A 57671-nucleotide genomic window follows, 5' to 3' on the forward strand; every position below is an offset into this window, starting at 1 on the left:
CGTCGAGGGCAGGTTCTCGTAGCCCTCAAGCCTGATGACCTCTTCGGCCAGGTCGTTCGGATCCGTCAGGTCGGGCCGCCACGACGGCACGGTGACGATCAGCTCGTCCTGGCCGTAGACGTCGCAGCCGACCTGCTGGAGACGGCGTACGACGGTCTCGCGGCCGTAGTCGACGCCCGCGACCCTGTCCGGGTGGTTCGCCGGGATGGTGATGGTGTGCGGCGCGGACGGGGAGACGACCTGGGTGACACCCGCGTCGGCGGTACCGCCGGCGAGGAGGACCAGCAGGTCGACCGTGCGCTGCGCGGCGGCGGCAGCGGCCTCGGGGTCGACACCCCGCTCGAAGCGCTTGGACGCCTCGGAGGCCAGCTTGTGCCGGCGGGCCGTGCGGGCGATGGAGATCGGGTCGAAGTGCGCCGCCTCGACGACGACCTCGGTGGTGGTGCCCTCGGTGTCGTCGATCTCGGTGTTGGCACCGCCCATGACACCCGCGAGGCCGATGGGCCCGCGGTCGTCGGTGATCACCAGGTCCCCGGCGTCCAGCGTGCGCTTGGCGCCGTCGAGGGTGGTGAGCTTCTCGCCCTGCTCGGCCCGGCGCACACCGATCGCACCCTGGATCCGGGAGCGGTCGTACGCGTGCAGGGGCTGGCCCAGCTCCAGCATCACGTAGTTGGTGATGTCGACGGCCAGCGAGATCGGGCGCATGCCCGCCTTCTGGAGGCGGCGGGTCAGCCAGATCGGGGAGCGGGCCTCGGGCGACAGACCGGTGACGGTCCGCGCGGTGAAGCGGTCGCAGCCCACCGGGTCGGCGACCTGCACCGGGTGCCCGAAGGCGTTGGGGCCCGGCACGTCGAGCAGCGCCGGGTCGCGCAGGTCGACGCCGTAGGCGGTGGCGGCCTCACGGGCCACACCGCGCATCGACAGGGCGTAGCCGCGGTCGGGCGTGACGGCGATGTCGAGGACCTCGTCGACGAGTTCGAGCAGCTCGATCGCGTCGGTGCCGACCTCGTGCTCGGGCGGCAGGACGATGATGCCCCCGGTGCCGTCGTCGCCCATGCCCAGCTCGTCGCCGGAGCAGATCATGCCGTGCGAGGTGTGGCCGTACGTCTTGCGCGCGGCGATCGCGAAGTCGCCGGGCAGGACGGCGCCGGGCAGGACCACGACGACCTTGTCGCCGACGGCGAAGTTGCGGGCGCCGCAGACGATCTCCTGCGGCTCGCCGGTGCCGTTGGCCTGACCGACGTCGACGGTGCAGAAGCGGATGGGCTTCTTGAAGCCCTCCAGCTCCTCGATGGTCAGCACCCTGCCGACGACGAGCGGCCCCTTGAGGCCGGCGCCGAGCTGCTCGACCCGCTCGACCTCAAGGCCGGCGGACACGAGCCTGGCCTGCACATCGCGGCCGGTCTCGGTGGCGGGGAGGTCGACGTACTCCCGCAGCCAGGAAAGCGGGACCCGCATCAGATCTCCATCCCGAACGGCCGGGTGAACCGGACGTCACCCTCGACCATGTCTCGCATGTCTTCGACGTTGTGGCGGAACATCAGCATCCGTTCGATGCCGAACCCGAAGGCGAATCCGCTGTACTTCTGGGGGTCCACACCGCAGGCGGTGAGCACCCGCGGGTTGACCATGCCGCAGCCGCCCAGCTCGATCCAGCCCTCGCTGGAGCAGGTGCGACAGGGGCGGTCGGGGTTGCCGACGGACTCGCCCCTGCAGACATAGCAGAGCATGTCCATCTCGGCGGACGGCTCGGTGAAGGGGAAGTAGTTCGGCCGCAGCCGGGTCTTCATGTCGGCGCCGAAGAGCGACTGGACCATGTGGTCCAGGGTGCCCTTGAGGTCGGCCATGGTCAGGCCCTCGTCGATGGCGAGCAGCTCGATCTGGTGGAAGACCGGGGTGTGCGTGGCGTCCAGCTCGTCCGTGCGGTACACGCGGCCGGGGCACACGATGTAGACGGGCGGCTCACGGTCCAGCATGGCGCGGGCCTGCACCGGCGAGGTGTGGGTGCGCAGCACGACACCGGACTCGTCGCCGGAGCCCTCGGAACCCTGCGCGCCCTTCGCACCCCGGACGAAGAAGGTGTCCTGCATCTGCCGGGCCGGGTGGTCCGGGGTGAAGTTGAGGGCGTCGAAGTTGAACCACTCCGCCTCGACCTCGGGGCCCTCGGCGATCTCGTATCCCATGGACACGAAGACGTCCGCGACCCGCTCCATCATGGTGGTCAGCGGGTGCCGGGCGCCGGCCGGTACACGGTCGTGGGGCAGTGTGACGTCCACGGCCTCCTCGACCAGCACACGGGCGTCCCGCTCGGCCTCCAGTTCGACCTGGCGGGCGGCGAGTGCCTTGTTCACCGCGCCGCGGGCCTGGCCGACGAGCTTGCCGGCGGCGGCCTTGGCGTGCGGGGGCAGGGCGCCGATCTCACGGTTGGCCAGGGCCAGCGGCGAGGCGCCGCCGGTGTGGGCGACCTTGGCCTCCTGGAGCGTGTCGAGGTCACCGGCGGCGGCGAAGGCGGCGAGCGCCTCGTCCCGCATGCGCTCGATCTCTTCCGGTTTCAGTGCCTCGACCTCAACAGGGTCGTACGACTTGTTCGGTGCCGACATCTCTTCCCGTGCTTCCGATTGGTTGGCCGACGGTCCCCGTCGCGACTCGCGGGACGCCCTGTCCCTGAAAAGGGGACGCAAAGGTGCCAAAGGCCGAGTCTAACGGGGGTGAGCACCCGGCTCCGACGCCTGGTCCGAGCTGAGCCGGGTGTGCGAACGCGCCCGTGGGGGCCGCTTCGGCGTTACTGCAGATACGCCGGGGTGCCCACGGGCAGCGTAAATCGGAACTGTGCGCCGCCCTCGGGGGCGCGGCCGACGGTGATGGTGCCGCCGTGGGCCTCGACGATGCCCTTGACGATGTACAGCCCGAGGCCGGTGCCGCCGCGCTTGCTGCCCCGCCAGAAGCGGGTGAAGACGCGGTTCATGGACTCCTCCGGGATTCCGGGGCCCTCGTCGCTCACCGTGACCGACGTGCAGACGTCCTCCCCTTCGCGGGGTGACGGCGCGGGCTCCACGTCGATGGTGACGGTTCCCTCGCCGTGCCGCACCGCATTTTCCAGCAGGTTGCTGAGCACCTGGTCGACCTTGTCGGGGTCGGCCCACAGGTCGGGCAGCGGCTGGCCGATGCGCAGCAGGAAGCGGTCGGCGGACTGTCCGGAGGCCACGTACGCCTGGATGTGGCGGCCGACGGCGGCGCCTATGTCCACCGGCTGACGCCGTACCTCCAGGCGCCCGGAGTCGATGCGGGAGATGTCGAGGAGTTCGGCGATGAGGCGGGTGACCCGGTTGGCGTCCGCGTCGACCGTCTCCAGCATCAGCTTCTTCTGGTCGTCGGTGAACCGCTCCCACTTGGCGAGCAGCGTGGCCGTGAAGCCCTTGACGGAGGTGAGCGGCGAGCGCAGTTCGTGGGCGACCGTGGCGATCAGCTCGGCATGGCTGCGCTCGGTGCGGCGGCGGCCCTCGGTGTCGCGGAGCGAGACGACGACCCGGCGGACCGGGCCGGTGGGCCGCACCCGCACGTACCGCGCCGTGACCAGGACCTCCCGGCCGCCCGGGAGCAGGAGATTGCGCTCGGGCTGTCCGACCCGGATCGCGAGACCGCCGTACGGGTCGGTCAGCTGCCACCAGCGGCGGCCTTCGAGGTCCTCCAGCGGCAGGGCCCGCTCCAGATGGTGGCCGAGGGCCTCGGCGGCGGGGGTGGCGGTGATCCGGGCGGCGGCGGCGTTGAAGCAGATCACCCGGCCGCGTTCGTCGGCGATGACGAGGCCGTCGGGGAGGTCGTCCGGGTCGATGCCGAGTTCCGCGGGATCGGCGTGCCGCGGCGCGGGAGCGCTCCGCACCCCGTGTGCCCGCAGCGCGCTCTGCGCACCGCTCGTGCCGACACTCATCCCCGTACCCCACCTCTCGTCCGGCATCCGGGGCAACCTCCCTGCTCAAGCGCAGCCGAGAGCTTGGGGGGCGGGTCCCCGGGCCCGTCACCCTACTAGCTGGGAGTGACCGGACGGACCCCCTCAGGAACGAGCACGGCGGGCACGCTGCGCGCGAGCCGACGCGTAGAGACATACGGCGGCGGCCGTCGCGAGGTTCAGGCTTTCGGCCCTGCCGTGGATCGGCACGCGCACGACGGCGTCCGCCAGCGCACGTGTCTGAGCCGGAAGCCCCCACGCCTCGTTGCCGAAGACCCAGGCGGTCGGCCCGCCCATGGTGCCCTTGTCGAGTTCGTCGTCGAGGTCGTCCTCGCCCGCGCCATCGGCGGCCAGGATGCGTACACCGGCGTCCCTGAGCCCTTGCACGGCCTGCTCCACGGGTACGCCGACCGCGACGGGCAGATGGAACAGGGAGCCGACCGACGCCCGTACGGACTTGGGGTTGTAGAGGTCGACGGAGGCGTCGGTGAGGACGACGGCGTCGGCGCCGGCCGCGTCGGCGCAGCGCAGGACGGTGCCCGCGTTCCCGGGGTCCCGCACATGTGCCAGGACGGCGACCAGCTTGGGCCGCGCCGCGACGATCTCCTCGAAGGGGGTGTCCAGGAACCGGCAGATCCCGACGAGCCCCTGCGGGGTGACGGTCGTCGAGATGTCCGCGATCACGTCGTCGTCGGCGAGGTGCAGCCGGGCTCCGGCGTCCCGGGCCTCCCCCACGATGTCGGCGTACCGCTCGGCGGCGTCGACCGTGGCGAACAGTTCGACGAGCGCGGGCTCGGTTCCGACGCGGTGGGCGGCGGCCTCCCGCACGGCCTGGGGCCCCTCGGCGAGGAACAGCCGCTCCTTGCCCCGGAAGCTCCGCCTGGCGAGCCGCCGGGCGGCGGAGACGCGCTGCGAGCGGGGGGAGATCAGCTCGGGGCCGCTGGACATGGACTCACCTTCGGTTCACGGGCGGGGCGTACCGCTTGCCGCGCCGAGAGGGGTGCCCCTCTTGAAGATCTTGAAGAGAACACTCGGACACAACAAATGTGGGCCCGCAGCCCGAAGGCAAGCGAGCCCACACAGAGGTTCCGGCCGGGGCCAGCGCCAGTGTCACGCAGCCTTGGGCGCGTTGACGTCCGACGGCAGGGCCTTCTGCGCGACCTCGACGAGCGCGGCGAACGCGTTGGCGTCGTTGACGGCCAGCTCCGCGAGGATCTTGCGGTCCACCTCGATGTTGGCGGCGTTCAGACCCTGGATGAGGCGGTTGTACGTCATGCCGTTCTGGCGGGCCGCAGCGTTGATGCGCTGGATCCACAGCCGACGGAAGTCGCCCTTGCGCTTCTTGCGGTCGTTGTAGTTGTAGACCAGGGAGTGGGTGACCTGCTCCTTGGCCTTGCGGTACAGACGCGAGCGCTGACCGCGGTAGCCGCTGGCGGCTTCGAGGATTGCCCGGCGCTTCTTGTGGGCGTTGACTGCCCGCTTGACGCGTGCCACTTGTTAACTCCTTGCAGCGGGACCGTGGTGGTCGTCACACGGTCCGAAATCGATGGGGTCCCGGTCCTGACAGACGGCGCCGGAGCGCCGGCACGTCACTTGCCGAGAAGCTTCTTGATCTTCTTGGCGTCGCCCGGGGCCATCTCGGCGGTACCGGTGAGGCGGCGCGTCACGCGCGACGACTTGTGCTCAAGCAGGTGGCGCTTGCCGGCACGCTCGCGGAGCACCTTGCCGGAGCCGGTGATCTTGAAGCGCTTGCTGGCACCGCTGTGCGACTTGTTCTTCGGCATGGCGCCGTTCTCTCCTCGTCGGTGGCGTTCCTGTGCCCGGTCGTCAGACCGGGCACAACGGAACGTCATATGTATGGGCTGACGTCCCCGGACTCGCGTCCGGAAACCCCTGGGACTCGCACCCCGGATCAGGCTTCGGCGGGAGCCTCGGCCGGAGCCTCGACGGCCTCGGTCTCGGCGACCTCCTCGTCGGAGATCTCGTCACCCGCGTGGTTCTGCGACTTGCCCGGGTTGGCCTTCGCCTCCGCCTTGCGGGCCGCCTGGGCCTCGCGGGCTTCGGCCATCGCCTCTGTCTTCTTCTTGTGCGGGCCGAGAACCATGATCATGTTTCGGCCGTCCTGCTTCGGGTTCGACTCGATGAACCCGAGATCCTCGACGTCCGTGGCGAGACGCTGCAGCAGTCGGTAGCCGAGTTCCGGCCTGGACTGCTCGCGACCACGGAACATGATCGTGATCTTGACCTTGTCGCCCTGCTTGAGGAAGCGGACGACGTGGCCCTTCTTGGTGTCGTAGTCGTGCGGGTCGATCTTCGGCCGGAGCTTCATCTCCTTGATGACCGTGTGCGCCTGGTTCTTGCGCGCCTCACGGGCCTTCATGGCCGACTCGTACTTGAACTTCCCGTAGTCCATGAGCTTGCAGACCGGCGGACGCGCGGTCGCGGCCACCTCGACCAGGTCGAGGTCGTACTCCTGCGCAAGCTCCAGGGCCTTGGCAAGCGGAACAATCCCGACCTGCTCACCGCTGGGACCTACAAGTCGTACCTCGGGAACGCGAATCCGGTCGTTGATGCGGGGCTCGGCGCTGATGGATCCTCCTCGGATAGCACCACACGGCTGTCTGGCAGACAGCTCGCGTACGTCTTCTCACTGAACCAACCGCCATGGGACATGAAAAATGCCCCGGACGGGACACAGGCGGTGGCTCCAAGGATGACCGGAGCACCGCCGCGGTCAACCGCGGGGCGCATATCCAGCGGCTCCATCGTCCGTACGGAACGATGGGGGCCGCCTGACCGGGTGACCCGCCTTCCCGGAGGATGGTCGGGTGGGAGTTCGGAGCCTCCACTTGTGGGCCGGGCACAGGAGTGTCCGGCCGGTCGTTACACAAGGTTAGCAGTTCCCCCCGGGTGGTGCGAATCGGTGTGCGGGCACCGGTTCCGGGCACGCGCCGGTTCCGGGCCGCGCATCGGTTCCTGGCGCGCGCCGAGAGCCGTACGCGTCTCCCGCGGGCGGGGCCCGGCGGGCCGGGGCCTATCGTGTGGGGCATGAGTGACACCCCTCCCCAGACCCCCGGTTTCGACGACATGACCCGCGACATCGCCGAGGTCCCCGCGGTCGAGGTCCTGGTCACGGTCGCCGTGAACCTGATGAGCGCCGCCGCCGTGAAGCTCGGCCTGTCCGAGGAGGGTGACACGTACAAGGACCTCGACGAGGCGCGCAAGCTGGTCCACGCCCTGGCCGGACTGCTCGACGCGAGCGCGACCGAGATCAGCTCCTTCCACGCGTCGCCGCTGCGCGACGGCCTGAAGTCGCTCCAGCTGGCGTTCCGCGAGGCGTCGCTCGTCCCGGACGAGCCGGGCCAGGGCCCGGGCGAGAAGTACACGGGCCCGGTCTACGGCTGAGACCGGCCGCCCTCCTCGCACGGCACTAGCGGCGTACGTACAGGGGCTCGCCCGGTGGCGTCGCCTCGGCCGGCAGAAGTGCCAGGTCGAGGCCGCGCACCAGGCGGGCCCTCAGCGTTTCGTCGGCCGCGAGGCGCCGGGCGACGGCCTGGGCGGTCTCGGCCGGCGCGGCGGCCGGGTCCAGGACGAGGGCCAGGGTGCCGTCGGCCCGCCCGGGGCCGAGGTGGGCGCGGAGCACCAGGGGCTCGGCGGCGACCGCGGCGCGTACCGCGGCGACCACGGCGGGGTCGGCCAGCGGATCCGTCGTCGTACGCCCCTCGGCGAGCGCCAGCAGCGCCGGGCCGGTCAGCTCGTACGCCACGGGTCCCGCCAGGTCGAGGACGACCGTGTCGGCCTTCTCGTGCGCGGCGGCCTGGAGGGCCTGGTGCAGGGGTACGGCGACGGGGCGGGCCGCCGGGTCCCAGCGGGCCAGTGACTCGGTGGAGGTGAAGGCGGGCAGCGCGGTGCGGTCGCCCGCCTTCAGGGTGGGGACGGCCATGTCGCTGGTCTTCTCGTGGCGCAGGCCGTTCTCGTCCTCCTCGACCTCGCCGAGCACGGCGACCACGGGCACGAGGAGCCGCGCGCCCTTGAGGGCCGCCAGGACGGGGCCGTGCGCGGACCGGTCCTCGGCCCAGGTCGCGAGCGCCGCGCTCAGCCGGGGATCGGCGGAGCCGTCGTCGTCGGAGAAACCGGGGTCGGGGATGTTCTTGTTCGCCACGGGAACCGAGCCTATCGGGGGCGGTCGTCCGGTCCCGCCGGTGGGCCGACGCGGGCCTGCCGGGGCCTTCGCGGACGACCGCACGCTTTGCCCGCGCCTGCCCGTATCTATTCGTTTCTGCCCGTACCTGCCCCTGCCTGCCCGTCCCGGAAACAGGCTGTTCCCGGGACTCAGGGATTTCTCAGCGATCCCTGACGCGCTTCTCACCCGCGTCCAACCGGGCGCACAGTGGCACGGCCCAGGCTCGCGGCATGTTCCCTCACAGAGCACGCCGGCCCGGTGACCGACCGTCCCGCGCCAGGCCGCTCGGGCACGCGGCGGTCGCCTCCCTCGTCCTGCTCGGCGCCACGGCCTCGGGGACGGTGTACGTGACGGCGCGGGCACACGACGCCGGTGAACTCGTATCCTCCTCGGCGTCATCCCGGACGACGGCCACGACGGAGGCGACGGTGGAACCTGTGACGGCACCCACGTCCGCGGATCCCACCCCCGCGTCCGGGGACGCGGACGCGCTGCTCGTCGAGGCGGTGGGCTCCGTCGCCGTCGAGGCCGGGGCGCGGCTGTCGGTGGCGGTGCTGGACACGGAGTCCGGGCGGAGCGCGGTGTACGGGGACGGGGCGTTCGACACCGCGAGCATCGTGAAGGCCGACATCCTGGCCTCGCTGCTGCTGCAGGCGCAGGACGCGGGGCGGGATCTCACCGCGCAGGAGAAGACGTACGCCTCCGCGATGATCCGCGACAGCGACAACGCGTCCGCCACCGCGCTGTGGAAGGCGATCGGCCGGGCGCAGGGACTGGCGGAGGCCAACGCACGCTTCGGGCTCGGCGACACCGAGGGCGGGGACGGGGTGCTGTGGGGGCTGACGCAGACCACGGCCGCCGATCAACTCACCCTGCTGCGGCAGGTGTTCGGGGACGCGGAAGATTCGGAGCTGGACGAGGACTCCCGGTCCTATCTGCGGGGGCTGATGGAAGACATCGCCGTGGGACAGGACTGGGGGGTGTCGGCCGCGGGGCAGACCGGGTTCGCCCTGAAGAACGGGTGGCTGCCGCGGACCGCGACCGGGCTGTGGGACATCAACAGCGTCGGGCGGGTGGAGGCGGACGGCCGCGAGTACCTCGTCGCGGTGCTGTCGGACGGCAACTCCACGAAGACCGAGGGGATTTCGATGGTGGAGGCGGCGGCGAAGGCCGCCGTGACCGCCTTGACCGGCACCTGAACCACCGCGCTGAAGCACCGCGCCGAACCCCCGCGAAACCCCTGCGAGATCCCTGCGGGGTCCGGTGAGGTCTACGGGATGTCGGAGTGGCGGGGCCGTCTGCTGCCTCGCCACAGAATGACCGCCACGACGAGGAGGACGCCGCCGACGCTGCCCGCCAGGGGGCCGGCCCAGGCGGTCGAGGGCCCGTCGTCCTCGGCGGTGTCCGGGCCCTTGCCGAAGTACTGGTCGGAGTTGGCCGCCGCCCTCAGGTTCTCCGGCTTCAGACCGGCCGCCGCCTTGATGGCTGCCGCCGGGTCCACGAAGCCGTATCCCAGGGAGTCGTCGCGACCGCCGGAGGGTGCGTCGCGGGCCGTGTCCTCAAGGAGGTCCTTGATCTGCGCCGGGGACAGACCGGGATGGGCGGCCTTGACGAGGGCGACGGCCCCGGAGACGAAGGCCGAGGCGGCGCTGGTGCCCCAGCCCTCGTAGTACTTCCGGTCGGGATCGGCTATCACCACGTCGACGCCGGGGGCGCTGACCGTGGCGTACCAGCGGCGGGTGGAGAACGAGGCGCGGGTCCCGTAGCGGTCGACGGCGGTCGCGGCGATCACGCCCGGGTAGGCCGCCGGGTACGAGATGTGGTCGCCCTTCTCGCCGCCGTTCCCGGCCGAGGCGATGACGGCGGCGCCCTTCTTCAGGGCGTACTGCACGGCGGCGTCCTCGGAGGCCTCCGGGTGGGCGGACTTGGAGTCGTCGCCGAGGGAGAGGTTGATGACGTCGGCGCCGTGGTCGGCGGCCCAGCGGATGCCTTCGGCGAGGGCGTTGCCGCGGGTGTTGCGGGCCTTCCCGCGGGCCGAGTCGCCGTCTTCGAGGATCACCCGGACGGGGAGGATCTTCGCTTCGGGGGCGATGCCCATGACTCCGTCGTCGTTGCCCGGGCCGTGTCCGTGACCCGCGATGATGCCGGCCATCGCCGTGCCGTGCCGGGCCCAGGGGCGGTCGCCCCGGCCCGCGCCGAAACCGACCATGTCCTTGCCGGTGAGGACGTTGCCCGCGAGGTCCGGGTGTTCGTCGTCGACGCCCGTGTCGAGGACGGCGACGGTGATGCCCGCGCCCTTCGTCGTCTGCCACGCCTCGGTCGTGTGCATGGCCTCCAGCGCCCACTGCTTCGCGCGGATGCCGTCGGCGTGGGCGGCGGTGGAGGGCAGGAGGGCGAGACCGGCGGCCAGCGTGACGACCAGCAGGCCCCTCGCGCGAAGCGCCCTGCGGGGTCCGCGCGGGGCCCGGGGGCTCATGACGGCTTCTCCGTGGCCGAGTCGACGGTCTTACGGAGGCTTCGCTCGACGCGGTCGGCGAGGCCCTGTGCGTCGTGCCCGAGGCCGGCCTGGGCGGGCGGTGTGGTCGCGTCGGCCTTCACCGCGTCCTCGGCGGGCTGCGCCTCACCGACGGGACGGCCGTCGGCGAAGCCGGAGACCGCGTAGGTGACGACCGGGGCGTCGGTCAGGACCGACAGCGTCCAGGACGCGCGCTGGTCGTCGCCGAAGCCCGCGGCGACGGTGCCCTTGGCCGCGTACGTACGGGGCATGAGGTCACGCCGGCTGTCGAGCTTCTGCTCCTCGAACCGGCGGTGCAGTACGCCCATGGCGGCGGCGTCGGCCTTCGTGAACAGCAGGCCGACCGTGGTGACGTGGCTGCGGGTCGCGTCCGTGTAGGTGGCCCGCAGGAGGCGCAGGCAGCCGGCGGGCGCGAGGGCCTTCTGCAGGAGCGGGTCGAAGGCGTCGCCGCAGCCGCTGTCGGGGGCCACGGCGATACGCGTCCAGGTGCGGTCGGAGCCGCCGGGGCCCGCGCCGTCGCCCTTGACCGTGGGCGGGAAGAGTTCGTCGACGGGCACGCTGTGCCACAGCTCTCCGGCCGCGGTGAACGCGTCCGGCGCCGCCGGACCTCCGGAGCTGTCCCCGGTGAGCCAACTCCCCGTCAGCGCACCGCCGATGAGGCCGAGGCCGAGCACCACGCAGGCCGCGGCGGCGGCCACGCCGCTGCGCCGGCGGGGGCCCGTCGGACGCATCCGCGCGGTGTCGGCGTCGTACGTGTCCGGGTCCGCGAGGGACACGAACGGCCGGAGCGGCGGCTCTTCCGGAGGCACATGCACGTGCCCGTGTCCGTGCCGGGCGGGGCCCGAGAAGGACTCACCGGTGAACGACTCACCTCTGAACGACCCGCCCCCGCCGGGCGGGGACGTGCTCGGAGGTGCCGGGAACGGTGATGCGGGGGGCGGCTCGGCGGGCACGGGCCGCAGCCGGGTCGTGGTCTCCGACGGAGCCTGGGCGGCCGGCCCGGTCCGCCGCGCGAAGGACTGATGGGCACCCGGTGCCGGCGGGGCGAAAGGCCGCAACGGCAGACCGCCCCCGTCCGGCCGACCGGAACCGCCACCGCCCGCTCCCGGCTCGGCCGCCCCGGTTCGCTGCCCTGAGAAGCCACCGGCCGCTCGGGGCTCAGCCCGGCCGGGGCCAGGCCGCTGCGCGGTACCGCCACCCACCGCACCAGGCTCGGCAACTCCGGACCCGGGCCGGCCGGAGGCGGGCCGCTGCGCGGTGTCGGCGCCGGTCGGGCGGGACTCGGCCCGACCGGAGACCGGCCACTGCTCGAAGTCACCACCCGCCACTCGGGGCTCAGCTCCGCCACCACCAGGCCGCCGGGCCGTGTCGGCGCCGGTCGGGCGGGACTCGGGGCGGTCGGGGGCGGGATGCTGGGCGGAGTTGTCGACGGTTGCTCGCGGGGCGGTCGCGGGGCGGGGCGGGGCCGGCCGTTCCGGGCCGTTCGGCGGCGTGGGGCGGGGGTCGCTCGCGGGACGCGGGGGGACCTCGGCGGAGTGAGCGGGTTCACTCGCGGGGCGGAGCGGGAAATCCTGCTGGTCGGCACGCGGAGGCCGCCCGGGAGGCGCGCCCGGACCCGACGGCGTACCCGCTTCGTCCACCGGACGCGAGGTGGAACGTGAGGGGGATTGTTCCGAAGGCCGCGAAGGAACATGAGACGGGGCAGAGGCGCTCGCCCACTCACCGCCTCCCTGCGGAGCACGCGGTTCCGTTGTCGGACGCGGCGGGGCAGCGGCTCGGGCGGCACGGCCCGCGTCCGCCCCGGGACCGGCGCCCTGGCGGGGCGTGACGCCCGCCCACGCGGCGCCCCCCAGGGGAGCGCGCGGTTCGGTCGTCGGACGCGGCGGGACCTCGGTCCTCTCCGCGTCGCGGGGCAGGGTGCCCGTCCCGCCGGGCGGCGTGTCCGGGAAGCGGGCCGAAGCCCGCGGGGGCGGAGCCGTCTCGGGGGTGTGCCGTTCCCGGCCGTCACTGGGGCGCAGGTTCGGGAAACGCGGTGTCTCGGGCGAGGAGGCGTCCCGGGGCCCGGCTTCCTCGGAGGTACGCGGTCGCGGCGGTGCGCCGACGGGACGGCGCGGCCCGAACCAGTCACCCCGGGCGGGCTCCCCACCCTCGCGGTCCGAGGCCGAAGGCGCAGACGAAGACGAAGGTGTGGACGAAGGCGAATCCGGTCGGCGGTCCGTGGCCCCGGGCCACTCCGACGGCTCTCGTCCACCGTCCGCCGCCGGCGCCACAGGCGCCCCCGGCGGCGTCACCGGACGCGGAGGAATGGAGGCGCGGCGCGCTTCCGTGCTCATGCACCCCCCGTTTCCTCGACCCCGGACGACCGAGACTGGCCGAAGGAACCCCTCCGGATCCGTTCCCCGCTTGCGTGCGCGTCACTCTACGGGCTGACGCGGTGCCCGTGGGAACCAGTCCGCGGGCCCGGGGCATCTGCCCGGAACGTCCCCCTACCCTGCGGTAATCCGGTCTGGCAGGCTTCGCACATGACAGCCCGCGCCGCAGACCGAGCCCGCTACGACCGGGCCACCGCCCACCTTGACGCACCCGTCGCGATCGTGGACCTGGAGGCCTTCGACGCCAACGCGGACGATCTCGTACGGCGGGCGGCGGGCAAACCCGTACGCGTCGCGAGCAAGTCGGTGCGCTGCCGGGCACTGCTCGAACGCGTCCTCGCCCGGGACGGCTTCGCCGGACTCATGTCCTACACACTCGACGAGTCGCTGTGGCTGGCCCGCTCCGGCTTCGACGACGTACTCCTCGCCTACCCGTCCGCCGACCGGGCCGCGTACGCGGCACTCACCGGTGATCCCAAACTCGCCGCCGCCGTGACCGTCATGATCGACGACCCCGCGCAGTTGCAACTGATCGACGACGCCCGGGACGGCGGACACGAAGAGGTGCGCGTCTGCCTGGAGTTGGACACCGCGCTGAAGATGTTCGGCGGCCGGGTCCGGGTCGGCGCCCGCCGCTCGCCCCTGTACTCCGCCGCCCAGGTCGCCGACATGGCGCGTACGGTCGCCCGCCGGCCCGGTTTCCGGCTCGTCGGGATCATGGCGTACGAGGGGCACATCGCCGGGGTGGGCGACGCTCTGCGGGGGCGCCCTCTGCGGTCGCGTGCGATTCGGCTGATGCAGGCCACGGCCCGTAAGGAGCTGGCGCGGCGCCGGGCGGACGTCGTGCGGGCGGTCCGGGCCGTCGCGCCGGACCTGGAATTCGTCAACGGCGGTGGCACGGGCAGCGTCCAGCACACCGCGGCCGAGGAGTCGGTGACCGAGATCGCGGCCGGGTCGGGGCTGTACGTCCCGCGTCTCTTCGACAACTACACGTCGTTCAGCGGGCGTCCGGCCGCGCTCTTCGCGCAGCCCGTCGTGCGCCGGCCCGGGGTCGGTGTCGTGACCGTCCTCGGCGGCGGCTACCCGGCGTCGGGCGCCCCCGGCCCCGACCGGCTGCCCGTGCCGTACCTCCCCGAGGGGCTGAAGTACGACTCCCAGGAGGGCGCCGGCGAGGTGCAGACGCCGCTGCTCGGCTCGCCCGCCGACGATCTGCTGATCGGCGACAAGGTGTGGTTCCGGCACGCGAAGGCCGGGGAGCTGTGCGAACGCTTCGACGTGCTGCACCTCGTGGAGGGCGACACGGTGACGGCGTCGGTGCCGACGTACCGGGGCGAGGGCCACACGTTCCTGTGAGCCCAAGGGCTGTCCCGGCGCTACCGCGAGGGGCCGATGTCGCTGCCCACGCCCCCGCTCGCGTCCTCGTCGCCCACCGGCCGGATCCCGTTGGTGATCCGGTCCATGTCGGCGAGCGGCGGCCCCTCCGCGCCCGCGTCGAAGACGTACCGCACCATGACCATCGACTCCGAGCCGACGCTGGACGGGAACGCCATCGACTGGACGTAACCGCCGGGCCCCGCCACGGTCCTGACGCGCCAGCGCACGAAGTACCCGGTGCGCCCCGCGACCGCGACCGGGCCCTGCTCGACCAGCCGGTGGGACACGATGCCGTGGAAGGGCCGCTCGTCGACCCTGTTGCGGTCGTACGCCAGATCGGCCGCGTCGGAGATGTCGTCCCGGGCGAGCGCCGCCGTGGACTTCTCGTCGTTCGCGGTCACCGTGCGCGAGAGGACCGTGCCGTGGCGGCAGAGGCCGTCGTCGCCCGGGCAGTCGTACGTCCCGGGGGTGGTCATCACTACATCGGTGTCGGACACGTTCTCGGGCCTGGCCCAGCCGTCGAGGAGCGGCAGGGTGATGCCGTTCAGCTCGTCCACGACGAGGCCGGGATCGGCGGACGGCTCCGGGGCGGACTCCGAGGACGAAGGCGGCGGGCTTGCCGGGCCGGAGGCCGTGGGCGCGGTCGCCGCCCCGGGGTCGCCGTCGCCGTCGTCCTTGCTCAGGACGACGGCGCCCGTGACGATGGCGGCGACGAGGACGGCCGCGGCGGCGGTGAGGGCCACCGCCTTCGCACGTCCGGAGCCGCCGGCCGACGGCATCGGCACCGTTCCGGCCTGACCGTACGGCTGCGAGTAAGACTGCGAGTACGGCTGCCCGTACGGCTGTTCCTGCTGCTGTGTCCCGGGTGTGCGGCGGTGCTCGGTCCAGGCGGTCCCGTCCCACCAGCGCTCCGTGTGCGGGGCGGAGGGGTCCCGGTACCAGCCGGGCGGGGTCGTCATGCTCATCCCGGCACTCTAGGCGCCGCCCGGCACAGGCACCGGGCCCTCCGCCCGACGGGCTTTACAGCGGTGTGACGTAGGCGCCCGAGATCCCCCCGTCCACCAGGAAGTCCGTGGCGTTCACGAACGAGGAGTCGTCGCTGGCGAGGAAGGCGACCGCGGCGGCGATCTCGTCCGCCTCCGCGAACCGCCCGAGCGGGATGTGCACGAGCCGCCGCGCGGCCCGCTCCGGGTCCTTGGCGAACAGTTCCTGGAGGAGGGGGGTGTTGACCGGCCCGGGGCACAGGGCGTTGACGCGGATGCCCTCGCGGGCGAACTGCACGCCCAGCTCACGGGTCATCGCCAGCACCCCGCCCTTGGACGCGGTGTACGAGATCTGCGAGGTCGCGGCGCCCATCCGGGCCACGAAGGACGCGGTGTTGATGATCGACCCCTTGCCCTGGCGCCGCATGTAAGGGATCGCGGCCTTGCAGCACAGGTACACCGAGGTGAGGTTGACCTCCTGGACGCGCTTCCAGGCCTCCAGCCCTGTCTCCAGGATCGAGTCGTCGTCGGGCGGTGAGATGCCCGCGTTGTTGAAGGCGATGTCGACGGATCCGTACGTGTCGTTCGCGGTCTCGAAGAGCGCCTCGACCTGGTCCGGGTCGGTGACGTCGACCTTGACGAAGATCCCGCCGATGTCGTCCGCGGCGGCCCGGCCGCGGGTCTCGTCGACATCGCCGCAGACGACATGGGCGCCCTCGGAGGCGAGCCGGCGCGCGGTGGCGAGGCCGATACCGCTGCCGGCGCCCGTGATGACAGCGGTACGCCCGACGAGGCGGCGGCAGACGACGGCGTCGGTCGATGACGTCGTCGAGGTGGCCGGAATCGAGGTGGCCGGGGTCGATGAGGTCACTGTGCGGGGCCCTCCGTGCTGATGAAGACGTTCTTGGTCTCGGTGAAGGCGGTCAGGGCGTCCGGGCCGAGTTCGCGGCCGATGCCGGACTGTTTGAAGCCGCCGAAGGGGGTCCAGTAGCGGACGGCGGCGTGGGAGTTGACGGAGAGGTTCCCGGCGCGGACGGCGCTCGACACGCGCAGGGCGCGGCCCACGTCCCGGGTCCAGATGGAGCCGGCGAGGCCGTAGTCGGTGGCGTTGGCGAGCCGGATCGCGTCGGCCTCGTCCTCGAAGGGGAGGACCACGGCGACCGGCCCGAAGACCTCCTCGACGGCCACGCGCGCGTGGGGCTCGACTCCGGTCAGGACGGTGGGCGGGAACCAGAAGCCGGGCCCGTCGGGAGCGCTGCCCCGGATGCCCGCCAGGTCATCGGTGACGTAGGACCGTACGCGCTCCAGCTGGGCCCCGGAGATCAGCGGGCCCATGGCGGTCTTCTCGTCGGCCGGGTCGCCGACGACGACGGACTCGATCGCGGGAGCGAGGAGTTCGAGGAAGCGGTCGTACGCCGAACGCTGGACGAGGATGCGGGTACGGGCACAGCAGTCCTGGCCGGAGTTGTCCAGGAAGGACATCGGGGTGGCTGCCGCGGCGGCCTCGATGTCGGCGTCGGCGAAGACGATGTTGGGGCTCTTGCCGCCGAGTTCGAGGGTGACGCGCTTGAGGCGGGCCGCCCCCTTGGTCCACACCTGCTTGCCCACGGCGGTCGACCCCGTGAAGACGATCTTCGCGACGCCCGGGTGCTCGACCAGCGCGTTGCCCGTGACGGGGCCCGCGCCCGGCAGTACCTGGAAGAGGTGTTCGGGAAGGCCTGCCTCCAGGGCGAGTTCGGCCAGCCGCAGTGCCGTCAGCGGGGTCGTCTCGGCCGGCTTCAGGAGGACGGCGTTCCCGGCGGCGAGCGCGGGGGCCGTGCCCCAGGCCGCGATCGGCATGGGGAAGTTCCAGGGCGCGATGACGCCGATCACGCCCAGTGGTTCGAGGATCGTGACGTCGAGGCCGCCCGCCACCGGGATCTGGCGCCCGGTCAGCCGCTCCACTCCCCCGGCCGCGTAGTCGAGCAGGTCGCGGACGTTGGCCGCCTCCCAGCGGGCGTTGCCGATGGTGTGCCCGGCTTCCCGGACCTCCAGCCGGGCGAGTTCTTCGAGGTGTTCGTCGACGACGACGGCGAACCGGCGCAGCAGCCGGGCCCGCTCGCCCGGCGCGAGGGCCGCCCAGCGGACCTGCGCCGCACCGGCCCGTACGACGGCCGCGTCGACGTCCGCCGGGCCGGTACCCGGGACGGTGGCGACGACGTCTTCGGTGGCCGGGTTGAGTACGAGGAGCTCGTGCCCGTCGTGCTGTTCGGACCGGGTGGGGGTGTGCGACAACGAAGGACCTCTCACATGCGTTCGAAGGAGCGGCGGAGCTCCCAGTCGGTCACCACGGCGTCGAAGGCGTCCAGCTCGACACGCGCCATGTTGCGGTAGTGGGCGACCACCTCGTCACCGAAGGCGGACCGGGCGATGGGGCTGTTCTCCCAGACCTCGGCGGCCTCGCGCAGGGTGGTGGGCACGTGCTCGTAGTCCGCGGTGTACGCGTTCCCCGTGCACCCCTCGGGCAGTTCCAGCTTCTGTTCGATGCCGTACAGCCCGGCCGCGACCAGTCCCGCGACGGCGAGATACGGATTGACGTCGCCGCCGGGGAGCCTGTTCTCGAAGCGCATCGAACGGCCGTGGCCGACCACGCGCAGCGCGCAGGTGCGGTTGTCGTAGCCCCAGGCGACGGCGGTCGGCGCGAAAGAACCCGGCTGGAACCTCTTGTACGAGTTGATGTTGGGCGCGTACAGGAGGGAGAAGTCCCGCAGCGCGGCCAGCTGCCCGGCGAGGAAGTACCGCATCACCTGCGACATACCGCCGTCGCCGTCGCCGGCCATCCGGTTGGTGCCGTCGGCGTCGGCCAGCGAGAGGTGGATGTGGCAGGAGTTGCCCTCCCGCTCGTTGTACTTGGCCATGAAGGTGAGCGAGACGCCCTCCTGGGAGGCGATCTCCTTGGCCCCGGTCTTGTAGATGGCGTGCTGGTCGCAGGTGACCAGGGCCTCGTCGTACTTGAACACGATCTCGTGCTGCCCGGGGTTGCACTCGCCCTTGGCGGACTCGACGGTCAGCCCGGCCGCCGCCATCTCGTTGCGGATCCTGCGCAACAGGGGCTCGATGCGCCCGGTCCCGAGCACCGAGTAGTCGATGTTGTACTGGTTCGCGGGCGTCAGGCCGCGGTAGTTGGCGTCCCAGGCGTGCTCGTAGGTGTCCTTGAAGACGATGAACTCCAGCTCGGTGCCCACCTGGGCGGTGAAGCCGTGCTCGGCGAGCCGCTCCAGCTGGCGGCGGAGGATCTGGCGGGGCGCGGCCACGACGGGCGAGCCGTCGTTCCAGGCGAGGTCGGCGACGAGCATGGCCGTGCCCTCGTTCCAGGGAACCCTGCGGAGGGTGGCCAGGTCGGGATGCATGGCGAAGTCACCGTAACCACGCTCCCAGGACGACATCGCGTAGCCGTCGACCGTGTTCATGTCGGCGTCGACCGCGAGGAGGTAGTTGCAGCCCTCCGTGCCGTGCCGCAGGACGTCGTCGAGGAAGAAGCGGGCGGCGAACCGCTTGCCCTGGAGCCGTCCCTGCATGTCCGGGAAGGCCAGGACGACCGTGTCGATCTCGCCGCTCGCGACGAGGGCGTGCAGCTCCTCGACGGTGAGCGGTGGTGTGCGGTCTGCCACAGGAAAGGCCTCCTTCGGTTCGGCCAGGAACCGTCCCCGGCCGTCCCCCGCCGTCTCTGGCCGTCAATGATCGGCGATGGCCATAAGGTATTGCCGAGGACCATTGCTTGGGAAGGGGGCGCGGCCGGATGCCGGACTCTGATCCACACGGCCACGGCGATCGGCTGGCGCCGGTGCTGCGGACGGTGCGCGCGGGCAACGGCTTCGAGGAGGCGCTGGAGCAGATCCTCCAGGTCGTCCGGCTCGGCCTGGTCCCCGCGGGTGAACGGCTGCCCGCCGAGCGCGAGTTGGCGCAGCGGCTCGGGATCAGCCGGGTGACGCTCCGCGAGGTCCTGAAGGTGCTGCAGGACCAGGGGCTCGTCGAGTCCCGGCGCGGCCGGTACGGGGGCACCTTCGTGCGGGGCCGCTCCGGGGCGTCCGGGGCGACGGGCGGGGCCGAGCTGCGCCGGCGCGTGGAAGGGGTCGACATCGAGGACGTACTGCGCTTCCGTGAGGTGCTGGAGGTCGGCGCGGCGGAACTCTGCGCGGTCCACGGCCTTTCCGGGGCGCGGGCCCGGCTCCTGCGCGAGGCACTGGCCCGCACCCAGGACGCTCCGCTGGCGGAGTACCGCCGTCTGGACACCCTCCTCCATCTGACCCTCGCCGAACTGTGCGGGTCGCCGACCCTCACCGCCCAGTACGCGGCCGTCCGTTCGACCGTGAACGACCTCCTCGACTGCATTCCCCTCCTGGTACGCAACCTGGAGCACTCGCAGCGCCAGCACGCGGCGCTGGTGGAGGCGGTGCTGTCCGGGGACGCGGACGGGGCGCGCGGGGCGATGCGTGCGCACTGCGCGGGTACGGCGGCGCTGCTGCGCGGCTTCTTGACGTAGCCGGCGTACGGCAGCCTCAACGGTATGAGTTCGCGGTAAAGGTATGGGGTCGCAGTCTTTGGACAACTCGGCGGGAATGGGGAGCGTGGGGATGGCTGACCGGCCACTGATCGGGGTCAGTACGTATCTGGAGACTGCTCGGTGGGGGGTGTGGGAGCTGGAGGCCGCGCTGCTGCCGGCCGGCTATCCGCGGCTGGTCCAGGCGGCGGGCGGGGTGGCCGCGATGCTGCCGCCGGACGATCCGGCGTACGCCGCCGGGGCCGTGGCCCGGCTCGACGGGCTGGTGATCGCGGGCGGTCCCGATGTGGATCCGGCGCGGTACGGGGCCGGGCGCGACCCGCGCTGCGGGCCGGAGGCGCAGGCCCGTGACAGCTGGGAACTCGCGCTGATCGAGGCGGCGCTGGCGTCGGGGACGCCGTTGCTCGGCATCTGCCGGGGGATGCAGCTGCTGAATGTCGCGCTCGGCGGGACGCTCGTGCAGCACATCGACGGGCATGTCGAAGGGGTGGGGGTCTTCGGACGGCATGTGGTGAAGCCGGTGCCGGGGTCGCTCTGCGCGGGGCTGGTCGGCGCGGAGGCGTCCGTGCCCACGTACCACCACCAGGCGGTGGAGAGGCTGGGGGCGGGGCTCGTGGCGAGCGCGTACGCGGGGGACGGGACGGTGGAGGCGCTCGAACTCCCCGGACCCGGATGGGCCCTGGGAGTCCAGTGGCATCCCGAGATGGGCACGGACCTGTGCGTCATGACAGGGCTCGTGGCGGCGTCATCCTGATCACCGCACCGCACCGCACCGCTTGCTTCGCACAGCCGGCGGGCGGGGACGGGCTACGCGGGCGCCGTGGTCGTACGCGTCTTCTTCGCGCCCTGAGGGGGCACCTCCGCCCCTTCCCGAAGGTCGGCCGCGAAGACCTCGGCCGTCGCCTCGGCGGCGATGTCACTGAGGTCTTCGTTGATCTCGTGAGCCACTCGCTTGGCATCCAGCACCAGCTTGACCGAGGATTTGACGGTCCCTCGGATGACCTTCTTCATGAGGGGCGCCGCAGCCGCTCCGATCAAGAAGACAGGGATCACAGGAAGCATGGTAAAAACACTCCTTCTCGTTTCTGCGTGAAATACCGACAGTTCCTCTGTATTCAACTCTAGCTCCTTACTTTTTGGCCTTACCAGGGCAATCACACCAGTTCACTCTTTCGAGTACAGGCCCAGGTCAGATGATCTTTGCTTCTGCCGGATGGCCTACTGTGCACCTGTCCCCAGCCGTCGGCTTCACCGTCGGACGATATGAACCCGGATATCGACACAGGAGTCCACATGGAAAACACCACGACTGGTGAAACGCATCCTGCGGATGAAAGCGGGGCGGGGGAGGTTTTGTATTCCGCCGAGATGCGCCAGACAAAAGGACAGTGCGTCCTCACCGTCAACGACCACCTCAAGGGCAGCGTGGAGATGTACGTGGTGCCGGAAAAGGCCGCGCAGAAGCTTCCGTTCTACCTTTCGATGCTCAAGGGCAAACTCGGCTGAACCGCACCGAGCACGGCCACGCGCCGGCAGCCGTGCCCGAGCGGGCACGCGCCGTGCCGCCGCTCATCCCCGCCGCTGCGCCACCAGGGACGGGCTCGGCCGGGAGCCACCGGTGAGCATCGAGTGGGCCATGACGCTGTAGAGAGCGTCGTTGGGGCCGTCGGCGATACGGAGCCCCCGGATGTCCCGGAGGCGCTTCTCCATAGGGGTGTGCCGGGTGAATCCATCGCTGCCGTGCAGTTGGAGCGCGATGTCGACGGCACGGTAGGACGCGTCCGTAGCCAGTGCCTTGGCGGCGGAACAAGCCGCCGCGTCGACCTCCTCGCCGTCCTGTGCCATCCGTTCCAGAAGCGAGAAGCACCAGGCGGTGGCCGCCTGGACCTCGGCTGCCGCCATGCCCAGCCGGGACGCCACGGAGGGGATGCTGACCAGCGACACCTGGCCGACACTGCGCCGGCGGGCACGGGCCGCCGCCTCCTCGATCGCCGCGCTCGCCGCGCCCAGGCAGACGAGCGCCATCATCAGGCGCCAGCCGGAGAAGTGCGTGTCGAAGATTCGGCGGCCGTCGCCGGGGGCCCCGAGCATCCGGTCCTTGTCGACCCGCACGCCGTCGAGATGCAGGTGCCCCAGACTCCACCCGCGCAGGCCCATGGGGGCGGCGGTCTCGGTCAGGACGCCGACCGAATCCATCGACAGCCACAGCGCCGACAGGGGCACTTCACGCAGCGCGGCGCCGTCGGCGACCGTCATGCCGGTCTGCTCCGGTCCGACCACCTTGCAGAACACGACGAATCCGATGGCCTCCTCGACCCGGCTGACCAGGCCCTTCGTGCCGGAGAGCACCAGGTGGTCGCCGTGATCGACCGCCACGGTCCGCAGACCGCGCAGGTCCGATCCGGAGTGCGGTTCGCTGGACGCCACGCCCGCGAGCTCGCCGCGGTGCACGATCTGGTCGCGGACTTCCCTGACGACGGCGGGCGTGCCGTATCGCAGGGGCATGGCGGCGTGTCCCGAACTGAAGATCTCCCGGGCGTCGCAGTCCCGACGCCCGGCGAGGTACATCGCCAGTCCCTGGCCGACTCGCACGAGGTCCGCGGGGACGGCCACAGCCTCGTCCGGTCCCGGTTTCAGGGCCGGACCGTCACACGGCTCGGCCGGAGCCGGTGGGATGTCGAAGCCCGTCAACCCGGCTTGTGCGGCGTACCTGCGCAGTTTGAGCCAGGGTGGCCGGGACGCTTCTTCCGTGACGGGCTCGGGCAGGTGTCTGTCGAGGAAGTCGGTGACGCAGGCAGCGAATTCCCGCAGGCCGGGGTGACGGGAGAGGACGGCGCAGCATTCTGAGGTATACACGTAGCGTGTCCTAGAAGACTTGAGGGATGTGTGGGCACCCCGGAGCGGAATCCCCACATGACTCGTCGTTCATGACGCCGAGGCCGACTCGGAGTCGGCCAATGGCTCAGCCCTGCACCTGCCGCTCGTCGGGGAGTTGGCCGCGGCAGTAGGTTTCTTCGCTCGGCGGCCTGCGCGCAGGTCCGCAGGTCACGTGGGGAGAGCGGACACCGGCTCAGCGCCCGCCGTCCATGACCTCGACAAGGCTGCGCGGCCGCATATCGGTCCATACTCTCTCCACGTACTCAAGGCACGCCTGCCGGGTGTCCTCCGCACAGGCCACGGTCCAGCCGTTCGGTACGTCGGCGAAGGTCGGCCACAGGGAATGCTGGCCCTCGCTGTTGACGAGAACGACGAAACGGGCTTCCTCGTCGAAGGGATTGGTCGGGTGCGTCATACCGAACGCTCCGGTTCTCATCGGCCGCGGCCGGCCGGTGGGCTGGGTCGTCTCTACCGAGTTCTGGGTTTTCTGTTTCCGGAGGAATGAGCCCCGGCCACAGCTAAACGAGTGCGGGTTCGCCGACCTGCAGTTTCCAAAGACTGCTGTAGATGCCTCCTCGTGCCACCAACTCCTCGTGTTTTCCGGTTTCGGCGACGAGTCCGCCGGGGCCCATGACGTAGATGCGGTCGGCGTTCTGGACGGTGGAGAGCCGGTGGGCGATGACCACCATCGTCCGGCCCGTTTTGAAGATGTGAAGTGCTCGCTGGATGGTGGCCTCGGTTTCGTTGTCGATGGCGGAGGTGGCTTCGTCGAGGATGATGACCGGCGGGTCACGCAGAATGGTGCGGGCCAGCGCGATGCGCTGTTTCTGGCCGCCGGACAATGCGGCGCCGCGTTCACCGACCTGGGTGGCGTAGCCGTCGGGCAGGCTGTCGATGAACGTGTCCGCACCGGCGGTGCGGGCAGCGGCCACGAGTTGTTCGTCCGAGGCGTCGAAGCTGCCGTACCGGATGTTCTCGCCGATCGTCGCGTCGAACAGGAAGGGCTCCTGGGTCACGTATCCGATCGCACGGCGCAGGTCGGGCAGGGCGAGGCTGCTCACGTCGGTTCCGTCGAGCAGCACTCGTCCCTGGTCGGGGTGGCGGAAGCGCATGAGCAGTTTGGCGACGGTGGTCTTTCCGGCACCGGTGGTCCCGACGATGGCGGTGGTCCGTCCCGAGGCGAAGGTCAGGGAGGTGTCACGCAGCACCGGCGACCGGCCGGGGTACGCGAACGTCACTCTCCGCAGCTCGACCTCCCCCTTCACCTGCTGGATGGGGACCGGGTCGCCCTCCGTGACCGGTTCGACGGGAAGACGGTGCAGGTTCTCCACCCGGTCCAGGGCGCTCAGGGTGCGCTGATACTGATCGGTGATGTTGCCCAGCCGGGACAGTCGCAGCATGGCGATGCCCGGCAGTTCGATCAACGGCCCGAAGGACGCGGTCGACAGCTCGCCCCGCAACACGGCCCGTCCGCCCAGCAACACGGTGCCGACCAGGGCCGAACCACCGGCCAGGCGCAGGATCTGGGGCGGCAGTGCCGCGCTGCGGCCGGTGGAGCGGCTGATGTCACTGTGTTTCCGGTTGAGTTCGCCCACCCGTGCGATCTCGTGTTCTTCGGTGGCAGCGGACTTGATGGTGGGATGGGCGTGGAGGTTCTCGGTCACCCGGCCGTTCAGCCGGTCCCGGTGTTCCCCGGCGAGGGCGGTTCCGGCGACCGCGCGTTCGTGGAACCGGAAGGACAGCCAGGCGACGACGGGGATCGGCGCGAAGGCGACCCAGGCGATCTGCGGGGCGAGCAGCAGGAACATCGGGATGAGCAGCGCGAGGCTGGTACCCAGCTGCACGACATCGTGCATGCTCGACCCGACGAAGGTGCCGAGCTGGCCGATGTCCTCGGACAGGACCGAGTTGACCCGGCTGACGCGCTCGCTCTCCAGATCGGCCGGCGCCATCTGCTGGATGTGGGCATACGTACGGGTGCGCCAGTCGTCCTCGACATCCTGCGCCAGACCGCGCCATGCGACACCGGCCGCGTATCCACTGCCTGCCATGGCGAGGCAGGCCAGTGCGCCGGCGCCGGCCAGCGTCGCCAGCTGGGCGGAGACACCGACCACGCCGAGACCGGCCATGGTCGCGCTCCCGCCCTTGGCGACCAGCAGCACGATCGAGGGGGTCAGGGCGAACAGCGCCATCTCCGCCAGTTGCGCGATCCCGGACAACAGCGCTGCCACACCGAACTTCCGTTTGTGACTCCCGATGACGCGTCTCAGCGCGTGGCCGCGTGGGGGGTCCTCGCCCGACTGCTGCCGTACCTGGTCCGCTCTGCTCCACGCCTTCCGGACGACACCGGCGGTCGCCGCGGTGGCGAGTCCCAGAGTGAGCAGGGGGCGGCTGAGGAGTTTCAGGAGGAACGGCCCTCCGGCGACCGCCGCCGCCAGCGCGCCCCCCAGTGCGAACGCCTTGGGCAGCCACCGCCCGGCGCTGCTCCTGTCCTTGTGCCGGCGCGGTTCGGGGATGCCCTGCGGAGGGCTTGATCGGTGCTCCGCGGGTCCTGGGCCCTCGGGCCGGGTGGTCGAGCGGTGGGCGACCAGGTTCGCCGCGGACCCGCGCAGGTGTGTCAGGGCCCGCTCGATGGTCCGGTACAGCAGCTGGGTGACGTCCCGCGGGCTGAGGGTGCGGTCGTGCCGCAGCAGCACCCGGCCGGTGACCGGGTTGACACGTGCCTCCTCGATGCCGGGGGTCTGGTCCATCGCGGCCTCGGCGGCCCTGGCCAGGGCCGGTCTGCCGCGGACAAGGTCCACGTCCCAGCGTTGGCGGCCCGGGACGATCGAGCGGCGTGACAGCCGTGCTACGCGTCGCGGGTGGTTCGCCCTCAGGACGATGGTGGATGGGCTTGCGGACGACGTCATTTCGAATACTCACCGTTTTTCTGATCACTGACAGGGCCGTACAGCACGTTTCACCTGTCGATGAAGCTCCAGTACGCGGCGATCGCATCGACGTCGATCTCGGGGAGCGTGACCCCGAGTTGCCGCAGCCGACGGATGGTCGCGCTGTTGTCGAACTGCGTGTCCGCCTGTGTGTGCTGCGTGGACCGCGCCGCCTCGGCGTACTTCTCCAAGTGCTCCTGGTAGGGCAGGACCGGCAGGTCCTGCCCGCGATCGCTCGCTCGGCGCAGGCGTCGCAGCCAGATGTGCAGCGGGAGTTCCTCGGAGTGCGTCCCGTGCATCCGGTCCCGGACGGCCAGGAAGTCGCCGGGTCCGAGCCTGTGCGGGTGGTGAAGGTGGTGCACGCGGCCGGCCGTGCCGTCGTGGCGCAGCAGCGCGACGACGGCGACGGCGAGGGTATCGACGGGAAGCAGGCCCTCCAGGAGTCCCGGATCCGACGGATGGCAGCCGAGCGTCGCGCAGCTGGTGAGCAGCCGGGAGAACATGTCGTTCCGGTTGACCGCACCGGTCGACGAATGGGCCCAGATCCGGCCCAGCCGATGGATGCCGCCACCCGCTCCCCGCTCGAAGGCTCGCTCCACCAGCCGGTCGGCCACCCACTTGCTCGCTGCGTAACCTCTGCCGAACGGGTGCCGTTCACCGTCGATCGGTGAGTTCTCCGTGACCGGCCCGGAGCCCTGGCCGGAGCGGAACACACCGAGGGTGGACAGCTGGTGGAACGCCTTGGGGCGTCCTTCGCCCGCCAGGTGCAGCAGGGCGCGAGTGCCCTCCACGTTGGCCGACTTCAGCTGGGCGTACGGCGACACGTGGTGGACGCGGGCGCCGCAGTGGACGATCGTGTCGACCGTCTCGCTCAGCCGTGTCCAGCTTGCCGGACCGAGGCCCAGCGCACCGGCGGCGAGATCGCCCCGGACGATGCTGAGCCGGGGATCGTCCAGCGCTGCCTCCAGTCCGTGGGCCCGCATGGCCGCGGCCAGCCGCTCACCGGCCTGGGCCTCGGTGCGCGCCCGGACGAGGCAGTGCACCCGTGCGGTTGTCCGGCGCAGGAGTTCAGCCAGCAGGAAGGTGCCGACGAATCCGGTGGCTCCGGTGAGCAGGATCTCGTGCGGGCCGTCCGGTTCCTGCAGGGCGGAGGTGAATTTCAGGGATGGGCTCAGCCGCGCCTCGGTGTCCGGTACCCACGCGGGTGCGTCCGTGGGCGTCTCCGCCCGCAGGTGCCGCGCCAGACCCGCCGGGGTCGGTTCCTCCAGCAGCGTCGACAGGCCGAAGGGCACCGCCAGTGTCCGGGCGATCCGGCCGGCCAGGCGCACGGCGAGGAGGGAGTGACCGCCCAGGGCGAAGAAGTCGTGGTCGACACCGACCGCGGGTACCTGCAGCACCTCGGCGAACAGGTCGCACAGCGTGCGCTCCTGCGCGGTGCGCGGGGGCCGGATGCTCTCCGTGGCCGTGACCGGTCCCGGCGCGGGCAGGGCCTCCCGGTCGAGCTTCCCGTTCGGCGTCAACGGCAGCGCGTCCACGGCCACGAACGCCGAGGGCACCATGTAGGCGGGAACTCGCGTACGCAGGAAGGCTCGCAGGTCAGCGGTGTCGGCCCCGCTGCCGGTGGCGGGCACCACGTACGCGACCAGTCGGGTGTCGCCGGGGCGGTCCTCGCGGGCGACGACCGCGGTGTGGGCGATCCTGGCATGGGTGGAGAGAACCGCTTCGATCTCACCGGGCTCGATGCGGTGGCCGCGCACCTTGATCTGGTCGTCCGACCGCCCCGCGAAGACGAGTTGTCCGTCGCGGCGCCATCGTGCCAGGTCGCCGGTGCGGTACATGCGCTCGCCCGGCGGGCCGTACGGATCGGCCACGAACCGCTGAGCGGTCATGCCGGGACGACGGAGATAGCCGCGCGCCAGGCCGGCGCCGGCCACGTACAGCTCACCGGTCACGCCGGGCGGCACCGGCCGCATCGTGGCGTCCAGCACGTAGGCGCGGGCGCCGGCGATCGGCCGTCCTAGGACCGGAGTGGTGGCGGCCTCCAGTCGCGCCTGCAGCGAGTCCAGCGTGCACTCGGTCGGCCCGTACATGTTGTGGGCGACCAGCCCGTCCGCCGCACGCAGTTCCTGCCACAACCGGTCCGGCAGGGGTTCGCCGCCGACCACGGCCACACTCGGCCGCCACCGCTCACGCGTGAGCAGGCCGTGGTCGCACAGGACGCGCAGGTAGGAGGGTGTGACGTCGAGGCTGTCGATCCGATGGTCGGCCAGCCAGGAGACGAACCGCTCCGCGTCCGTCCAGGTGGCCGTGTCGCTTACGTGCAGTTCATGGCCGTACAGCAGGGCGGCGAGCTGGCCCCACGAGGCGTCGAAGGACACGGAGGCGGTCAGCGCCACCCTCAGGGGCCGGCCGCCGAGGCGGTCGGCCGCGGGGCTGAACACCTGCGTGCGGTACTGCCCGGCCACGTTGACCACGCTCCCGTGACGGGCGACGACACCCTTCGGAGCGCCGGTCGAACCCGAGGTGTAGAGCACGTAGGCGCAGTGGTCGGGCGTCAGCCCCGTCACCGGATCGGTTTCCGGGAACTTCCTCAGCGCCTTCTCCGTGTCCGGCGCGTCCAACAGCATGCGCGGCAACCCCGTGTCGAGGGCGCCGGAGAGGCCGGCGGTCGTGGTCGTGAGCAGCAGTACCGGACGTGCGTCCTCCAGCATGGCCGCGATGCGCGGGGCCGGATGGTCCGGGTCCAGCGGAAGGTAGGCCGCCCCGGCCTTGAGGACGGCGAGAACGGCGACGACGAGGTCGGCGGAGCGCGGCACGGCGAGAGCGACGACGTCTTCCACTCCGACGCCGCGGGCGGTCAGTGCCTGCGCGAGCCAACGGGATCGGGCGTTCAGTTCCGCGTAGGTGAGCGAGGCTCCGTCCGCCACCACGGCGACCGCGTCGGGAGCGGCGCGCACCTGCGCGTCGAACAGGTCGGGGATCGTACCCCCGGGCGGCTCCGCCGACTCCGTGGCGGCGGCGCCCCCGAGAAGGAGATGACGCTCGTCGTCGGAGAACAGGTCGATGTGGCTGATCGGAAGGTCCGGGCTCCCGACGACCGCTTCGAGCAGGCGCACCCAGCGTGCCGCCAGATCGCCGACCGTACCGTGGTCGAAGAGGTCGACGGCGTGGTCGACGGTCCCGTACAGCCCGAGGCACCGGCCGTCGCCGGAGCGCTGTTCGTAGATGCCGATGTCGAGGTCGAACTTGGCCGTCGCGGTCGACACCGGGGTTCGGGACGTCCGCAGGCCGGTGAGTGCGAAGACCTCGGCCTCGTCGACGTCCAGGGAGAGCGCGACCTGGAACAGCGGGTGGCGCGCCGGGGAGCGCGCCGGGTTCAGCTCCTCGACGACCTGCTCGAAGGGGACTTCCTGGTGGGCGTAGGCGGCCAGCGCGACGCCCCGGACGCGCTCCAGCAGGTGGGTGAAGGAGGGGTCTCCGGACGTGTCGGTGCGCAGCACCAGGGTGTTGACGAAGAAACCCACGAGCTTGTCGAGGGCCTCGTCGGTGCGTCCCGCGATCACGCTGCCGACGGGGACGTCGGTGCCCGCGCCCAGTCTGGTCAGGAGTGCCGCCAGAGCCGCGTGCAGCACCATGAACAGGCTCGTGCCCGTTCGCGAAGCCAGTTCGGCCAGCGCCGTGTGCAACTGCGCGTCGATACGCAGAGGAACGCGGGCGCCCGCGTACGAGGCTGTGGTGGGGCGGTGGCGGTCGTAGGGGAGGGCGAGTTCCTCGGGCAGTCCCGACAGGGCCGTCCTCCAGTGGGCGAGCTGCCGGTTGGCGAGGGCGTCGGGGTCGTCGGGGGCGCCCAGGAGCTCGCGTTGCCACACGGTGTAGTCGGTGTACCGCGCCGGCAGGGGCTCCCAGTCGGGTTCCCCGCCCCGGACCCGGGCGGCGTAGGCGGTGGCCAGGTCCCGGTTGAGCGGGGCCATGGACCAGCCGTCGGCGGCGATGTGGTGCACCACGATCAGCAGGACGTGTTCGGAGGGGCCCAGTACGAACAGTTCCGTGCGCAGCGGCGGTTCGGTCGCCAGGTCGAACGTGTACCGGGCGGCCTCCGCCAGCCGCGCGTGCAGCGACTCCTCGCCGTCGACCGCGGTGACCGCGAGCGAGGGCCGGGCGGCGGGACCGTCGATGATCTGCTGACGGGGCTCGCCGTCGACCTCCGGAAAGAGGGTGCGCAGACTCTCGTGCCGGCCGACCACGTCGCCCAGCGCGCGCTCCAGCGCTTCCCGGTCCAGCTCGCCGGTCAGCCGCTGTGCCACGGGAACGTTGTATGTGGCGTTGGGGCCCTGCGCGCGGTGCAGGAACCAGAGCCGCTGCTGTGCGAACGACAGCGGTGCGGGGTCCCGCCGATCCTGGACGGTCAGTGCCGGCCGGTCCCGGCTCCCGCTGCCCAGCCTCGCCGCGAGACGGGCGACGGTGGGAGCGTCGAACAGCACGCTGAGGTCCAGGTCCACGCCGAGCACCGCGCGGATGCGGGATGCCAGGCGGATCGCCAGCAGTGAGTGTCCGCCGGCTTCGAAGAAGTGCGTGTCCGCACCGACGGTGGTCAGTCCCAGCACCTCCGCGAACAGCTCGCTCAGCACGTGTTCCCGAGGGGTGCCCGGCGGCCGTACGAGAGAGGTGGCGGCCGTCTCCCGCGGTTCGGGCAGGGCGTCGCGGTCCAGCTTCCCGTTCGGGGTCAGTGGCAGTTCCGCGAGCATGACGAACGCCGAGGGCACCATGTAGTGGGGCAGTCGTTCGCGCAGGTTCTCACGCAGCGACCGCACGCGGGTCCCCTCCTCGCCGGCTACGACGTAGGCGACGAGCCGGACGGCGCCCCGCTGCCGGTCCGGACGGGCGAGCACCACGGCCTGGGCCACACCGGGGCACGCGGTCAGCGCCGCCTCCACCTCTCCCGGCTCGATGCGAAAACCGCGGACCTTGACCTGGTGGTCGGCCCTGCCGATGTATTCCAGCTGGCCCCCGTCCCGCCAACGCACCACGTCGCCCGTCCGGTACATCCGTGCTCCGGGAGGGCCGTACGGGTCGGCGACGAAGCGCTCGGCCGTCAGTGCCGGCCTGCCGAGATAGCCGCGTGCCAGGGACGTACCCGCGATGTACAGCTCCCCCGGCCTGCCGGCGGGCACCGGTTGCAGTGTGCCGTTCAGGACGTAGAGGCGGGTGCCGTGGGTGGGCCGTCCGATCGGCGGTACCGAGTCCGAGGGTGCCAGCGGGTCGCTCAGGGTGGCCATCACGGTGGCTTCCGTCGGCCCATAGGCGTTGAGCATGCGCCGTCCCGGTGCCCAGCGCGCCACCAGCCACGGTGGACATACCTCTCCGCCCGCCTGCAGCGTCGAGATCCGTACGTCCTTCTCGGGCAGTGCGGCCAGGACCGACGGCGGCACGAGCCCGTGGGTCACCCGGAGGTCGGGGTCGGTCAGGGCTGCTACCGGGTCGGCCGTCGGGGCGACCACCAGAGCGGCTCCGGTGAGCAGAGCGGCACACAGCTCCAGCACCGAGGCGTCGAAACTGGGAGAGGCGAACTGCAGCACCCTGCTGTCGGAGGTGATGACCGAGCGTTCCGCCTGCAACCGCACCAGAGAGGCGATGCCCGAGTGGGTCACCACGACTCCCTTGGGCTGTCCGGTCGAACCCGAGGTGTAGATCACGTACGCCGGGTGGCGCGGGTCCACGGCGAGGGCCGGATCGGTGTCCGGCTGCCCCGCGGACAGCTCGTCCATCACCCCCGGATCGTCGATCACCAGGGCGGGCCGGGCGTCGGTGAGCATGTACTCCCTGCGTGCCGCCGGGTACTCCGGGTCCACCGGCAGGTAGGCGGCACCGGTCTTCACCACGGCGAGGGCCGCCACGACCAGGTCGCCGGACCGCGGCAGGACGAGCGCGACGACGTCCTCGGTCCCGATGCCCCTGGCGGTGAGTGCGTGCGCGAGCCTGTTGGCGCGGGCGTTCAGCTCCGCGTACGTCCAGGTCGTGTCGCCGGTGACCACCGCGTCGGCATCCGGCGCGCGGCGCACCTGCCTCTCGAACAGCGTCGGCAGGGGGACCGCGGGAACGCCTGACGCGGTGGCGTCGCCCCACGCGAACAGGCGCCGTCGCTCCTCGGCCGAGAGCACGTCGAGCACGCCGACCGGCAGGTCGGGATCGAGGTCCGCCATGCTCGCCAGGAAACGCAGGAGACGCTGCTGGGAGTCCGCGAGGTCGGCGTCGCTGTGGGTTCCGGGGGGCGCGTGCAGCCGCATGTGCGGGCCGGTTCCGTCCCGGCGGTCCCAGACCATGATCTGTAGGTCGGCGCCCAGGGGGAAGGAGAGGTTGTGCGCGGAGCACCGGTGGCCGGCGAAGGTGATGTCGTAGTCGAAGCCGATGAGATTGACGACCGGCGAGTAGGCCGCGCCGGACTCCTGTGACAGGCCGAGATCGCGGTGCAGGTCCTCCCCGCGGTAACGCTGGTGTTCCACCGCTTCCCGCATACGGTCGTCGACCTGGGCCAGCAGTTCCCTCAGCGGCATGTCGGGCCGGATCGCCAGCCGTACGGGGACAGCGTTGGCCAGCATCCCGGGCGTCGTGCGAGAGGTCTGGTCCGTACGGCCGGCCACGGTCAGTCCGACCACCACGTCCCGCGCCCCCGTCAACCGATGGGTGTGGAGCGCGACGGCGGCGAACACGAACCTGAAACGTGAGACCTGGCTGCGCGATGCCGCAGCCCTCAGCTCCCGCGGTCGCAGGAGCGGGAGCAACTCGGTCCGGGGGACGGGCCGGGCGCTCCGGCCGTCCGTGTCCTGCCTCGGCGGCGATGCCCCGTCCCGCGCCCATCCGGACAACTGCCCTTTCCAGTAGGCCCGGTCGGCGACACGTGCCGGGGAGTCCCGGTACTCCTCGTCGGCCCGCACCAGCTCCGACAACGACCCGAAGGGATTCGGGCCCGCCTCCCGCCCCTGTACGAGGGCGGTGTAGACGTCGGCGACCCGCCGGGCCACGAGGGAGTAGCCGAAGGCGTCCACGGCACCGTGGTGGTAGGTGTGGTACCACCAGAACCGGTCCGGCCCCAGCCGCAACAGCGCGAAGCTGAACAGAGGTCCGCAGGCGAGGTCCATGGGCCGGGCCATGTCGGCGGTGACCCACTCCAGGGCGGTCGCCTCCGGGTCGGCTTCGTCACCGACGTCGACGAACGGGAGCGTCCACCCCAGTGTCCGCTCCAGCACCTGGACAGGGCCGTCCTTGTCGGCCACCAGCCGCACCCGCAGAGCGTCGGTCTCCGCCACGACCTGACGCAGCGCCTTCTCGAAGGTGGTCGGGTCGACCGGCCCCCGGATCTCCAGGTACTCCCCCAGCCGCAGAGCCGAGCGAGTGTTCGGGGAGCGCTGCTCGGCCAGCCACACCTCACGCTGCCCTGCGGTCACCGGAAGGGTCTCGGCCGCGGAGTCGCGAGTCGGCACACGGCCGTCACTGTGCGGGGCGAGTTGCTGACGACGGGGCAAAGGAACCTCCTGTGAGCGCGGGAGCCCGTGATCACGTCCAGTGGAATCCGACCCTGTGCGCCGACACGGGGGCGGGGGCGGGGAGTTTTCCGAGTGACCATGCAAGTACGAGTGGCACGGGTGTGAGGGGCACGGATATGAGTGGCACGGATGCGGGGGGGCACGGTGCGCAACGGCTCCGATTCGGTCGGGCCCTGCGTTACACCGGCCGCCCTACTCCGGCCGTCCTACCTCAGCGGCCGTACTCCGGGCGCCGTGTGCCGTGCGGTGTCCGTCTTCAGCGGTTGTCGCCCAGTTCCTGGTGCATCTGGGGCTGGTCGTCCTGTCCCTGGGTCACCGCGGCGTGCTCCATCTCCCGGAACGCGCTTGAGGCCACCCCCAGGACCTCCTTGTAGGGATTGACGCCGGTCGTCTTCTCGGCGGCGCCACCCAACAGGCCCCCGCCCGCCTTGCTGACCAGGCCGTGGCCTGCTGCCAGGGGCTTGGCCGCGGCGTCCAGGACCCCCTGCGGCAGGCCGGCCATGTCGGCGTACTTGTCGGTCAGAGCGGTACGGATCATGGCGACGAACGCGTTGTGGAAGGGACCCGGCACGAACTGCTTGTAGTAGTTCAGGGCCTGCTGCGTCATGAAGACACCGTCGTCGGTCTTCTTCCACTCCTTGTCGCGCTCCTGGTTCCACAGTCGCTCGACTTCGTCGGCGTCCTTGGGCAGCAGCCACTTCTCGGGAGTGCCGAGGTAGTGGTTGACGTAGTGCCAGGCGCAGATGAAGCCGTGGGCGTCGTCCCTGGACACGTCGAGGCCGAGGTTGGCCATTGCCTGGAGGATCTGGGTGGAGAACACGCAGGCGGCGCCGGTGGTGTACTTCTGGGAGACGGGCTCGCCCCACTTGGCGTAGTCCCACTCGCCGCTCTTCTTGTGCATCTGGCGTACCGATGCGTGGACGAGACGGACCTTGGTGACGTTCGCAGCCAGCGTCCCGTCCGTCATCGCCCCCTTCTTGTCCATGTCGATGAACAAGCGAGAGGACTGTGAGAGGCGCCGACCCGGGCCCTCGACACCGCCCAGACGGCCCGTGGAGCGCAAAGTGAACGCGCCGGTGGGAGAGAGATACGTGCCGATGAGCCCGACGGTGCCCTGCAGCATGGCCACCTCACCACGGTGGCGGTCGAAGAACTTCTCCGCCGCCTTGACATCCGCGTCGCCCCACCCCGGCGGTTCGGCCTCGGCGCCGGCCAGGAACTCGGCCAGTTCCGGGGGCAGATGAGAGCGGTCCTGCCCGTGCTTGAGAGAGGCGACGGTGCGGAACAGGGCATTGACCCCGTCGACCTTCCGGTTGTCGATCAGGTCGGACACCAGCGCGTCCGCCTCCGGGTCCCCGGCTGTGCTCGCCTTCTCCAGTTCCTGGGCAACGTACTCGGCCTTCAACGGCATGACAGGACTCCGTTCGTCGTCGGACGGGGCGGGGGCGTGTCCGCTCGCGGCGCAGAGTGACGGGCGAGTCTTCCCTCTCGCCCGCGAACACCGCGGCCAGGCGCGCTCAACGCGACTACCTAGCGTGATCATGCCTTCTGTGGGGCGCCGGTGACGATAGACCATTAGAGGTATTCGGGCGCGCGCCCCCCGGCGCGCACACAACACCAACCTGAGCCCCTGACCTAGGAGTTCACGCCTCTGTCACCGCTGTGCGCCCCGGAGTCAAGGCGTGGAGATGCGGAGGCGCGGAGGCGTGCAGGCAGCTTCCCGGTCGCGTAGCCGCACGCCTGCCGAACGGATCGTGTACGCATCGTGATGCCCTCACCCGATGCCGGGGTCGTCCTCACCCGAGGCCGAGACGGTGACTTTCCGTGCCCACAGCCCTCGACCACTCACCGACACGCCGATGGGCCGTCGCCTCCGAAGGCGGGCACCTCACGGCACCGGCCGGTCCACGACGGGAACCACGACAGACATCGGCCGACGCCTCCCACATGGAACGCCGCCTAGGACGCCTAGGACCGCGTCAACGCCAGCAGATCCCGTGCCGGCCCCGCGGGCCGGTGTCCAGCGGGCCAGACCGCCCGCAGGGCCCTGCTCAGCCGCACGCCCTCCACCGGAATCGCCACCAGCCGCCGAGCCGAGAGTTCCTCTCCGAGTGCCAGTTCACTCAGCACCGCCGGCCCCGCCCCGGACGCCGCGGACGCCTTGACCGCGGTCGTGGAGGACAGTTCGATCAGGGGGCGGGCCAGGCCGCCGAGCGCCGCGTCCAGCACCTGCCGCGTCCCCGATCCCTCCTCGCGCAGAATCAGGGGCGTCGCCCCCAACTCCGCGGCTCCGAGAGCCCGTCGACGTCGCGCCCACGCGTGTCCGGGCCCGGTGACCACGATCAACCGGTCGTGTGCGATCACCACCGAGTCGAGGCCGGCCGCCACGGACACCCCCTCCACGAACCCGAGATCCGCCTCACCGGAGAGCACCCTCTCGGCCACCACCGTCGAGTTCCCCGCGAGCAACGACACCGCCGTGTCCGGCCGTTGCCCGCGCAGCGCGATCAGCCAGCCCGGCAGCAGGTACTCGGCGATCGTCATGCTCGCCGCGACCCGCAGCCGTGAGTCGCGCCGGTCCCGCAGCGCCTGCGCCCCCGCGTCGAACGCCTCCGCCGCCTCCACCACCCGCCGGGCCCAGTCCGTGACCAGCGCCCCCGCGTCGGTGAGCCGTGACCCTCTCGGGGACCGCTCCACCAGCGCGACCCCCAACTGCCGTTCCATGGACCGGACGCGGCTGCTGGCGGCGGGCTGGGTGATCCCGAGTTCCCGCGCCGCCCGGCCCAGGCTCCCGAGCCGCGCCACGGCGAGCAGCAGCTCCAGCGCGCCCAGCTCGGGCACCCGGTGCGACAGCCCGCCCGCCGCCCCCGCCGCGCGGACCGGCCGGTCATCCGTTCCGTCATCCCGACTCATAAGCCCACCTTATGCCCCCATAGCCCGGTACTCCCTGGTGACCTCCCCGCCCGGGGAGCACCGTGGACTCATGGTCACCGCCGTCCCCCGCCTTCCCACCTCCAGAAGGCACACCGGTCACACCGGCCCCACTCGCCGGACCGCCCACCCTCGCCGCTCCAGGGCCATCGCCGTCCGCCACCTCGGCCCCAACTGGTACGCCCCCGTCATGGGCACCGCGATCGTGGCCACGGCAGGAGCCGGACTCCCGTTCGGCTCCCCCGGTCCGCGTACCGTCTGCACGGCGTTCTGGGCGCTCTCCCTGGTCCTGCTCGTGGGTCTGCTCGTCGCGCGGGCCACGCACTGGATCCAGCACGGGGACCGGGCGAGGGCCCATCTCATGGACCCGGCAATGGCACCGTTCTACGGGTGCCTCTCGATGGCCCTGCTCGCCGTCGGGGGCGGCGCCCTCGTCGTCGGCCGGGACTGGATCGGCACCCCGGCGGCGGTCGCCCTGGACGCCGTCCTGTACACCGCCGGCACCCTGACCGGCCTGACGGTCGCTGTGGCCGTCCCGTACCTGATGATCACGCGTCACCGGCTGGACGCCTCGCAGGCCGGCCCGGTATGGCTGCTCCCCCTCGTCGCCCCGATGGTGTCCGCGGCCCTCGGCCCGCTGCTCGTACCGCATCTGCCGCCGGGCGCGCCCCGCGCGACCTTGCTGCTCGCCTGCTTCGCGATGTTCGGCCTCAGCCTGCTGGCCACGCTGGTGATGCTGCCGATGATCTTCGCCAGGCTCCTCACGGGCGGCCCGCTGCCGCTCGCCCTCACCCCGGCCCTGTTCCTGGTCCTGGGTCCGCTGGGGCAGTCCACGACGGCCGTGGCCAATTTCGGCGTCGCCGCGCCGGGGGTCGTACCGGCCCCGTACGACCGGGGCTTCGCCGTCCTGGCGGTGTTCTACGGCGTGCCGGTGATGGGTTTCGCGCTGTTCTGGCTCACGCTGGCCGGTGCGATGGTGGTGCGGGCCCACCGCCGGGGCATGCGCTTCACGATGACCTGGTGGGCGTTCACCTTCCCGGTGGGTACGTCTGTGACGGGCGCCGAGGGACTCGCCCGGCACACGGGGCTCCTGGTCTACGACGCACTCACGGTCGCCCTCTACGCCCTGCTGCTAGCCGCCTGGACCGTGGCCGCCGCGCACACTACCCGGGGCCTGCTCAGCGGACGGCTGCTCGCAGCGCCCCGGCCAGTGCCCGTGGGGCCTGTGCCAACGACGGGCCGTACCACGTGAGATGGCGCCCGCCGACGAGCGCGCAGGGCACCCCGGGAAACTCCTCGGGGCCGTCCTCCCTGGTGAAGCGGTACGGCTCGTCGGGCAGCACCACCAGATCGAGGCGGGCGGCGCGCAGTTCGTCGGCGGGGACACGCGGATAGCGCTCGGCGTGGTCCGCGTACGCGTTGTCGACGCCCAGGCGCGCCAGCAGGTCCCCCGCGAAGGTGTCCCGCCCGAGCACCATCCAGGGGCGCCGCCAGATTGGCACGGCCGCGCGCAACCGGACCGACGGGCAGGGTGGGTCGAGCCACACCTCCTCGGCCTCGTCGAGCCAGCGGGGCCGCCCGCGCAGGCCGCACGCCCCGATCACTCGCGCCAGTTCCAGAAAGGCCCCCGGCAGGTCCCGTACCTCGATGACGAGGATTTCGATGCCCGCTTGCCGTAGCGCTGTCAGGTCGGGCTCGCGGTTCTCCTCCTCGTTGGCGATCACGAGGTCCGGGGTGAGCGCGACGATCCGCCGCACGTCCGGGTTCTTGGTGCCGCCGACGCGTACGACGTCGAGTCCTGCGGGGTGGCTGCACCAGTCGGTCGCTCCGACGAGGGCCCCCGGCGCGGACACGGCGACGGCCTCGGTGAGGGAGGGGACCAGCGACACCACTCTCGGCCCCGCTCCGGCGGCCGAGCCGACGCATTGCTCACCGGCTGAGATCGTCGACCGCCTCGATGTGGTCCGCGACCGCGACGACCAGGACGCGGGTGTCCTCATCGGTGGCCCGCCAGCGGTGGCGCACCCCGCCGGTGAGGTACAGGGTGTCGCCCTTGCCCAGGCGGTACACGCGGCCCTCCGCCTCGACCTCGACGACGCCTTCGGCCACGTACATCAACTCGTCGTTGCGGTGCTGGAACTCACGGCCGGCGTCCTGGTCGCCGGAGAACTCCATGGCGTGCAACTGGTGGTGACCGCGCACCAGGGGGCGCACGCGGGGCTCATGGGTGAACTCGGAGTCGTCGGCGCGCACCACATCGACACTGCGCGCCGGGTCGGCGGCCGCCAGCAGCTCCACGCGGGTCGTGCCGAGGGCGTCTGCGACGCGTTCCAGGGAGCGCGTACTGGGCCGGGCCCGTTCGTTCTCGACCTGGCTGAGGAACGGCACCGACAGACCGCTGCGCTCGGCGACGACGGCGAGGGTGAGCTCCAGCGCCCGGCGCCGCCGCCTGACGGCCGCGCCCACGCGAAGGGATTCCTTGTTCTCGTCCATCGCTTCGGCTCCCCCCTGTGCGTCGTCGGTGCGCGGGTTCCTGATGTGTTGTCTGCACCCTACGGGTGTTCGCCAAACCGTTTCATGCGGCCGTCACATCCCCGTGAACATTGCCGCGTCCGTCGTGTATATGCCGCGAGGGGCGGACGGTGCCGTACGGCACCGTCCGCCCCTCCTGGTCGTGCTTGTCCGCTACTGCGGAGTCATGCGTTCCACCATGCCCGGGTGCTCCTTGAGCCACGCGGCGACGGCGTCCTCCTCGTGTCCCTGGCCGCGGTCCTTGATCTCGGCCTCCAGGCTGCCGAGTTCGTCCTCGCTCATCTTGAAGTTCTTGATCCACTTGGTGAGCTGGGGATACTGACCGGGGAACTTCTTGTTGGAGATGGTCCGGATCGTGTTTCCCTCACCGAACAGCTTCTTCTCGTCCGAGAGCTTGGTCAGCTCGTACTCGCTGTAGGCCCAGTGCGGGGACCACAGGACGACGGCGACGGGCTCCTTCTTGGCGTACGCGCGCTTCAGCTCGGCGAGCATCGCGGGCGTGGAACCGTCGACGACCTTGTACTCCTTGTCCAGGCCGTAGCCCGGAAGTACGTCCTTCTTGAGGAGGTTCATCTCGCCGGTGCCCGGCTCGATCCCGATGATCCTGCCGTCGAAGGTGTCGGCCTTGCCCTTGAGGTCCGCCAGGGACTTGACGCCCTTGACGTAGGAGGGCACCGCGACCTCCAGGGACGTCGGCTCGTACCAGGTGCCGAGGTCCTTCAGGTTGTCCTTGTGCTTGTTCCAGTAGTTCGACTGCGCGTACGGCAGCCACGCGTCGAAGTTGAGGTCGATGTCACCGGAGGCGAGGCCGGTGTAGACCGGGCCGACGTCCATCTGCTTCAGGTTCAGCGTGTAGCCGCGGCGGGCCAGGACGTTCTTCCACAGGTACGTGACGGCGACGTCCTCGTCCCACGGGAACCAGGCGACGTCGATGGCGTTCTTCGCCTCGGCGGGGGTGCTCGACGAGGAGCTCGCGACCGGGGCCAGCTTGTCCACGACCTTGGAGTTGCTCTTCAGCCAGGTGCGCACGGCGTCCTGCTGCGCGCCCTTGCCGGCCTTGTTGATCTCCGCCTCAAGGCTGGTGAGCTGCGTCTCGGTCATCTTGAAGTTCTTGAGCCACTTGCCGACGACCGGGTTCTCCTCGGCGAACCCCTTGCGGGAGAGCGTGTGCACACCGTCGCCCTTGCCCCAGGCACCCTTGGTGTCCTTGAGCTTTGTCAGCTTGTACTCGCTGTACGCCCAGTGCGGCGACCAGAGCGTGCCGACGAACGGCTCCTTCTTGGCGTACGCGCGCTTCAGCTCGGCCAGCATCGCCGGCGTGGAGCTGTCGACGACCTTGTACTCCTTGTCGAGCCCGTACTCCTTGAGGACCTTCGTCTTGAGGAGGCCCATCATTCCGGCGCTGGACTCGATGCCGGTGATCTTGCCGCCGAACTCGCCGGACTTGCCCTTGAGGTCCTCCAGGGAGTCGATGCCCTTCATGTAGGCGGGCACGCTCAGTTCCAGGGACGTCGGGCCGAACCAGGAGCCCAGGTCGTCGAGCTGCTTGCCGTACTTCTTCCAGTACTCCGCGTGGGTGGTGGGCAGCCACGAGTCGGTCTGGAAGTCGATGTCGCCCTGCGCGAGGGAGGTGTAGAGCGGGCCGGCGTCGAACTGCTTGACCTCGACGTCGTAGCCGCGCTGCTCCAGGATCTCCTTCCAGAGGAAGGTGGAAGCGACGCCCTCGTCCCAGGGGATGTAGCCGATGGTGATCTTCTTGCCCTGGCCGACGTTCTTGGAGTCGGACGCGGTGGTCTCGCTGTCACCGGAGCCGAACATGCCCATGCCGCCCGCGACGAGCGCCAGCACGACGACACCGATCACGGCCACGGTGGGCTGCGGACGGTAGGTCCAGATCTTCAGGCCCTGCGTGGCGCGCAGCTTGGCGGCGGCGCGGCGGCCGAGCGGGGAGACCTGGGTGCCCAGCGCGCTGGTCATCCGGTCCAGGTAGATGGCGAGGATGACGATGGCGACGCCCGCCTCGGAGCCGAGGCCGACGTTCAGCTGGCCGATGGCCTCGTTGACGTCACCGCCGAGGCCGCCGGTGCCGACCATGCCCGCGATGGCGGCCATGGACAGGCCCAGCATGATGACCTGGTTGACGCCCGCCATGACGGTGGGCAGGGCCAGCGGCAGCTGGACGCGCAGCAGGATGTTGCCGGGGGTGGTGCCGAACGCGTCGGCGGCCTCGACCAGTTCCTTGTCGACCTGCCGGATGCCCAGCTCGGTCATCCGGACGCCGGGTGCCAGCGCGAAGATCAGGGTGGCCACGATGCCCGCGGGGGCGCCGGTGCCGAAGAACAGGATCGCCGGGATCAGGTAGATCATCGCCGGCAGTGTCTGCATGAAGTCGAGCACCGGCCGCACGACGCTGCTGACCCGGTCCGAGCGGGCCGCCCAGATGCCGACGGGCACGGATATGACGAGCGCGATGATCGTCGCCACCAGGACGAGCGACAGGGTCACCATCGCGTTCTCCCACAGTTCGAGGGAGTCGATGAACGCGAATCCCACGAAGGTGAGGACACCTGCCGAGGTGCCGCGCAGCCAGAACGCGATGACCGCGAAGATGCCCGCGAGCAGGAGCGGTTCGGGGGCCTGGAGGACGGCGTTGATGCCGTCGTAGGCGCCGAGGAAGACGGTCTTGAAGAAGTCGAAGAGCCACGCCATGTGGTTCAGCAGCCAGTCGACCGCGTCGTTGACCCAGTCGCCGAAGGGGATTCTAGGCATCGGTCTTCACCGCTCCGAGGTTCTTGTCGCGCGGGGTGTCGCACGGTGCCGGTTCGCCCTGTTCGTCGCCGAGGAAGCCGACGAGCCGTCGCCGTGGCACGACTCCGACCAGCTTGCCCTTCTTGTCGACGACGGCGACGGGATGCGTCAGCCGCGCGCTGATCGCGCACAGGTCACCGAACGAGGAGTCGGGCCGGGCGGTCTCGCAGCCGCAGTCGGCCTCGTCGCCGACCAGTTCGGTGTCCATGACGGAGGCCGCGGTGAGGACCCGGGAGCGGTCGACGTCCTGGGTGAAGGAGGCGACGTAGTCGTTCGCGGGGCGGACGAGGATGTCCTCGGCGGTGCCGATCTGGACGATCCGGCCGTCCCGCATCATGGCGATGCGGTCGCCCAGCCGCATGGCCTCGTTGAGGTCGTGGGTGATGAAGACGATGGTCTTCTTGAGCTTCTTCTGGAGTTCGATCAGCTGGTCCTGCATGTCGCGGCGGATCAGCGGGTCGAGCGCGCTGAAGGACTCGTCCATCAGCAGCAGATCGGCGTCGGTGGCGAGCGCCCGGGCGAGGCCCACGCGCTGCTGCATACCGCCGGACAGTTCGTCGGGCCAGGACTTCTCCCAGCCGGCCAGGCCGGCCAGGATCAGGGCCTTGTTGGCGCGCTCGTGGCGTTCGGCGCGCGGCACCCCCTGCACCTCAAGGCCGTACGCGGCGTTCTCCAGGACGCTGCGGTGCGGGAAGAGCGCGAAGTGCTGGAAGACCATGCTCACCTTGCGGGAGCGGACCTCGCGCATCTCACGGTCGTTGAGCGCGGTCAGGTCCTGCCCGTCGAAGACCACGCGGCCCCCGGTCGGCTCCAGAAGCCCGTTGAGCATACGCAGCAGCGTGGACTTGCCGGATCCGGACAGTCCCATCACGACGAAGATCTCGCCCGGTTCCACCGTGAAGGAGGCGTCGATCACCGCGGCGGTGATGCCGTCGGCGCGCAGTTCCTCGCGGTCGGCTCCCCCTCGCAGTCGCTCGACGGCCTCGCCGGGTCGTCTGCCGAACACTTTGTAGAGCTGTTCCGCCTGCAGCCTGGATGACACAAGTACCTCTCCGGTCGAACGAAGACGGCCCGCCTCCCCCGCCGGCGGGCCGTGGAGCGATGCGGGTTCCGCCCGCTCATCCGGTCCGCGCATGTTCAGGTGTGGTTGAAAATGCGACCGGGTTCGCTCCGGGTGCGCCCCTGCCCCCACTGCCGTGGCGCAAACCCGACCGTGTCCCAGTTCACACTTTGTTTACTTCCGGACGGTTGCGGAACTCGTTCCCGCCCGCCTGTCCGCACCGGCCCCTTCGCGCACTGTCCGCGTCACCCGGTGACTGTCAGTGGCGTACGGCATGATGCGAGACGTGACCCAGCAGACTCAGCAGCCCCGGCGCACCATGCTCCTCGACACCGCCTCCCTGTACTTCCGGGCCTACTTCGGGGTGCCGGAATCCGTGAAGGCCCCGGACGGCACTCCTGTGAACGCCGTGCGGGGACTTCTTGAGTTCATCGACCGGCTGGTGAAGGACCACCGGCCGGACGACCTGGTGGCCTGCATGGACGCGGACTGGCGCCCGCAGTGGCGGGTCGACCTGATCCCCTCCTACAAGGCGCACCGCGTGGCCCAGGAGACCGGGACGGGACCGGACGAGGAAGAGGTGCCCGACACCCTCTCGCCGCAGGTGCCGGTCATCGAGGAGATCCTGGACGCGCTGGGCATCGCGCGCGTGGGCGTCGAGGGGTACGAGGCGGACGATGTGATCGGCACGTTCGCCGGCCGCGCCACGGGCCCCGTCGACATCGTCACCGGCGACCGCGACCTGTACCAACTGGTGGACGACGGGCGGGGCGTCCGCGTGCTGTACCCGCTCAAGGGCGTCGGCTCCCTGCAGCTCACGGACGAGGCCTGGCTGCGCGAGAGGTACGGCGTGGACGGGCCGGGGTACGCGGATCTCGCGCTGCTGCGCGGCGACCCCAGCGACGGACTGCCGGGCGTACCGGGCATCGGCGAGAAGACGGCCGCCAAACTGCTAACCGAGTTCGGGGACCTGGCCGGGATCATGGCCGCGGTGGACGACCCGAAGGCCAGGCTCACTCCCTCGCAGCGCAAGCGCCTGGACGAGTCCCGGCCGTACGTGTCGGTCGCGCCGAAGGTCGTCAAGGTGGCCGGTGACGTGCCCCTGCCGGAGGTGGACACCGCGGTGCCGCGCGCGCCGCGCGATCCGGCGGCCCTCGACGCGCTGGCGGCGCGCTGGGGTCTCGGCGGCTCGTTGACGCGCCTGTTGTCGACTCTGGGGTCCTGAGAGGGACACTGGACTTGTGGGGCCGCACCACTGCCCCCTGTTCGACTGAGGCGTGTCACAAGGGTGCGGCACAGGGAGAGGTGCTAACTTAGGTAAGCCTTAGCGAACTTATCCAGGAGGCCGTTATGGCAGAGCGTCCGGCACGCAAGACTCCCAAGCCGCACTCCGCGCGAGTCGTCCGTACGGAGCGGCTGACTCCGCATATGCAGCGCGTGGTCCTCGGGGGCGAGGGGCTCGCCGACTTCACGGCGGGCACCAGCACCGACCACTACGTGAAGCTGCTGTTCGGCGCCGAGGGCGTGACGTATCCGGAGCCCTTCGACATGGCGCGGATCCGCGAGGAGTTCCCCCGTGAGCAGTGGCCCGTCACGCGTACGTACACCGTGCGTGCCTGGGACCCCGAGCAGCGTGAACTGACCCTCGACTTCGTGATCCACGGCGACGAGGGGCTTGCCGGGCCCTGGGCGGCCCACGTACAGGCGGGTGAGCTCGTGCGGTTCCTCGGACCGGGTGGGGCGTACGCGCCCGACACCGGGGCCGACTGGCATCTGCTGGCCGGTGACGAGAGCGCGCTGCCCGCCATCGGTGCCTCGCTGGAGGGGATGCCCCACGGAGCGCAGGTGCGTGCCTTCGTGGAGGTCTCGGGGCCGGAGGAGGAGCAGAAGTTCGACTCCGCCGTGGAGGTCGTCTGGCTGCACCGCGGCGACCGGCCGGTCGGCGAGGCCCTGGTGGCGGCCGTCCGGGCGCTGGAGTTCCCGGCGGGCCGGATGCACGCGTTCGTGCACGGCGAGGCGGGCTTCGTGAAGGAGCTGCGGCGGCTGCTGCGGGTCGAGCGGGGGATTCCGCGTGAGGACATCTCCATCTCCGGGTACTGGCGGCTGGGGCACAACGAGGACGGGTGGCAGGCCGCGAAGCGGGACTGGAACGCGCAGGTCGAGGCCGAGCAGGAGAGTGCGCCGCCTGCCGCCTCTGCCTGAGGGAGTCCCCTCCGGGGCGGGGTACGGTTTTTTTCTGCGGGTCGGTGGGGGCTGGTCGCGCAGTTCCCCGCGCCCCTCGAAGAAAGCGGGGCTTCGCCCCGGCTTTTGCCCCCGCACTCGACAGAGTGCGTTCGAGGCAGCGCCCCTGCGTACGCTGACCAGGTGAGACGCAGAAGCAGGATTCCGCCCTCTCCCCTGCCCCAGCGCGAAGGGGTGGATCCGGTGCGGGTGCGGCTGCCGGCCGACGGGGCCTGGCGCACCGTACGGGAGTATCTGGCGGAGCGGCTCGCACCGCGGGCCGCGGTGATCGACGGACTGCTCGCCGCCGGAGAGATCGTGGACGCGGACGGGCGGCCCGTGACGGCGGACACGGCGTACGTGCCGGGGATGTTCGTGTGGTTCCACCGGGAGCTGCCGAACGAGGAGCGGGTGCCGTTCCCCGTCGAGGTCGTCTTCCGCGACGAGCACATCGTGGTCGCCGACAAACCGCACTTCATCGCCACGACACCCCGGGGCAGTCACGTCACCGAGACGGTTCTCGCACGGTTGCGGCGGGAACTGGGGGTGCCGGCCCTGGGCGCCGCGCACCGGCTCGACCGGCTCACCGCCGGGCTCGTGCTGTTCACGGTGCGGCCCGAGGAACGGGGCGCCTACCAGTCACTGTTCCGCGACCGGCTCGTACGCAAGGAGTACGAGGCGGTGGCGGCGTACGCACCGGCGCTGGACCTGCCCGTCACGGTCCGCAGCCGGATCCACAAGGAGCGGGGGGTGCTCGCCGCCCAGGAGGTGCCGGGCGAGCCGAACGCCGTGACCCGGGTCGAGCTGATGGAGCACCGGGCGGGCCGGGCCCGCTACCGGCTGCTGCCGCACACCGGGCAGACCCATCAACTGCGGGTGCACATGAGCGCGTTGGGTGTGCCGATCCTCGGCGACCCGCTGTATCCGGTGGTCACCGGCCCCGTGCCGGCCGGTGACTTCCGGCGCCCGCTCCAACTGCTGGCACGGGTCCTGGAGTTCACCGACCCGGTCACGGGGCACAGCCATTCGTTCCGCAGCGGACGGACACTCCTGGCGTGGTCCGCGCACGACGACTGGGCCGGAGAGGGACAGACCCGCTGACGTCGGTGGCAGTCGGGCTCAGTAGCCGCGCCACCAGCGCACGAAGCGCTGCCAGGCGCCGAGCGGGTGTCCCGACCCGGTGGCCGGCTCGGCGGCCGGGGGCTCCGGCAGGTCGATCGTGGGACGCGGCACCGGGGCGGCGTCCAGGGACGGGTCGGAGAGGTCCCAGTCCGGACGCGGGCGGGGCACCTCACTGACGCCGGGCCGCTCCATGACGTCCTGCGGCGAAGCCGGGGCGAAGACGACCGGCAGTTCCGCCAGGTGCCGCGAGGAGATCGACGCGGTCCACGTCAGGTCGTCCTCGTCCACGGCGAGCTGGACGTCCGGAAGCCGCTTGAGGAGCGCGTCGACGCCGACATCCGCGATGGCACGGCCGATGTCCTGCCCGGGGCACTCGTGCGGGCCGCCCCCGAAGGCGAGGTGCGAGCGGTTGCCCATCATGTTCGCCTTGAGGTCCGGGCGGACGTGCGGGTCGACGTTGCCCGCCGCCATCCCGAAGAGCAGCCCGTCGCCCTTGCGGATGCGCTGCCCGCCCAGCTCCGTGTCCTGTTTGGCGAAGTATCCGAGGACGTTGCTGAACGGCGGCTCGTTCCACAGGGACTGCTCCACCGCCTGGGGCACCGTCATCTGGCCGCCGTTGAGCTGGGCGCGGAAGCCCGGGTCGGTGAGAACCACACGCAGCACGTTGGCCAGGAGGTTCGCCGTGGCCTCGTAGGCGGCTAGGAGAACGACCCGCAGGTGCTGGCCCACCTCCTCGTCCGTGAGTCCGGCCGGGTGGTTGATGAGGTGGCTGGTGAAGTCCTCGGCGGGCTCGGCCCGGCGACGGACCGTGAGCCGCATCAGCACGCTCATGACGTACTCGTTGCTGGCGATCGCGGTCTCGGTGCCCTTGAGGAGGTCACGGGTGGCCTGCACCATCCGGTCGTCGTACTCCTCGGGCATGCCGAGGATCTCGCACAACACGGCCATCGGCAGATGTTCGGCGAACTGGGAGACCAGGTCGGCGGTGCCGCGGTGGCAGAAGTGGTTGACCAGCTCCTGGGTCCAGTGGCTGATGTGGCGGCGCAGGTCGCGGGAGTTGATGGTCGACATGGCGCCCATCACCGAGCCGCGCAGCCGCTGGTGTTCGTCACCCTCGGCGTGGGAGCAGATGGGCTGCCAGGTGATGAGCGGCATCAGCGGGTGGTCGGCGCCCGCCGTACCGTCCAGGAGGGGGGTCCAGATACGGCTGTCACGGGTGTAGACCGAGGGGTTGCTGATCATGTGGAGGTTCTCGCCGTGGCCGAGCACCATCCAGATGGGCACGTCGTTGTGGAGCAGCACAGGCGCGACGGCGCCGTGCTCGGCGCGCAGCTTCTCGTACAGACCCGCCAGATCCTGCGCGTCGGGTCCGTACAGCCGGCGCAGCCCGCCGGGACCCGTGCCGTGGGCCGGACAGCCCGGCGGCGGCACGGACATGGGGTCGTCCGTATCGGTCAGGGAAGGGGATTCAGACGTCACGGTGATCGCTTTCGGGAATGGGTTGTTCCGGGGTCAGGGAAGTCGGGCGGATGGAGCGGAAAGACCGGGGCGCAGCCCCGTCGTTCAGGGGCGCGGGGCTGTGTCGATCTGCGGCTCCGCCGCGCGGGCGCGGCCAGCCCCCACGGACCCGCAGATGTCAGCGCACCCAGAGCGGAGCGCCGACGCGGAGCACCTACGCCGAGGCCATCGCGATGGAGTGCAGGAAGCGCATCAGCGTCATCAGGACATCCCGGCTGGAAGCCCGCCGCCGCGCGTCGCACGTCATCATGGGGATCTCCTCGGACAGGTCGAGCGCCGCCCGCAGGTCCTCCATGGGGTAACGGGGACCGTCCGGGAAGTCGTTGACGGCGACGACGAACGGCACGCCGCGCTCCTCCAGGCGCCCGATGACGTCGAAGCTGACTTCCAGGCGCCGGGTGTCGACCAGGACGACCGCGCCCAGAGCGCCCTCGAACAGTCCGTTCCACAGGAACCAGAAGCGCTCTTGTCCGGGGGTGCCGAACAGGTACAGCACCAGTTGTTCGGTGATGCTGATGCGGCCGAAGTCCATCGCGACGGTGGTGGCCGTCTTCGTGTCGGAGCCGTAGTTGTCGTCGACCCCGATGCCGGCCTGCGTCATGGTCTCTTCGGTGGTCAGCGGTCTGATCTCGCTGACGGAACCCACCATCGTCGTCTTGCCGACCCCGAATCCGCCCACGATCACGATCTTCACCGCGGCGGTCGCCGTGTGCGGGAGATGGTCCTCGGCGCGGGGCCCCGGGACGGTGTCAGAGCTTTTGAAGTCCATGCATCACCGCTTCGAGAAGGGAACGGTCGGGCAGCTCCGCGCGGACTATGGGAGCGCGCGCCTGTACCAGTTCAGCCGTCAGCAGCTCGGTCAGCAGTACGGTCACCACGCTGAACGGCAGATGGAGATAGGCCGAGACCTCGGCCACGGACATGGGGGCCTGGCAGAGCCGGAGCAGCGCCGACTGTTCCGGCTGGGCTGTGGGCGGGGCGTCGGCGCACGCCACGATCAAGGTCACCAGGTCGAGTTCGGCGCGGTCGCCGCCCTCGACCTGACCGGTGACGACATACAGCCGTTCCGGCTCGCGGGGCCGGCCCGGCCCGCCCGGCCCGGCTTGTCCGCCGGGCCCTTCCGGCGGGGGCGCGGGTTTCGGTTTGGGCGCCGCCTTGGGCAGGCGGCGGCGTCGTTGGGGAGGACTCATACGGTCTGCCCGTTCCGCCGGGGCGGACTCGTGAGGTGCGCGCCGATCCGGACGACGAGGTCGCGCATCCGGGCGCTCATGAGTCCGGCGTCGACGTGGGCCTCCGCCAGCACGGCCAGATAGGCGTTGGGGCCCGCTGCCATCATGTAGAAGTAGCCGCCCTCCATCTCGATGATGACCATGCGCATCTTGCCGTCGGTGTCGGGGATCTCGGTGGCGACGGCCCCGGCGAGGCTCTGGAGTCCGGCACAGGCCGCGGCGATGCGGTCGGCGGCGTCGGGGTCGCCGCCGTACCGGGCGATGCGCAGACCGTCGGCGGAGAGGACGACCACCTGCCGGGTGCCGTAGACCCCGTCGGACAGCTCCTTGAGCATCCAGTCGAAATTGGCGCGCTGCTGGATCACTTGAGGTCCCCCTCGTCGTCGGCCTCGGTGCGGGCCGGACTGTTCGTCGCTCCGGGCGTCTGCTGCTGGTCGGCGTCGCCTTTGAGGCCGGCCATGAACGCCTCGACCCACAGCCCGGGTTCCTTCTCTTCCTTCTTCTTCTTGGGCACCTGGGTGGACGACCGGGTCCAGTCGATGACGGGTCGGCCCTCCTTGCGCGCGGCCTCCGCCTCCGCCGCGGCGGCCCTGGCCTCCTTCACCCGCTGGCTGTAGGGGACCGTGACCCGGCTGCGGCGCTGCGGCAGCCCGTTGGCCGTCCACTCGGTGACCTCGGGGACGTCGTCCTCCATCTCGTCCGGCCTGGAGGTACGGGGCCCGGTGGTGGGGCGGCGCTTCTTCTCGACGCGCTTGGGGCCCTCGACGCCGTCGAAGTCGACCTTGGGCACGGCCGCCGCGCCGATGCCGTGGGCGAGACCGGGGGCGTTGTCCTCGGTGAGCAGCTTGCGCGGTACGACGAGGACCGCGCGTACGCCGCCGTACGCGGACTGGCGCAGGGAGACCTGCATGTCGTACATGTCCATGAGGCGGCCGACGACGGCGAGGCCGAGCCGGGGGTCCTCACCGAGCTGGTTGAGGTCGGGGCCCTCCGCCGCCTGCGCGAGCATCCGCTCGGCCCGGGTGCGGGCCTCCTCGCTGAGGCTGACTCCGGCGTCCTCGATCTCGATGGCCACGCCGGTCTGCACCTCGACGGCGGTGACGTGGACCTTGGTGTGCGGCGGCGAGTAACGCGTGGCGTTGTCGAGGAGTTCGGCGGCGGCGTGGATGACCGGCTCGACGTGGATGCCGTCGACGCTCACCTTGGCGATGGAGTGCAGCTCGATGCGCCGGTACTCCAGGATGCGGGACATGGCACCGCGCAGCACGCTGTACAGCGGGACCGGCGCGGGCCACTGGCGGCCGGGGCGTCCGCCGCCGAGCACGGCGATGGAGTCGGCGAGGCGGCCGATCAGCGCCGTGCCGTGGTCGATGCGCAGCAGGTCGTCGAAGACCTCGGGGTTGCGCCCGTGGTCCTCCTCCATCTCGCGGAGTTCCACGTTCTGCTGGTGGACGATCGCCTGCACGCGGCGGGCGATGTTGACGAAGGAGCGCTGCGCGGCCTCGCGCTGCAGTTCCTCGTTGTCGATGATCCGCAGCAGTTCGATCAGCAGCGCGCGCTGGGAGCGGGGGATGTTCCGCTGGGCGGGGTCGTTGTCGATGAGCCGCCGGACCGTCTCCTGGGGCGACCGGCCGCCGCGCATCGCCTTGAGCACGGTGGGCAGCAGGTGCTCGCGAAGGTGGTCGATCTCGGCGTCGTGCAGGGAGACGCGCCGTTCCATGGATTCTGTGCGGCGGGCGAGTTCGGCCCGTGCCGCGCGGATGACCCGGCCGCGCCGGACCGCTTCCGCCGTTGTGGCGATCACGAGCAGGGTCGCGACGGCTCCGCACCAGCCGACGGCCGCGCGAGCCGGCTGCGTCACCAGGGCGACGGCGGTGCCGGTCGCTGCGGCCATCACTATGGCCGGCAGCAACAGCACGCGCGCGTAGGGAACTTCGCGGCCACCGGGAGGCAATTGAACACTCACCATGTATGCCCTCTGAGACAAGTCGACTAAAGGTCTGGGGGGAGGTATCTGGATCTTCAGAACTTGGGGGAACAAGCGCACGAATTCATCTCAACTCGGTGCGCTGCGGGCGAGCTTAGTCCGACCGGATCATCGCTGTGTCATATTCAGCAACCACCTGAAATCGCCCTCGCAACAGGAGTACGCTCTGCCCCATTTACACGCCACGCATTCACACGAACACTCAGCGTGACAGCGTACGGGCATACGAAAACCCCTCATCAGAAGGGGTGAGGGCGGCTTTCGCGCAGCCCCTGGACATGCCTGGACCCGGGCACCCCTCGGTCAGGGGCCCGGGTCCGTCCACCCGCCCGGCGTCTCAGCGCCCGCGGCGTCTCAGCCCACCGACGAGTACGCCACCACTCCGCGCAGCAGTTGGTCGACGGCCTTGCGGGCGTTCTTCGCCACCGTCGCACTCGCGGCGGACGACGTCGGCGCCGCCGCCGAGATCTGACCGAGCACGTCGATGACCTGCTTGCACCAGCGCACGAAGTCACCGGCGGGCATCTCCGCCTCGCGCAGCACCTCGTCGAGGCCCTTGCCCGACGCCCACTCGTGCGCCGCCCAGGCGAAGCCCAGGTCGGGTTCGCGCTGGCCCACGCCCTCGGTCTGAGTGATGTGGAAGTCCTCCTCCAGGGCGTCGAGACGGCCCCAGATGCGGACCATCTCACCCAGCGCGGCCTTCGCCCTGCCGGACGGCAACCTGGGCGCCATCGCGTCGTCGCCGACCCGGGACTCGTAGACCAGCGCCGAGACGCACGCGGCCAGTTCGGCCGGTCCGAGGCCCTCCCACACTCCCTCGCGCAGGCATTCGCTGGAGAGCAGGTCCATCTCGCCGTACAACCGGGCGAGCCGCTTGCCGTGCTCGGTGACCTCGTCGTTGCGCAGGTAGTCCATCTCGGTCAGCAACGCCACGATGCGGTCGAAGGTGCGGGCGATGGTGTTCGTCCGGCCCTCGATGCGCTGCTCCAGCTGCGCGGTGTCGCGCCGCAGCCGGTGGTAGCGCTCGGCCCAGCGGGCGTGGTCCTCGCGGTCGCTGCACCCGTGGCAGGGGTGGGCCCGGATGTCGGTCCGCAGGCGGGCGATCTCGCGGTCGTCGGCAGCCTCGGCGCGCTTCTTGCGGTGCCGGTCGGGCACGATGTGCCCGGCCTTGGTCCGCAGCGCGGAGGCCAGGTCGCGGCGCGACTGCGGCGAGCGCGCGTTGAACGACTTCGGGATGCGCATCCGCTCCAGGGCCTCCACGGGCACCGGGAAGTCCATCGACGCGAGCCGCTTGACCTGCCGCTCGGCGGTGAGCACGAGCGGGCGGGGTCCGTCGTGCTGCTCGAAGCCCCGGTGGCCGTTTGAGCGCCCCGCGGGCAGCCCCGGGTCGAGGACGAGCGCGAGCCCCGCGAACTTGCCGGTCGGCACGTGGATGATGTCGCCCGGCTTGAGCTTCTCCAGCGCGACGGCAGCCTCGGCGCGCCGCTGGGAGGCCCCCTGCTTGGCAAGCTCGGTCTCGCGGTCCTTCAGCTCGCGCCGCAGCCGCGCGTACTCGTCGAAGTCCCCGAGGTGGCAGGTCATCGACTCCTTGTAGCCCTCAAGTCCCTCCTCGTTGCGCTGTACCTGGCGGGAGATCCCGACGACCGACTTGTCGGCCTGGAACTGCGCGAAGGACGTCTCAAGCAGCTCACGCGAACGGTGCCGCCCGAACTGCTCGACGAGGTTGACCGCCATGTTGTACGAGGGCTTGAAGCTGGAGCGCAGCGGGTACGTGCGCGTGCCGGCGAGTCCCGCGAGGTGGTCGGGGTTCATACCGCGCTGCCACAGCACCACGGCGTGGCCCTCGACATCGATGCCGCGGCGGCCGGCCCGGCCCGTGAGCTGGGTGTACTCGCCGGGAGTGATGTCCGCGTGCTGTTCGCCGTTCCACTTGACGAGCTTTTCCAGCACCACCGAACGGGCGGGCATGTTGATGCCCAGCGCGAGGGTCTCGGTGGCGAACACGGCCTTCACCAGGCCGCGTACGAACAGTTCCTCGACGACCTCCTTGAACGTCGGCAGCATGCCCGCGTGGTGGGCCGCGATGCCGCGCTCCAGGCCTTCCAGCCACTCGTAGTAGCCCAGGACGTGCAGGTCCTCGTCCGGGATGGACGCCGTGCGCTCCTCGACGAGGGCGCGGACCCTTCCCCGGGCGTCCTCGTCGTTCAGCCGCAGGCCCGCGTGCATGCACTGCTGGACGGCCGCCTCGCAGGCCGCGCGGCTGAAGATGAACGTGATGGCGGGCAGCAACCCTTCGGAGTCGAGCCGCTCGATGACCTCGGGCCGGCCCGGCGTCCACACCCGGGACCGCTGCCTGCGCTCGCGCTCCCGGTCGGCGTCACGCATCGCACGGCCGCGCTTGCGGTCCTGGTACGACGGACGGCTCGCCTCCATGCGCGCCAGGCGCGTGAGGTCGGGGTTGACGGCCTTCTTGGAGCCCTCGCCCTCCTCGAAGAGGTCGTACATCCGCCGGCCGCCGAGCACGTGCTGGAACAGCGGGACGGGCCGGTGCTCGGAAACGATCACCTCGGTGTCGCCGCGCACGGTGTCGAGCCAGTCCCCGAACTCCTCCGCGTTCGACACGGTCGCCGACAGCGACACCAGCGTGACCGACTCGGGGAGGTGGATGATCACTTCCTCCCAGACGGCGCCGCGGAAGCGGTCCGAGAGGTAGTGCACCTCGTCCATGACGACGTACCCGAGGCCGAGGAGGGTCTGCGAGCCCGCGTACAGCATGTTGCGCAGCACCTCGGTGGTCATCACGACCACGGGGGCATCGCTGTTCACGCTGTTGTCGCCGGTGAGGAGGCCCACCTTGTCCGCGCCGTAACGGCGGGACAGGTCCGCGTACTTCTGGTTCGACAGGGCCTTGATGGGTGTCGTGTAGAAGCACTTCTTGCCCTGCTGGAGGGCGAGATGGACGGCGAACTCGCCCACGATCGTCTTGCCCGAGCCGGTGGGCGCGGCCACCAGGACTCCTTTGCCCCCTTCAAGAGCTTTACAGGCCTCGATCTGGAAGGGGTCGAGGCCGAAGTCGTACATCTCGCGGAAGCCGGCGAGCGCGGTGGCCTGCTCGACAGCGCGCTTCCGTGCTGCCGCGTACCGCTCGGCCGGTGAGAGGTCGTCTGTCATCGTGCTTTCGAGACTACCGGCCACCACTGACAACAGGACGATCATTATCCGATCGGAGCACCCGGATCCGCCTCCGCCCGGTTCCGGCCGGTGTGTCCGCCCACGTCCGAGCGACTTCCCAGCCACCTCCCGGGCGGCGGCCCCGCCCTGCTCCACTCCGAAGGGCGTACCCGCACACCCCGGGGAGGACCGGAAGGCCGGACCGCTGCGGCCCGGCACCCCAGCGGGGCCGGGAGGTCCCGGGAGCGGACGCCGGGCGGTCGTAGCCGCCGAGGGCCGGGAGGCGTGTACGCCCGAGGCGCCGGGGGCCGGGAGGCCGACGGGGTTTCCCGGGCCTCGAAAGCCCGGACGGCCGGGAAGCCCGGGGCAGGAGTGCGAGGCCGAAGGCCGGTAGGCGCGCACGCCCGAGGCCCCGAAGCTCTGCGGGGCCGGGAAGCCGGGAGCCGGGGAAGCCCGGGAGCCGGGGAAGCCCGGGAGCCGGGGCCCCGGTCAGGGCCCCGCTATGCGTACCGCTCCGCGTACGCATTCCGCTGTCAGCGGGAGTCGCCCCAGCGGTTCGCCGTCCGCGTAGCCCGTGATGTCCTCCGCGGCCAGTTCGATCTTCGCGGCGCGGTGCACGGTGACCATGGGGTGGCTCAGATGGGTGCCCTTGTAGACCTGCGGAAAGACGCGGAGCAGCGAGGCGCGGCTGCACGCGCCGACCACGGTGATGTCGAACAGCCCGTCGGTGAGGTCCGCTTCCGCGCAGATCTTCATACCGCCTCCGTACGAGGACCCGTTGCCGACGGCCACCAGCGTCGCCTCGATCTCCCGGACCTCGCCGCCGTCCAGCGTGATCCGGTACGGGAAGGGCTTGAAGGCGGCGAGTTCGGCGAGCATCGCGAGGTCGTACTTGAACCGGCCGCCGGGCCACCGCATGCGGTTGCCGCGGTCGTTGACCCGCGAGTCGAAGCCGGAGGCGAGGACCGTGCCGAACCAGGTGCCGCCCACCCGCCCGAGGTCGACGTCCCGCAGCCGGGCCTCCTTGAGCGCCTCTGCGACCGTCCGCCCCGCGGCCGCCGGGTCCCGTACGGGCAGCCCCAGCGCCCGCGCGAAGTCGTTCCCCGTACCGACGGCGACCAGCCCCAGAGGCGTGTCCGTCCCCGCGACGGCCTGCAGGGCGAGGCCGGCCATGCCGTCGCCCCCGACGGCCACCAGACAGCCGGTACCGGCCGCCACGGCGGCACGCGCGCGCGTGAGGGCGTCCCGGGCGTTCTCGCCGAGGACCGTACGCACGGAGAAGCCCGCGGCCCGCAGAGCCGAAGCGGCCGGCTGCGCCGCGCGGGCGCCCCGGCCGCGGCCCGCGGTGGGATTCACGAAGAGGGTGATCTCGCTGGTCACGGCCCGGACCCTACAAGGTCGGCGACGACGCCAGGTCACGACGCCAGGTCACGACGTCAGATCACGTCGTCAGGTCACGTCGTCGTAACCGTTGATCCGCTCCCGCTCGGCATCCGCCTGCGCGGGCAGCGCGCGGTTCGCCGTCACGGGTTCGATCTCGCCGATGTCCTCGGGGGTGAGGTCGAGTTCGGCGGCCTCGTCGTCGTCGGGGCCCTCGGCCTCCCGACGGGCCCTGCGGCGGTCGTTCAGCAGGGAGAAGGCGGTGGCCGCGAAGTACAGGATCCAGATCGGTCCGGCGAGCGCCAGCATCGTCAGCGGGTCCGTGCTGGGCGTGGCGACGGCGGCGAAGACGGTGATGCCCATGATCATGCCGCGCCACCAGCCGGCCATGCGCCTGCCGGTGATCACGCCGGTCATGTTGAGCATCACCAGGAGCAGCGGGAGCTCGAAGGAGAGACCGAAGACGACGACCATGCGGGTCACGAGGTCGAGCAGGTCGTCCAGCGGCAGCAGGTTGTCGACGCCGAACGGCGTGAACTCGATCAGGACCTTCGCGGTGGTGGGAAGCACCTTGTAGGCGAAGAAGGCTCCGCCGAGGAAGAGCGGGACACCCGACGCGACGAACGCGTACGCGTACTTCTTCTCGCTGCGGTGCAGGCCCGGCGCGACGAACGCCCAGAGCTGGTAGAGCCAGACCGGCGAGGCCAGCACGACACCCGCCATCAGCGACACCTTCAGGGCCAGCGTGAAGGGCGTCAGCAGACCGTTGATCGTGATCTGCGCGCAGGGGTCGTCGGACGACGACCTCGCCAGCTGCTGGAAGGTCTTGTCGCAGCCGACCTCCTTGAGGATCGGCTCCGTGAAGAAGTTGATGATGTCGTTGTAGAAGAAAGCGGCGACGACCGTGACGAGGACGATGGCCAGCATCGCCTTCGCGAGCCGGTTGCGGAGCTCACGAAGGTGTTCCGCGAGGGGCATCCGCCCCTCCGGATCCTTCTCTTCCTTCTTGCGGGCGGACTTCAGCAACCCACGTTCCCATCTCGTGCGGCAGGCCGGCGGTCACCGGCCCCCTAGGTCAGCGCTTGGTCGTGTCCGTGGGCTCGGTGACCGGGCGGGAGCTGGTCACGTCACCGGGCGCGGCCTGGATGGTGCGCGGGGGCTGCTGGTCGTCGTGCGGCGGGGCGGCGGGGGCGGCGGTGTCGTCCTTGCCCTCGGTCTTCATCGCCTTGGCCTCGCTCTTGAGGATGCGGGCGGACTTGCCCAGGGAGCGGGCCATGTCGGGAAGCTTCTTCGCGCCGAACAGCAGGATGACGACGACGAGGATGAGAATGATCTCGGGAGCGCCGAGCCTTCCGAACATAAGCTTTTACCTTCTCACCGAGGCGGCGTGGTTGGGTTGCTGCCCGACCGGTCGGACGTCTGCCCGAGGGTCGCGCTGACAGCGATCGTAACGCTCAGGGGTGAACGCGAGGCAATCCCTGTGCGTACTCCCAGTTCGCGGTCGGCGCCTCACTTTCCGGTCCGCGACCTGCAGCGTACCTGCCGACCCCGCGAAGTTGACAGGTCGGAGTGGCTCAAAGCCCAGGGACAGGAAGGCTCAGAGGGCGTCCGCGGAGCGGGCCACCGCGACGGAGGCGTGCTCCAGATCCTCGGCCGCGCGGCTGATCCGGCGTGCGGATTCGTCCACCTGCCTGCCCAGACGCTCCGCCTCCAGGAAGACCCGGACGGCGAGCACCCCGAGCACGGCGATTCCCAGGAAACCCACAGCGATCGCGAACATCGGCCAGAACATGGCTCGACCCTAAGCCCCCCGGACCGTCCCCTGCAGACGCAGGGCCCGCACCCCTCCCCCGGTGAGGAGCTCGACGATGCGCTCCCCGGCCGGTTTGCGTACCGCCGTGCGGCACTGCGGGCAGGTGAAGGAGTAGAAAGTGGTCCGATGTGTGGCGCCGACGACCAGGCGCAGAGCGCTCGCGGCGAGTTCGAAGCCGCTCCGGCAGTCCGGGCACGCGGCCTTGAACACCACGGGGTCCACTCTCGTCATCCCGGAGAACGCGGACGCCACGGACATCTCACTCGTACCAGACATTGCCGACCCGCTCACAGCCCCTGCTCCTGCCTGCCGTACAGCCCGTCATGAACTCCGTGCGGCCCGCCCACCGGGCTCCGCACTCCCCCGTCACCACCGGAGGGAGCATCCGTGACACCGTCGCGAGGCGCCCCCGGGAGGGCCTGCGGCCCACTCCCGGCGTCGTACGCGTCCAGTGGTCCGTCGTAGGCCGCGAGCGCCTCACGGGCCGCCCGGCGGGCGCTGTCGGCGACCTCCGGCGGCGAGACGATCCGGCCGTCCCGCCCGAGCCGCAGGGCCAGGCGGCGCAGCGACGCCGGGTCCGGCGTGCGCAGCGTGATGCGCAGACCGCCGTCCGGCAGTTCCTCGGCGCTGTCGTGGGGG

Annotated in this window: 47 protein-coding genes and 1 pseudogene (2 of these 48 only partly in view); 11 read left to right on the forward strand and 37 right to left on the reverse strand. The window is 71.1% G+C overall.

The genetic code is table 11. The features are described 5' to 3' along the window. The 7 genes and pseudogenes from pheT to infC all read right to left on the reverse strand — a co-directional run. Window positions 1-1458, reverse strand: the 5' portion of a protein-coding gene (gene pheT / locus ACH4DZ_RS21995; RefSeq protein WP_398288948.1) for a phenylalanine--tRNA ligase subunit beta. Its footprint begins 1044 nt before the window's first position; 1458 of the gene's 2502 nt are visible here — the first part of the coding sequence; it begins with the start codon at window positions 1456-1458; the stop codon falls past the left edge of the window. Further along, entirely contained in the window at window positions 1458-2600 is a 1143-nt protein-coding gene (gene pheS / locus ACH4DZ_RS22000; RefSeq protein WP_398288949.1) for a phenylalanine--tRNA ligase subunit alpha, read from the reverse strand. Before pheS ends, pheT begins: the two co-directional genes overlap by 1 nt. 182 nt (window positions 2601-2782) lie before the next feature. Continuing rightward, window positions 2783-3928, reverse strand: coding sequence for an ATP-binding protein (locus ACH4DZ_RS22005; RefSeq protein WP_398288950.1), 1146 nt, complete (start codon window positions 3926-3928; stop codon window positions 2783-2785). A gap of 123 nt (window positions 3929-4051) precedes the next feature. Continuing rightward, window positions 4052-4894: a TrmH family RNA methyltransferase gene (locus tag ACH4DZ_RS22010; protein ID WP_398288951.1), complete on the reverse strand. Its 843-nt coding sequence runs from the start codon at window positions 4892-4894 to the stop codon at window positions 4052-4054. Window positions 4895-5056: 162 nt separating this feature from the next. Further along, window positions 5057-5440 carry a 50S ribosomal protein L20 gene (rplT, locus tag ACH4DZ_RS22015; RefSeq protein WP_024494113.1) on the reverse strand — a complete coding sequence of 128 codons (384 nt, stop codon included), beginning with the start codon at window positions 5438-5440 and terminating at the stop codon, window positions 5057-5059. Between the two features lie 95 nt (window positions 5441-5535). After that, complete coding sequence (gene rpmI / locus ACH4DZ_RS22020) at window positions 5536-5730, reverse strand: 50S ribosomal protein L35 (RefSeq protein WP_073499621.1); 195 nt, start codon at window positions 5728-5730, stop codon at window positions 5536-5538. Window positions 5731-5858: 128 nt separating this feature from the next. Next, a pseudogene (gene infC, locus ACH4DZ_RS22025) lies at window positions 5859-6561 on the reverse strand (translation initiation factor IF-3). Between the two features lie 433 nt (window positions 6562-6994). On the opposite strand from infC, the gene ACH4DZ_RS22030 reads away from it, so the two are divergent. Continuing rightward, entirely contained in the window at window positions 6995-7351 is a 357-nt protein-coding gene (locus tag ACH4DZ_RS22030) for a DUF1844 domain-containing protein (RefSeq protein ID WP_398288952.1), read from the forward strand. Between the two features lie 25 nt (window positions 7352-7376). Here ACH4DZ_RS22030 and ACH4DZ_RS22035 read toward each other — a convergent pair whose 3' ends face one another. Continuing rightward, entirely contained in the window at window positions 7377-8108 is a 732-nt protein-coding gene (locus tag ACH4DZ_RS22035) for an SseB family protein (RefSeq protein WP_398288953.1), read from the reverse strand. A 251-nt stretch (window positions 8109-8359) separates the two neighbouring features. Here ACH4DZ_RS22035 and ACH4DZ_RS22040 point away from each other — a divergent pair, with 251 nt between their 5' ends. Then, on the forward strand, window positions 8360-9328 hold the full coding sequence (locus ACH4DZ_RS22040; protein WP_398288954.1) for a serine hydrolase: 969 nt from the start codon (window positions 8360-8362) through the stop codon (window positions 9326-9328). A gap of 71 nt (window positions 9329-9399) precedes the next feature. Here ACH4DZ_RS22040 and mycP read toward each other — a convergent pair whose 3' ends face one another. Beyond that, complete coding sequence (mycP, locus tag ACH4DZ_RS22045) at window positions 9400-10605, reverse strand: type VII secretion-associated serine protease mycosin (protein WP_398288955.1); 1206 nt, start codon at window positions 10603-10605, stop codon at window positions 9400-9402. After that, entirely contained in the window at window positions 10602-11459 is an 858-nt protein-coding gene (locus ACH4DZ_RS22050) for a hypothetical protein (protein WP_398288956.1), read from the reverse strand. The genes mycP and ACH4DZ_RS22050 overlap by 4 nt, the downstream gene beginning before the upstream one ends. Before the next feature lie 43 nt (window positions 11460-11502). Here ACH4DZ_RS22050 and ACH4DZ_RS22055 point away from each other — a divergent pair, with 43 nt between their 5' ends. Together ACH4DZ_RS22055 and ACH4DZ_RS22060 are read left to right on the forward strand one after the other, a co-directional pair. Beyond that, window positions 11503-11667 carry a hypothetical protein gene (locus ACH4DZ_RS22055; RefSeq protein WP_398288957.1) on the forward strand — a complete coding sequence of 55 codons (165 nt, stop codon included), beginning with the start codon at window positions 11503-11505 and terminating at the stop codon, window positions 11665-11667. 1499 nt (window positions 11668-13166) lie between these two features. Continuing rightward, window positions 13167-14369, forward strand: a complete 1203-nt coding sequence (locus ACH4DZ_RS22060) for an amino acid deaminase/aldolase (RefSeq protein WP_398288958.1) — start codon at window positions 13167-13169, stop codon at window positions 14367-14369. Between the two features lie 20 nt (window positions 14370-14389). Here the strand turns inward: ACH4DZ_RS22060 and ACH4DZ_RS22065 are convergent, their stop codons facing one another. From ACH4DZ_RS22065 to ACH4DZ_RS22080, 4 genes are all read right to left on the reverse strand, one after another. Next, window positions 14390-15349 (reverse strand): DUF2510 domain-containing protein, encoded by a 960-nt coding sequence (locus tag ACH4DZ_RS22065; RefSeq protein WP_398289221.1) that lies wholly within the window; start codon window positions 15347-15349, stop codon window positions 14390-14392. A gap of 61 nt (window positions 15350-15410) precedes the next feature. After that, window positions 15411-16217 (reverse strand): 3-oxoacyl-ACP reductase, encoded by an 807-nt coding sequence (locus ACH4DZ_RS22070; RefSeq protein ID WP_398289222.1) that lies wholly within the window; start codon window positions 16215-16217, stop codon window positions 15411-15413. Between the two features lie 23 nt (window positions 16218-16240). Beyond that, window positions 16241-17647, reverse strand: coding sequence for an aldehyde dehydrogenase family protein (locus ACH4DZ_RS22075; RefSeq protein ID WP_398288959.1), 1407 nt, complete (start codon window positions 17645-17647; stop codon window positions 16241-16243). Window positions 17648-17658: 11 nt separating this feature from the next. Continuing rightward, window positions 17659-19023: a glutamine synthetase family protein gene (locus tag ACH4DZ_RS22080; RefSeq protein WP_398288960.1), complete on the reverse strand. Its 1365-nt coding sequence runs from the start codon at window positions 19021-19023 to the stop codon at window positions 17659-17661. Window positions 19024-19151: 128 nt separating this feature from the next. Between ACH4DZ_RS22080 and ACH4DZ_RS22085 the strand changes: the two genes are divergently transcribed. Beyond that, a complete protein-coding gene (locus tag ACH4DZ_RS22085) occupies window positions 19152-19895 on the forward strand; it encodes a FadR/GntR family transcriptional regulator (RefSeq protein WP_398288961.1) in 744 nt (247 codons plus the stop codon). Window positions 19896-19986: 91 nt separating this feature from the next. Continuing rightward, window positions 19987-20667, forward strand: a complete 681-nt coding sequence (locus ACH4DZ_RS22090; protein WP_398288962.1) for a gamma-glutamyl-gamma-aminobutyrate hydrolase family protein — start codon at window positions 19987-19989, stop codon at window positions 20665-20667. 53 nt (window positions 20668-20720) lie between these two features. Here the strand turns inward: ACH4DZ_RS22090 and ACH4DZ_RS22095 are convergent, their stop codons facing one another. Next, entirely contained in the window at window positions 20721-20975 is a 255-nt protein-coding gene (locus ACH4DZ_RS22095) for a DUF5132 domain-containing protein (RefSeq protein WP_398288963.1), read from the reverse strand. A 231-nt stretch (window positions 20976-21206) separates the two neighbouring features. On the opposite strand from ACH4DZ_RS22095, the gene ACH4DZ_RS22100 reads away from it, so the two are divergent. Continuing rightward, a complete protein-coding gene (locus ACH4DZ_RS22100) occupies window positions 21207-21419 on the forward strand; it encodes a hypothetical protein (protein WP_398288964.1) in 213 nt (70 codons plus the stop codon). A gap of 63 nt (window positions 21420-21482) precedes the next feature. On the opposite strand, the gene ACH4DZ_RS22105 is transcribed toward ACH4DZ_RS22100, so the two are convergent. The 6 genes from ACH4DZ_RS22105 to ACH4DZ_RS22130 form a co-directional block, all read right to left on the reverse strand. Further along, window positions 21483-22769: an acyl-CoA dehydrogenase family protein gene (locus tag ACH4DZ_RS22105; RefSeq protein ID WP_398288965.1), complete on the reverse strand. Its 1287-nt coding sequence runs from the start codon at window positions 22767-22769 to the stop codon at window positions 21483-21485. 214 nt (window positions 22770-22983) lie between these two features. Continuing rightward, the gene (locus ACH4DZ_RS22110; protein ID WP_398288966.1) at window positions 22984-23205 is read right to left on the reverse strand and encodes an MbtH family protein; all 222 of its coding nucleotides are present in this window, start codon (window positions 23203-23205) and stop codon (window positions 22984-22986) included. 103 nt (window positions 23206-23308) lie between these two features. After that, window positions 23309-25591 (reverse strand): ABC transporter ATP-binding protein, encoded by a 2283-nt coding sequence (locus tag ACH4DZ_RS22115; protein ID WP_398288967.1) that lies wholly within the window; start codon window positions 25589-25591, stop codon window positions 23309-23311. 158 nt (window positions 25592-25749) lie between these two features. After that, window positions 25750-33240 (reverse strand): amino acid adenylation domain-containing protein, encoded by a 7491-nt coding sequence (locus ACH4DZ_RS22120; RefSeq protein ID WP_398288968.1) that lies wholly within the window; start codon window positions 33238-33240, stop codon window positions 25750-25752. A gap of 277 nt (window positions 33241-33517) precedes the next feature. Further along, window positions 33518-34672, reverse strand: coding sequence for an oxygenase MpaB family protein (locus ACH4DZ_RS22125; protein WP_398288969.1), 1155 nt, complete (start codon window positions 34670-34672; stop codon window positions 33518-33520). A gap of 557 nt (window positions 34673-35229) precedes the next feature. Then, on the reverse strand, window positions 35230-36174 hold the full coding sequence (locus tag ACH4DZ_RS22130) for a LysR family transcriptional regulator (protein WP_398288970.1): 945 nt from the start codon (window positions 36172-36174) through the stop codon (window positions 35230-35232). A 70-nt stretch (window positions 36175-36244) separates the two neighbouring features. Here ACH4DZ_RS22130 and ACH4DZ_RS22135 point away from each other — a divergent pair, with 70 nt between their 5' ends. Beyond that, complete coding sequence (locus tag ACH4DZ_RS22135; RefSeq protein ID WP_398288971.1) at window positions 36245-37444, forward strand: TDT family transporter; 1200 nt, start codon at window positions 36245-36247, stop codon at window positions 37442-37444. Here the strand turns inward: ACH4DZ_RS22135 and ACH4DZ_RS22140 are convergent. From ACH4DZ_RS22140 to ACH4DZ_RS22155, 4 genes are all read right to left on the reverse strand, one after another. Then, a complete protein-coding gene (locus ACH4DZ_RS22140) occupies window positions 37371-38084 on the reverse strand; it encodes a helical backbone metal receptor (protein WP_398288972.1) in 714 nt (237 codons plus the stop codon). The genes ACH4DZ_RS22135 and ACH4DZ_RS22140 overlap by 74 nt on opposite strands. A 37-nt stretch (window positions 38085-38121) precedes the next feature. Then, on the reverse strand, window positions 38122-38685 hold the full coding sequence (locus ACH4DZ_RS22145; protein WP_398288973.1) for a helix-turn-helix domain-containing protein: 564 nt from the start codon (window positions 38683-38685) through the stop codon (window positions 38122-38124). Window positions 38686-38877: 192 nt separating this feature from the next. Continuing rightward, on the reverse strand, window positions 38878-41493 hold the full coding sequence (locus ACH4DZ_RS22150) for an ABC transporter permease/substrate binding protein (RefSeq protein ID WP_398288974.1): 2616 nt from the start codon (window positions 41491-41493) through the stop codon (window positions 38878-38880). Further along, window positions 41486-42574, reverse strand: a complete 1089-nt coding sequence (locus ACH4DZ_RS22155; protein WP_398288975.1) for a glycine betaine/L-proline ABC transporter ATP-binding protein — start codon at window positions 42572-42574, stop codon at window positions 41486-41488. The genes ACH4DZ_RS22150 and ACH4DZ_RS22155 overlap by 8 nt, the downstream gene beginning before the upstream one ends. 295 nt (window positions 42575-42869) lie before the next feature. On the opposite strand from ACH4DZ_RS22155, the gene ACH4DZ_RS22160 reads away from it, so the two are divergent. From ACH4DZ_RS22160 to ACH4DZ_RS22170, 3 genes are all read left to right on the forward strand, one after another. Beyond that, on the forward strand, window positions 42870-43817 hold the full coding sequence (locus ACH4DZ_RS22160) for a 5'-3' exonuclease H3TH domain-containing protein (RefSeq protein ID WP_398289223.1): 948 nt from the start codon (window positions 42870-42872) through the stop codon (window positions 43815-43817). Between the two features lie 125 nt (window positions 43818-43942). After that, complete coding sequence (locus tag ACH4DZ_RS22165) at window positions 43943-44794, forward strand: siderophore-interacting protein (RefSeq protein ID WP_398288976.1); 852 nt, start codon at window positions 43943-43945, stop codon at window positions 44792-44794. A gap of 162 nt (window positions 44795-44956) precedes the next feature. After that, complete coding sequence (locus tag ACH4DZ_RS22170) at window positions 44957-45913, forward strand: RluA family pseudouridine synthase (RefSeq protein WP_398288977.1); 957 nt, start codon at window positions 44957-44959, stop codon at window positions 45911-45913. 18 nt (window positions 45914-45931) lie between these two features. Here the strand turns inward: ACH4DZ_RS22170 and ACH4DZ_RS22175 are convergent, their stop codons facing one another. The 12 genes from ACH4DZ_RS22175 to ACH4DZ_RS22230 form a co-directional block, all read right to left on the reverse strand. Then, a complete protein-coding gene (locus tag ACH4DZ_RS22175) occupies window positions 45932-47371 on the reverse strand; it encodes a cytochrome P450 (protein ID WP_398288978.1) in 1440 nt (479 codons plus the stop codon). A 235-nt stretch (window positions 47372-47606) separates the two neighbouring features. Next, the gene (locus ACH4DZ_RS22180) at window positions 47607-48221 is read right to left on the reverse strand and encodes an ATP/GTP-binding protein (RefSeq protein WP_248780033.1); all 615 of its coding nucleotides are present in this window, start codon (window positions 48219-48221) and stop codon (window positions 47607-47609) included. Beyond that, window positions 48202-48642, reverse strand: a complete 441-nt coding sequence (locus ACH4DZ_RS22185) for a DUF742 domain-containing protein (protein ID WP_398288979.1) — start codon at window positions 48640-48642, stop codon at window positions 48202-48204. Before ACH4DZ_RS22185 ends, ACH4DZ_RS22180 begins: the two co-directional genes overlap by 20 nt. Next, complete coding sequence (locus tag ACH4DZ_RS22190) at window positions 48639-49046, reverse strand: roadblock/LC7 domain-containing protein (RefSeq protein WP_107019841.1); 408 nt, start codon at window positions 49044-49046, stop codon at window positions 48639-48641. Before ACH4DZ_RS22190 ends, ACH4DZ_RS22185 begins: the two co-directional genes overlap by 4 nt. Beyond that, window positions 49043-50650, reverse strand: coding sequence for a sensor histidine kinase (locus ACH4DZ_RS22195; protein WP_398288980.1), 1608 nt, complete (start codon window positions 50648-50650; stop codon window positions 49043-49045). The genes ACH4DZ_RS22190 and ACH4DZ_RS22195 overlap by 4 nt, the downstream gene beginning before the upstream one ends. A gap of 372 nt (window positions 50651-51022) precedes the next feature. Next, a complete protein-coding gene (locus tag ACH4DZ_RS22200; protein WP_398288981.1) occupies window positions 51023-53884 on the reverse strand; it encodes a DEAD/DEAH box helicase in 2862 nt (953 codons plus the stop codon). Between the two features lie 444 nt (window positions 53885-54328). Continuing rightward, a complete protein-coding gene (locus ACH4DZ_RS22205) occupies window positions 54329-55219 on the reverse strand; it encodes a diacylglycerol kinase (RefSeq protein WP_398288982.1) in 891 nt (296 codons plus the stop codon). Window positions 55220-55288: 69 nt separating this feature from the next. Next, the gene (gene tatC, locus ACH4DZ_RS22210) at window positions 55289-56245 is read right to left on the reverse strand and encodes a twin-arginine translocase subunit TatC (protein WP_398288983.1); all 957 of its coding nucleotides are present in this window, start codon (window positions 56243-56245) and stop codon (window positions 55289-55291) included. Window positions 56246-56294: 49 nt separating this feature from the next. Next, window positions 56295-56579: a Sec-independent protein translocase subunit TatA gene (gene tatA, locus ACH4DZ_RS22215; protein WP_307542243.1), complete on the reverse strand. Its 285-nt coding sequence runs from the start codon at window positions 56577-56579 to the stop codon at window positions 56295-56297. A 237-nt stretch (window positions 56580-56816) separates the two neighbouring features. Further along, complete coding sequence (locus ACH4DZ_RS22220; protein WP_398288984.1) at window positions 56817-57011, reverse strand: hypothetical protein; 195 nt, start codon at window positions 57009-57011, stop codon at window positions 56817-56819. Between the two features lie 9 nt (window positions 57012-57020). After that, complete coding sequence (locus tag ACH4DZ_RS22225; protein WP_398288985.1) at window positions 57021-57308, reverse strand: hypothetical protein; 288 nt, start codon at window positions 57306-57308, stop codon at window positions 57021-57023. An 11-nt stretch (window positions 57309-57319) separates the two neighbouring features. Beyond that, window positions 57320-57671, reverse strand: partial view of a helix-turn-helix transcriptional regulator gene (locus ACH4DZ_RS22230; RefSeq protein ID WP_398288986.1) — the 3' end only. 782 nt of this gene lie beyond the right edge of the window; the window shows 352 of its 1134 coding nt (coding positions 783-1134); the start codon falls outside the window, past its right edge; its stop codon occupies window positions 57320-57322.

Source organism: Streptomyces sp. NPDC017991 (assembly GCF_044328075.1).
Lineage (GTDB): Bacteria > Actinomycetota > Actinomycetes > Streptomycetales > Streptomycetaceae > Streptomyces.

What these genes read in the sequence shown, in the direction of transcription:
- pheS (WP_398288949.1), bottom strand. Translation starts at nt 2,600, where the DNA reads ATGTCGGCACCGAACAAGTCGTACGACCCTGTTGAGGTCGAGGCACTG.
- ACH4DZ_RS22005 (WP_398288950.1), bottom strand. Translation starts at nt 3,928, where the DNA reads ATGAGTGTCGGCACGAGCGGTGCGCAGAGCGCGCTGCGGGCACACGGG.
- ACH4DZ_RS22010 (WP_398288951.1), bottom strand. Translation starts at nt 4,894, where the DNA reads ATGTCCAGCGGCCCCGAGCTGATCTCCCCCCGCTCGCAGCGCGTCTCC.
- rpmI (WP_073499621.1), bottom strand. Translation starts at nt 5,730, where the DNA reads ATGCCGAAGAACAAGTCGCACAGCGGTGCCAGCAAGCGCTTCAAGATC.
- ACH4DZ_RS22030 (WP_398288952.1), top strand. Translation starts at nt 6,995, where the DNA reads ATGAGTGACACCCCTCCCCAGACCCCCGGTTTCGACGACATGACCCGC.
- ACH4DZ_RS22040 (WP_398288954.1), top strand. Translation starts at nt 8,360, where the DNA reads ATGTTCCCTCACAGAGCACGCCGGCCCGGTGACCGACCGTCCCGCGCC.
- mycP (WP_398288955.1), bottom strand. Translation starts at nt 10,605, where the DNA reads ATGAGCCCCCGGGCCCCGCGCGGACCCCGCAGGGCGCTTCGCGCGAGG.
- ACH4DZ_RS22060 (WP_398288958.1), top strand. Translation starts at nt 13,167, where the DNA reads ATGACAGCCCGCGCCGCAGACCGAGCCCGCTACGACCGGGCCACCGCC.
- ACH4DZ_RS22065 (WP_398289221.1), bottom strand. Translation starts at nt 15,349, where the DNA reads ATGACGACCCCGCCCGGCTGGTACCGGGACCCCTCCGCCCCGCACACG.
- ACH4DZ_RS22085 (WP_398288961.1), top strand. Translation starts at nt 19,152, where the DNA reads ATGCCGGACTCTGATCCACACGGCCACGGCGATCGGCTGGCGCCGGTG.
- ACH4DZ_RS22090 (WP_398288962.1), top strand. Translation starts at nt 19,987, where the DNA reads ATGGCTGACCGGCCACTGATCGGGGTCAGTACGTATCTGGAGACTGCT.
- ACH4DZ_RS22095 (WP_398288963.1), bottom strand. Translation starts at nt 20,975, where the DNA reads ATGCTTCCTGTGATCCCTGTCTTCTTGATCGGAGCGGCTGCGGCGCCC.
- ACH4DZ_RS22100 (WP_398288964.1), top strand. Translation starts at nt 21,207, where the DNA reads ATGGAAAACACCACGACTGGTGAAACGCATCCTGCGGATGAAAGCGGG.
- ACH4DZ_RS22110 (WP_398288966.1), bottom strand. Translation starts at nt 23,205, where the DNA reads ATGACGCACCCGACCAATCCCTTCGACGAGGAAGCCCGTTTCGTCGTT.
- ACH4DZ_RS22125 (WP_398288969.1), bottom strand. Translation starts at nt 34,672, where the DNA reads ATGCCGTTGAAGGCCGAGTACGTTGCCCAGGAACTGGAGAAGGCGAGC.
- ACH4DZ_RS22130 (WP_398288970.1), bottom strand. Translation starts at nt 36,174, where the DNA reads ATGAGTCGGGATGACGGAACGGATGACCGGCCGGTCCGCGCGGCGGGG.
- ACH4DZ_RS22135 (WP_398288971.1), top strand. Translation starts at nt 36,245, where the DNA reads ATGGTCACCGCCGTCCCCCGCCTTCCCACCTCCAGAAGGCACACCGGT.
- ACH4DZ_RS22145 (WP_398288973.1), bottom strand. Translation starts at nt 38,685, where the DNA reads ATGGACGAGAACAAGGAATCCCTTCGCGTGGGCGCGGCCGTCAGGCGG.
- ACH4DZ_RS22150 (WP_398288974.1), bottom strand. Translation starts at nt 41,493, where the DNA reads ATGCCTAGAATCCCCTTCGGCGACTGGGTCAACGACGCGGTCGACTGG.
- ACH4DZ_RS22160 (WP_398289223.1), top strand. Translation starts at nt 42,870, where the DNA reads ATGCGAGACGTGACCCAGCAGACTCAGCAGCCCCGGCGCACCATGCTC.
- ACH4DZ_RS22165 (WP_398288976.1), top strand. Translation starts at nt 43,943, where the DNA reads ATGGCAGAGCGTCCGGCACGCAAGACTCCCAAGCCGCACTCCGCGCGA.
- ACH4DZ_RS22175 (WP_398288978.1), bottom strand. Translation starts at nt 47,371, where the DNA reads ATGTCCGTGCCGCCGCCGGGCTGTCCGGCCCACGGCACGGGTCCCGGC.
- ACH4DZ_RS22180 (WP_248780033.1), bottom strand. Translation starts at nt 48,221, where the DNA reads ATGGACTTCAAAAGCTCTGACACCGTCCCGGGGCCCCGCGCCGAGGAC.
- ACH4DZ_RS22185 (WP_398288979.1), bottom strand. Translation starts at nt 48,642, where the DNA reads ATGAGTCCTCCCCAACGACGCCGCCGCCTGCCCAAGGCGGCGCCCAAA.
- ACH4DZ_RS22195 (WP_398288980.1), bottom strand. Translation starts at nt 50,650, where the DNA reads ATGGTGAGTGTTCAATTGCCTCCCGGTGGCCGCGAAGTTCCCTACGCG.
- ACH4DZ_RS22200 (WP_398288981.1), bottom strand. Translation starts at nt 53,884, where the DNA reads ATGATCGTCCTGTTGTCAGTGGTGGCCGGTAGTCTCGAAAGCACGATG.
- tatA (WP_307542243.1), bottom strand. Translation starts at nt 56,579, where the DNA reads ATGTTCGGAAGGCTCGGCGCTCCCGAGATCATTCTCATCCTCGTCGTC.
- ACH4DZ_RS22220 (WP_398288984.1), bottom strand. Translation starts at nt 57,011, where the DNA reads ATGTTCTGGCCGATGTTCGCGATCGCTGTGGGTTTCCTGGGAATCGCC.
- ACH4DZ_RS22225 (WP_398288985.1), bottom strand. Translation starts at nt 57,308, where the DNA reads ATGTCTGGTACGAGTGAGATGTCCGTGGCGTCCGCGTTCTCCGGGATG.